At 43.1% G+C, this 56015-nt stretch carries 58 protein-coding genes and 2 tRNA genes (2 of these 60 running past the window's edge); 34 read left to right on the top strand and 26 right to left on the bottom strand.

Annotated features, from left to right (window positions below; translation table 11 throughout):
* A protein-coding gene (lysS, locus tag ACYQZ0_RS04780; protein WP_459775460.1) for a lysine--tRNA ligase crosses the window boundary here: on the top strand, positions 1 to 769 show its 3' portion. 950 nt of this gene lie to the left of the window's left edge; 769 of the gene's 1719 nt are visible here — the last part of the coding sequence; its start codon lies off the left edge, out of view; the stop codon is at positions 767 to 769.
* Between the two features lie 12 nt (positions 770 to 781).
* Here lysS and ACYQZ0_RS04775 read toward each other — a convergent pair whose 3' ends face one another.
* Together ACYQZ0_RS04775 and ACYQZ0_RS04770 are read right to left on the bottom strand one after the other, a co-directional pair.
* Positions 782 to 1042, bottom strand: coding sequence for a type II toxin-antitoxin system RelE family toxin (locus ACYQZ0_RS04775; RefSeq protein WP_459775459.1), 261 nt, complete (start codon positions 1040 to 1042; stop codon positions 782 to 784).
* Positions 1042 to 1266 (bottom strand): ribbon-helix-helix protein, CopG family, encoded by a 225-nt coding sequence (locus ACYQZ0_RS04770; RefSeq protein ID WP_459775458.1) that lies wholly within the window; start codon positions 1264 to 1266, stop codon positions 1042 to 1044. The genes ACYQZ0_RS04775 and ACYQZ0_RS04770 overlap by 1 nt, the downstream gene beginning before the upstream one ends.
* 86 nt (positions 1267 to 1352) lie before the next feature.
* Between ACYQZ0_RS04770 and ACYQZ0_RS04765 the strand changes: the two genes are divergently transcribed.
* From ACYQZ0_RS04765 to ACYQZ0_RS04730, 8 genes are read left to right on the top strand one after another with little or no spacing between them, the layout of a single operon-like run.
* Positions 1353 to 2228, top strand: a complete 876-nt coding sequence (locus tag ACYQZ0_RS04765) for a HepT-like ribonuclease domain-containing protein (RefSeq protein WP_459775457.1) — start codon at positions 1353 to 1355, stop codon at positions 2226 to 2228.
* The gene (locus ACYQZ0_RS04760) at positions 2228 to 2719 is read left to right on the top strand and encodes a thioredoxin family protein (protein WP_459775456.1); all 492 of its coding nucleotides are present in this window, start codon (positions 2228 to 2230) and stop codon (positions 2717 to 2719) included. The genes ACYQZ0_RS04765 and ACYQZ0_RS04760 overlap by 1 nt, the downstream gene beginning before the upstream one ends.
* On the top strand, positions 2716 to 3924 hold the full coding sequence (locus tag ACYQZ0_RS04755; protein WP_459775455.1) for a TolC family protein: 1209 nt from the start codon (positions 2716 to 2718) through the stop codon (positions 3922 to 3924). Before ACYQZ0_RS04760 ends, ACYQZ0_RS04755 begins: the two co-directional genes overlap by 4 nt.
* 12 nt (positions 3925 to 3936) lie before the next feature.
* Positions 3937 to 4209, top strand: a complete 273-nt coding sequence (locus tag ACYQZ0_RS04750; protein ID WP_459775454.1) for a hypothetical protein — start codon at positions 3937 to 3939, stop codon at positions 4207 to 4209.
* A 39-nt stretch (positions 4210 to 4248) separates the two neighbouring features.
* Positions 4249 to 5322 carry a TonB-dependent receptor gene (locus ACYQZ0_RS04745; RefSeq protein ID WP_459775453.1) on the top strand — a complete coding sequence of 358 codons (1074 nt, stop codon included), beginning with the start codon at positions 4249 to 4251 and terminating at the stop codon, positions 5320 to 5322.
* 12 nt (positions 5323 to 5334) lie between these two features.
* Positions 5335 to 6201: a metal ABC transporter substrate-binding protein gene (locus tag ACYQZ0_RS04740; RefSeq protein ID WP_459775452.1), complete on the top strand. Its 867-nt coding sequence runs from the start codon at positions 5335 to 5337 to the stop codon at positions 6199 to 6201.
* Complete coding sequence (locus tag ACYQZ0_RS04735; RefSeq protein ID WP_459775451.1) at positions 6192 to 6920, top strand: metal ABC transporter permease; 729 nt, start codon at positions 6192 to 6194, stop codon at positions 6918 to 6920. Before ACYQZ0_RS04740 ends, ACYQZ0_RS04735 begins: the two co-directional genes overlap by 10 nt.
* A 2-nt stretch (positions 6921 to 6922) precedes the next feature.
* On the top strand, positions 6923 to 8182 hold the full coding sequence (locus ACYQZ0_RS04730; protein WP_459775450.1) for an ArnT family glycosyltransferase: 1260 nt from the start codon (positions 6923 to 6925) through the stop codon (positions 8180 to 8182).
* 1 nt (position 8183) lies between these two features.
* On the opposite strand, the gene ACYQZ0_RS04725 is transcribed toward ACYQZ0_RS04730, so the two are convergent.
* From ACYQZ0_RS04725 to ACYQZ0_RS04715, 3 genes are all read right to left on the bottom strand, one after another.
* A tRNA-Arg gene (locus ACYQZ0_RS04725) sits at positions 8184 to 8260 on the bottom strand.
* 37 nt (positions 8261 to 8297) lie between these two features.
* Positions 8298 to 8522 (bottom strand): hypothetical protein, encoded by a 225-nt coding sequence (locus ACYQZ0_RS04720; protein ID WP_459775449.1) that lies wholly within the window; start codon positions 8520 to 8522, stop codon positions 8298 to 8300.
* A complete protein-coding gene (locus ACYQZ0_RS04715; RefSeq protein WP_459775448.1) occupies positions 8494 to 9084 on the bottom strand; it encodes a hypothetical protein in 591 nt (196 codons plus the stop codon). The genes ACYQZ0_RS04720 and ACYQZ0_RS04715 overlap by 29 nt, the downstream gene beginning before the upstream one ends.
* Positions 9085 to 9138: 54 nt before the next feature.
* Between ACYQZ0_RS04715 and ACYQZ0_RS04710 the strand changes: the two genes are divergently transcribed.
* The 9 genes from ACYQZ0_RS04710 (at position 9139) to galE (ending at position 19841) form a co-directional block, all read left to right on the top strand.
* Entirely contained in the window at positions 9139 to 9588 is a 450-nt protein-coding gene (locus ACYQZ0_RS04710) for a DUF2231 domain-containing protein (protein ID WP_459775447.1), read from the top strand.
* A complete protein-coding gene (locus tag ACYQZ0_RS04705; RefSeq protein WP_459775446.1) occupies positions 9585 to 10421 on the top strand; it encodes a hypothetical protein in 837 nt (278 codons plus the stop codon). Before ACYQZ0_RS04710 ends, ACYQZ0_RS04705 begins: the two co-directional genes overlap by 4 nt.
* A complete protein-coding gene (locus ACYQZ0_RS04700) occupies positions 10418 to 11347 on the top strand; it encodes a multiheme c-type cytochrome (protein ID WP_459775445.1) in 930 nt (309 codons plus the stop codon). The genes ACYQZ0_RS04705 and ACYQZ0_RS04700 overlap by 4 nt, the downstream gene beginning before the upstream one ends.
* A gap of 99 nt (positions 11348 to 11446) precedes the next feature.
* On the top strand, positions 11447 to 12787 hold the full coding sequence (locus tag ACYQZ0_RS04695) for a flippase (RefSeq protein WP_459775444.1): 1341 nt from the start codon (positions 11447 to 11449) through the stop codon (positions 12785 to 12787).
* 14 nt (positions 12788 to 12801) lie between these two features.
* Positions 12802 to 13995, top strand: coding sequence for a glycosyltransferase family 4 protein (locus tag ACYQZ0_RS04690; RefSeq protein WP_459775443.1), 1194 nt, complete (start codon positions 12802 to 12804; stop codon positions 13993 to 13995).
* A gap of 1649 nt (positions 13996 to 15644) precedes the next feature.
* Positions 15645 to 16748, top strand: a complete 1104-nt coding sequence (locus ACYQZ0_RS04685) for a glycosyltransferase family 4 protein (RefSeq protein WP_459775442.1) — start codon at positions 15645 to 15647, stop codon at positions 16746 to 16748.
* A complete protein-coding gene (locus ACYQZ0_RS04680) occupies positions 16745 to 17848 on the top strand; it encodes a glycosyltransferase (RefSeq protein ID WP_459775441.1) in 1104 nt (367 codons plus the stop codon). The genes ACYQZ0_RS04685 and ACYQZ0_RS04680 overlap by 4 nt, the downstream gene beginning before the upstream one ends.
* A 56-nt stretch (positions 17849 to 17904) precedes the next feature.
* Positions 17905 to 18996, top strand: a complete 1092-nt coding sequence (locus ACYQZ0_RS04675; RefSeq protein WP_459775440.1) for an MraY family glycosyltransferase — start codon at positions 17905 to 17907, stop codon at positions 18994 to 18996.
* On the top strand, positions 18993 to 19841 hold the full coding sequence (galE, locus tag ACYQZ0_RS04670; RefSeq protein ID WP_459775439.1) for a UDP-glucose 4-epimerase GalE: 849 nt from the start codon (positions 18993 to 18995) through the stop codon (positions 19839 to 19841). The genes ACYQZ0_RS04675 and galE overlap by 4 nt, the downstream gene beginning before the upstream one ends.
* A 162-nt stretch (positions 19842 to 20003) precedes the next feature.
* On the opposite strand, the gene nth is transcribed toward galE, so the two are convergent.
* Positions 20004 to 20693 carry an endonuclease III gene (nth, locus tag ACYQZ0_RS04665; protein ID WP_459775438.1) on the bottom strand — a complete coding sequence of 230 codons (690 nt, stop codon included), beginning with the start codon at positions 20691 to 20693 and terminating at the stop codon, positions 20004 to 20006.
* Entirely contained in the window at positions 20618 to 21103 is a 486-nt protein-coding gene (gene bcp / locus ACYQZ0_RS04660; RefSeq protein WP_459775437.1) for a thioredoxin-dependent thiol peroxidase, read from the bottom strand. The genes nth and bcp overlap by 76 nt, the downstream gene beginning before the upstream one ends.
* A 34-nt stretch (positions 21104 to 21137) precedes the next feature.
* On the opposite strand from bcp, the gene ACYQZ0_RS04655 reads away from it, so the two are divergent.
* The 8 genes from ACYQZ0_RS04655 to ACYQZ0_RS04620 are packed head-to-tail and all read left to right on the top strand — an operon-like array spanning position 21138 to position 30110.
* The gene (locus ACYQZ0_RS04655) at positions 21138 to 21887 is read left to right on the top strand and encodes a YebC/PmpR family DNA-binding transcriptional regulator (RefSeq protein WP_459775436.1); all 750 of its coding nucleotides are present in this window, start codon (positions 21138 to 21140) and stop codon (positions 21885 to 21887) included.
* A 58-nt stretch (positions 21888 to 21945) separates the two neighbouring features.
* A complete protein-coding gene (locus ACYQZ0_RS04650) occupies positions 21946 to 23166 on the top strand; it encodes a baeRF12 domain-containing protein (RefSeq protein ID WP_459775435.1) in 1221 nt (406 codons plus the stop codon).
* Between the two features lie 39 nt (positions 23167 to 23205).
* Positions 23206 to 23829, top strand: coding sequence for a LabA-like NYN domain-containing protein (locus ACYQZ0_RS04645; protein ID WP_459775434.1), 624 nt, complete (start codon positions 23206 to 23208; stop codon positions 23827 to 23829).
* A complete protein-coding gene (rdgB, locus tag ACYQZ0_RS04640) occupies positions 23826 to 24437 on the top strand; it encodes an RdgB/HAM1 family non-canonical purine NTP pyrophosphatase (RefSeq protein WP_459775433.1) in 612 nt (203 codons plus the stop codon). The genes ACYQZ0_RS04645 and rdgB overlap by 4 nt, the downstream gene beginning before the upstream one ends.
* Positions 24418 to 25602, top strand: a complete 1185-nt coding sequence (locus tag ACYQZ0_RS04635) for a F0F1 ATP synthase subunit gamma (RefSeq protein ID WP_459775432.1) — start codon at positions 24418 to 24420, stop codon at positions 25600 to 25602. Before rdgB ends, ACYQZ0_RS04635 begins: the two co-directional genes overlap by 20 nt.
* Positions 25599 to 27035: an Asp-tRNA(Asn)/Glu-tRNA(Gln) amidotransferase subunit GatB gene (gatB, locus tag ACYQZ0_RS04630; protein WP_459775431.1), complete on the top strand. Its 1437-nt coding sequence runs from the start codon at positions 25599 to 25601 to the stop codon at positions 27033 to 27035. Before ACYQZ0_RS04635 ends, gatB begins: the two co-directional genes overlap by 4 nt.
* A gap of 14 nt (positions 27036 to 27049) precedes the next feature.
* Positions 27050 to 27838, top strand: a complete 789-nt coding sequence (gene rph, locus ACYQZ0_RS04625) for a ribonuclease PH (RefSeq protein WP_459775430.1) — start codon at positions 27050 to 27052, stop codon at positions 27836 to 27838.
* Positions 27816 to 30110, top strand: coding sequence for a DEAD/DEAH box helicase (locus tag ACYQZ0_RS04620; RefSeq protein ID WP_459775429.1), 2295 nt, complete (start codon positions 27816 to 27818; stop codon positions 30108 to 30110). The genes rph and ACYQZ0_RS04620 overlap by 23 nt, the downstream gene beginning before the upstream one ends.
* On the opposite strand, the gene ACYQZ0_RS04615 is transcribed toward ACYQZ0_RS04620, so the two are convergent.
* Positions 30111 to 30593 carry a hypothetical protein gene (locus ACYQZ0_RS04615; RefSeq protein ID WP_459775428.1) on the bottom strand — a complete coding sequence of 161 codons (483 nt, stop codon included), beginning with the start codon at positions 30591 to 30593 and terminating at the stop codon, positions 30111 to 30113.
* An 8-nt stretch (positions 30594 to 30601) separates the two neighbouring features.
* Positions 30602 to 31834, bottom strand: coding sequence for a tRNA (N(6)-L-threonylcarbamoyladenosine(37)-C(2))-methylthiotransferase MtaB (gene mtaB, locus ACYQZ0_RS04610; RefSeq protein WP_459775427.1), 1233 nt, complete (start codon positions 31832 to 31834; stop codon positions 30602 to 30604).
* 20 nt (positions 31835 to 31854) lie between these two features.
* Here mtaB and ACYQZ0_RS04605 point away from each other — a divergent pair, with 20 nt between their 5' ends.
* Positions 31855 to 32127, top strand: coding sequence for a hypothetical protein (locus tag ACYQZ0_RS04605; RefSeq protein ID WP_459775426.1), 273 nt, complete (start codon positions 31855 to 31857; stop codon positions 32125 to 32127).
* Here the strand turns inward: ACYQZ0_RS04605 and nadC are convergent.
* Positions 32081 to 32905 carry a carboxylating nicotinate-nucleotide diphosphorylase gene (gene nadC, locus ACYQZ0_RS04600; RefSeq protein ID WP_459775425.1) on the bottom strand — a complete coding sequence of 275 codons (825 nt, stop codon included), beginning with the start codon at positions 32903 to 32905 and terminating at the stop codon, positions 32081 to 32083. The two genes, ACYQZ0_RS04605 and nadC, sit on opposite strands and share 47 nt — an antisense overlap.
* Before the next feature lie 7 nt (positions 32906 to 32912).
* Positions 32913 to 33000, bottom strand: a tRNA-Leu gene (locus tag ACYQZ0_RS04595).
* 52 nt (positions 33001 to 33052) lie between these two features.
* On the opposite strand from ACYQZ0_RS04595, the gene mnmE reads away from it, so the two are divergent.
* Genes mnmE through prfA form a run of 4 tightly spaced genes read left to right on the top strand, consistent with a single transcriptional unit; the run spans position 33053 to position 37062 of the window.
* A complete protein-coding gene (gene mnmE, locus ACYQZ0_RS04590; protein WP_459775424.1) occupies positions 33053 to 34399 on the top strand; it encodes a tRNA uridine-5-carboxymethylaminomethyl(34) synthesis GTPase MnmE in 1347 nt (448 codons plus the stop codon).
* 10 nt (positions 34400 to 34409) lie between these two features.
* Positions 34410 to 35714 carry a transcription termination factor Rho gene (gene rho / locus ACYQZ0_RS04585; protein ID WP_459775423.1) on the top strand — a complete coding sequence of 435 codons (1305 nt, stop codon included), beginning with the start codon at positions 34410 to 34412 and terminating at the stop codon, positions 35712 to 35714.
* Positions 35715 to 35763: 49 nt separating this feature from the next.
* Positions 35764 to 35970: a 50S ribosomal protein L31 gene (gene rpmE, locus ACYQZ0_RS04580; protein WP_459775422.1), complete on the top strand. Its 207-nt coding sequence runs from the start codon at positions 35764 to 35766 to the stop codon at positions 35968 to 35970.
* Positions 35971 to 35973: 3 nt separating this feature from the next.
* The gene (prfA, locus tag ACYQZ0_RS04575; protein WP_459775421.1) at positions 35974 to 37062 is read left to right on the top strand and encodes a peptide chain release factor 1; all 1089 of its coding nucleotides are present in this window, start codon (positions 35974 to 35976) and stop codon (positions 37060 to 37062) included.
* On the opposite strand, the gene minE is transcribed toward prfA, so the two are convergent.
* Genes minE through minC form a run of 3 tightly spaced genes read right to left on the bottom strand, consistent with a single transcriptional unit; the run spans position 37059 to position 38645 of the window.
* A complete protein-coding gene (gene minE, locus ACYQZ0_RS04570) occupies positions 37059 to 37298 on the bottom strand; it encodes a cell division topological specificity factor MinE (protein ID WP_459775420.1) in 240 nt (79 codons plus the stop codon). The genes prfA and minE overlap by 4 nt on opposite strands.
* On the bottom strand, positions 37291 to 38082 hold the full coding sequence (gene minD / locus ACYQZ0_RS04565) for a septum site-determining protein MinD (protein ID WP_459775419.1): 792 nt from the start codon (positions 38080 to 38082) through the stop codon (positions 37291 to 37293). The genes minE and minD overlap by 8 nt, the downstream gene beginning before the upstream one ends.
* Positions 38064 to 38645 carry a septum site-determining protein MinC gene (minC, locus tag ACYQZ0_RS04560; RefSeq protein ID WP_459775418.1) on the bottom strand — a complete coding sequence of 194 codons (582 nt, stop codon included), beginning with the start codon at positions 38643 to 38645 and terminating at the stop codon, positions 38064 to 38066. Before minC ends, minD begins: the two co-directional genes overlap by 19 nt.
* 26 nt (positions 38646 to 38671) lie before the next feature.
* Between minC and ACYQZ0_RS04555 the strand changes: the two genes are divergently transcribed.
* Positions 38672 to 39262, top strand: a complete 591-nt coding sequence (locus ACYQZ0_RS04555; protein ID WP_459775417.1) for an RNA ligase partner protein — start codon at positions 38672 to 38674, stop codon at positions 39260 to 39262.
* On the opposite strand, the gene dxs is transcribed toward ACYQZ0_RS04555, so the two are convergent.
* From dxs to ACYQZ0_RS04520, 7 genes are all read right to left on the bottom strand, one after another.
* Positions 39259 to 41142 carry a 1-deoxy-D-xylulose-5-phosphate synthase gene (dxs, locus tag ACYQZ0_RS04550; protein ID WP_459775416.1) on the bottom strand — a complete coding sequence of 628 codons (1884 nt, stop codon included), beginning with the start codon at positions 41140 to 41142 and terminating at the stop codon, positions 39259 to 39261. The genes ACYQZ0_RS04555 and dxs overlap by 4 nt on opposite strands.
* 21 nt (positions 41143 to 41163) lie before the next feature.
* Positions 41164 to 41571: a DUF2231 domain-containing protein gene (locus ACYQZ0_RS04545; protein ID WP_459775415.1), complete on the bottom strand. Its 408-nt coding sequence runs from the start codon at positions 41569 to 41571 to the stop codon at positions 41164 to 41166.
* 22 nt (positions 41572 to 41593) lie between these two features.
* Positions 41594 to 43318, bottom strand: coding sequence for a bifunctional 3'-5' exonuclease/DNA polymerase (locus ACYQZ0_RS04540; RefSeq protein ID WP_459775414.1), 1725 nt, complete (start codon positions 43316 to 43318; stop codon positions 41594 to 41596).
* Between the two features lie 21 nt (positions 43319 to 43339).
* Entirely contained in the window at positions 43340 to 45745 is a 2406-nt protein-coding gene (locus tag ACYQZ0_RS04535; RefSeq protein WP_459775413.1) for a ribonucleoside-diphosphate reductase subunit alpha, read from the bottom strand.
* A gap of 67 nt (positions 45746 to 45812) precedes the next feature.
* Entirely contained in the window at positions 45813 to 46610 is a 798-nt protein-coding gene (locus tag ACYQZ0_RS04530) for an inositol monophosphatase family protein (protein WP_459775412.1), read from the bottom strand.
* A gap of 20 nt (positions 46611 to 46630) precedes the next feature.
* Positions 46631 to 47251 carry an energy transducer TonB family protein gene (locus tag ACYQZ0_RS04525; protein WP_459775411.1) on the bottom strand — a complete coding sequence of 207 codons (621 nt, stop codon included), beginning with the start codon at positions 47249 to 47251 and terminating at the stop codon, positions 46631 to 46633.
* A 5-nt stretch (positions 47252 to 47256) separates the two neighbouring features.
* On the bottom strand, positions 47257 to 47664 hold the full coding sequence (locus ACYQZ0_RS04520) for a CoA-binding protein (protein WP_459775410.1): 408 nt from the start codon (positions 47662 to 47664) through the stop codon (positions 47257 to 47259).
* Between the two features lie 42 nt (positions 47665 to 47706).
* Here ACYQZ0_RS04520 and miaA point away from each other — a divergent pair, with 42 nt between their 5' ends.
* Together miaA and ACYQZ0_RS04510 are read left to right on the top strand one after the other, a co-directional pair.
* Positions 47707 to 48654 (top strand): tRNA (adenosine(37)-N6)-dimethylallyltransferase MiaA, encoded by a 948-nt coding sequence (gene miaA / locus ACYQZ0_RS04515; RefSeq protein WP_459775409.1) that lies wholly within the window; start codon positions 47707 to 47709, stop codon positions 48652 to 48654.
* Entirely contained in the window at positions 48614 to 49126 is a 513-nt protein-coding gene (locus ACYQZ0_RS04510) for an HIT family protein (protein ID WP_459775408.1), read from the top strand. Before miaA ends, ACYQZ0_RS04510 begins: the two co-directional genes overlap by 41 nt.
* Here ACYQZ0_RS04510 and ACYQZ0_RS04505 read toward each other — a convergent pair.
* The 5 genes in view from ACYQZ0_RS04505 to ACYQZ0_RS04485 are tightly spaced (at most 18 nt apart) and all read right to left on the bottom strand, a layout consistent with a single transcriptional unit that may run on beyond the window.
* The gene (locus ACYQZ0_RS04505) at positions 49104 to 51026 is read right to left on the bottom strand and encodes an ATP-dependent DNA helicase (RefSeq protein ID WP_459775407.1); all 1923 of its coding nucleotides are present in this window, start codon (positions 51024 to 51026) and stop codon (positions 49104 to 49106) included. The genes ACYQZ0_RS04510 and ACYQZ0_RS04505 overlap by 23 nt on opposite strands.
* Complete coding sequence (locus tag ACYQZ0_RS04500) at positions 51023 to 51898, bottom strand: CobW family GTP-binding protein (protein WP_459775406.1); 876 nt, start codon at positions 51896 to 51898, stop codon at positions 51023 to 51025. The genes ACYQZ0_RS04505 and ACYQZ0_RS04500 overlap by 4 nt, the downstream gene beginning before the upstream one ends.
* Before the next feature lie 9 nt (positions 51899 to 51907).
* Positions 51908 to 52888, bottom strand: coding sequence for an endolytic transglycosylase MltG (gene mltG / locus ACYQZ0_RS04495; RefSeq protein ID WP_459775405.1), 981 nt, complete (start codon positions 52886 to 52888; stop codon positions 51908 to 51910).
* Positions 52885 to 53661, bottom strand: a complete 777-nt coding sequence (locus ACYQZ0_RS04490; RefSeq protein WP_459775404.1) for a TlyA family RNA methyltransferase — start codon at positions 53659 to 53661, stop codon at positions 52885 to 52887. The genes mltG and ACYQZ0_RS04490 overlap by 4 nt, the downstream gene beginning before the upstream one ends.
* A gap of 18 nt (positions 53662 to 53679) precedes the next feature.
* Positions 53680 to 56015, bottom strand: the 3' portion of a protein-coding gene (locus ACYQZ0_RS04485; RefSeq protein WP_459775403.1) for an efflux RND transporter permease subunit. The gene runs 721 nt beyond the window's last position; only the last 2336 of its 3057 coding nucleotides appear in the window; its start codon lies off the right edge, out of view; its stop codon occupies positions 53680 to 53682.

The following is a 56015-nucleotide window of genomic DNA, read 5'->3' as shown; positions in this document are numbered from 1 at the left end:
ATTTCCAAGAGTTTACGAGATAGGAAAGAACTTCAGGAACGAAAGCGTTGACAGAACCCACAACCCCGAGTTCACTATGGTTGAGTTTTACGCCGCCTACTGGGATTACCACGACCTCATGAAGTTCACAGAAGACATGTTCGTTTACCTCCTTGAGAAAACCCTCGGAACGTTGAAGGTTAGATACGGAGACTGGGAGCTTGATTTCTCCCCGCCCTTTAAAAAGGTGAGATACTTTGAACTCCTTGAGGAAAAGACGGGAAAGGATAAGGATTTCTTCCTGAGGGACCTTGAAGGTGTTAGGAAGCTCGCAAAAGAGCTTGAGATTCCCGACGCGGACAGAATGACCCACGCAAAGCTCCTGGATAAGATATTTGAGAAAGTCGGAGAGGAGGACCTGATACAGCCCACATTCGTTATAGACTTTCCCAAAATCCTTTCTCCCCTTGCGAAAACCCACAGGGAGGACCCGGACCTCGTTGAGAGGTTTGAGCTAATCGTGGCAAGGTATGAGGTTGCTAACGCTTACACCGAGCTAAACGACCCGATAGACCAGAAGGAGAGGTTTTTACAGCAACTAAAGGAAAAGCAGATGGGAGACGAGGAAGCTATGGAGATGGACGAGGACTTCATAAGGGCCCTTGAGTACGGCATGCCCCCCACCGCTGGAGAGGGAATAGGAATAGACAGGCTCGTTATGATACTTACGAACACCGACTCCATAAGGGAGGTTATACTCTTCCCGCAACTAAAGGTGAAAAAGTCTTAGTTTTTCTTTTTTTCAATATATCTCTTTTCTGTGCCCCACCCTGACTATAAGTATTATCAGCTTTTCCCTTTCAAGCTTATAAATAATTCTGTAATTACCCACTCTTAGCCTGTAAAGTCCTGAATAATTACCCTTTAAAGGCTTTATATTGTTCTTAAGTGCTTCCGGATTTTTTGCCAAAATCTCAAGCTTCTCTTTAATTATTCTTTGAACAGGTTTATCAAGCCTTTTAAATTCTTCATAGGCCTCCTTTATGAACTCTATCTTATACATTAAATATCAAGTTCTTTAAAAACTTTATCCGCAGGTATAGTTTCTGTCTCCCCTTCTTCAAGTTTTTTAAGTCTTTTTTCCGCAACCTTTACATCAAGGTAATCAAAGTAAAAGGTGAGCGCTTTTTCTATTATCTTACTTTTCTTTTCCCCGAGCTCTTTGCTTATTAATTCAAGTTCATCCGCCACTTCCTTATCAAGAGTTATGTTAAGCCTCTTTACCATATGTATAAATATACACCAATTTTGTGTATACACATTGGTGACCTCAACACGCATTTTTCAATCCATCAAGGAACTAAAATTTTTATATGAAGAAATCGCCGAAGATTAGCCTTATAATAGAAGCCTTCCATAACCTTGAGAAGGCATACGTTGACCTCAAGAAAAACCTTGAGATTCCTAAGGAGGAGTTCGTAAAGAACAAGCTCGTTCAGGACAGAGTGAGGATAGATTTTAACCTCGCCTTTGAAAGCAGTATGAGAGTGTGCAGGCACCTCTCAACAGTTTACGGAGTAAAGACTTCCTCAAAGGACTGCCTTTATAAACTCGCCCAGTTCATGGGGCTTCCCTTTGCGGAGGAGCTGAAAAAGTTCTCGGAGTTTTACTTCAGATACAGGGACCTCAAAGAGAGCGTCTCACCCGAAGAGCTTTACGACTTTCTCAAGAACAACCTGGTTCTCTTTAAGGAGTATGCGAGGGGAGTGATAGAGTATGTGAAGAAAACCACGGGAAATTACCTCCTAATAGACTTTGACCTCCTCAACGAAAAGGCAAAGTTCATAAAGGACTCGGTAAAGAAGATAGACTTCGTTCTATCCCAAGGCATTGAAGAGTTCAAGAAAACCCCCATGTATTACGACAGAGTTAAGTATTTCTATCAGGTTGCTTACGATTCCCTCTTTGATATATGCAAGCACCTCGCTCCCAAGTTCGGTATAAAGAAGTTCGGAGACGATTGCCTCACGAAGATGGTTGAAAAAGGCATAATTCCCGAGAGCTATTACGATACAGTTTTTAAGATGATGCTCCTTAAGAATAAGCTGATAAGCACGTGGGAGGTGAGCCCCGAGGAGCTTTACAACTCCTTAAAGGAACTGAACGATAAGTTCATACCCGTTTTAAGGGAGATATCAAGCTCCCTCAAGGAGCTTCTTCAGGAGAAGGCAAAAGCGGGAGGGAAGTGATGGCTGTGTTTCTCATTCTTCTCTTTCCCATTATTCTTCTTTCGCAGGAGGTTCCCTTTAAAAAGCTTTCTTTCCTTAACCTGAAGGAGGACCTTGAGGAGGCAAGAAGGGAGGGGAAGTATCTCTTCATAATGTTTGAACAGGAAGGATGTCCTTTCTGCGACAAGATGAGAAGAGTAACATTCCAGCACCCGAAGGTTAAGGAGTTCTTCACAAAGCACTTTTACATGGTTGAGATAGACATAAAAGGTTCAAATCCAGTCGTATACTTTGACGGAAGGGAGATGACCGAGAAGGAACTCGCCCACAAGTTCAGAGTAAGGGCAACGCCCCACTTCGTATTTTTTGACCAGAACGGAAAGGTTATCCTCTCAATTCCGGGATACATACCACCGGAGGAGTTCCTTCTGATAGGAAAGTTCATCGCTGAGGGACACTACAAGAAGATGAGCTTTTACAGGTTCAAGAGAATGTATAAAGATAAAAAATGATACTCCTTTTAATCCTGATTTCCCTCTCTTTTTCCATTGAGATTTCCCTTGAGGAAGCCATAAAGCTTGCCCTCAAAAACAACAGAACGCTGAAGAAGTTTGAGAGGCAGGTAAAATCCGCGGTTTACGAGAGAAAGCTCTCGGTTATAGAGAGGTTCTCACCTAAGGTTGATACAAGATTATCAAAGGATAAAATGGAGCTCGTAGCGAGAATTCTTCTCCTTGAGTTCACGAAAAGACTCCACAACATACAGGCTCAGAAGGAAAGGGAAAGGATTGCAAGGATAACCCTTGAAGAGTTTAAAAACAGGCTGAAGATAGAAGTTACAAAGCTTTACACCTCCATTCTCATTTACGACGTATACGCACAGGAACTCAGGGAGTTTATGGCGGTCTCTTACGTCAGGTTTGACAGGGAAAGGGAAAAATTGAGGCTCGGACTTTCAGACAGAGTTAAGGTAGCGGAGTGGGAAAGAAAATACAGGTATTACCGCTCAAAGCTACTTGAGATTCAGAGGAAGTATAACGAGACCCTATACAGACTAAATAGATACCTCCGCATAAATATGGAGGAGGACCTGAATCTCAAACCCCTAAACTTTAACGTTCCCAAGGATAAAAGCTTTGACGAAAAAGAACTTCTCAAATACGTTGATAACAACTACAGACTTAGAATAAAAAAGCACGAGATAGCCTACTACAGGGAGCTGGAGAAGGGAAGCAGAAGGCTCTTCTTTCCCGAGCTCGTCCTTGAGGGGAAACTCGGAAAGGACCTTGAGAACGGAGAAAACTATACAGAAATGAACGCGTATCTTAACATTCCCCTGTTTGACCCCTCTCAGAGGTTCAGAGTAAAGAGCTTAAAAGAAAAGATAAACTCCCTCACGAGGGAGTATGAGGAGATGAAAGAAGAAGTAAAGGAAAAGGTTTACACCTTCCCATACCTCTGGGACGAGTATATTGGGAAATACGTTTACGCAAAAACAAATATGAGATGGGCGGAGGAAAATCTTGAGCTAAAACGCTCCCAGTATGAGCTCCAGCTTGCCTTTGACCTCGGTTATGCAATGGCTTACTACACTCAGGCGGAGCGAATACTCCTTGAGAGCAAGGTAAACATACTCCTGTTTTTAATGAACGTTTACCACACCCTCGGCATGAACCCCGAAAAAGCTCTGAGAGGAAACCACTTTTTCTTAAAATAGAAATAACCAGAAATGTTAATAAAACTCCTGCTCGCTTTCTTACTGCTGTTTCTTGACTTTGCGGTTGTAGAGCACCACCACAAGGATTACAAGGTTCATAAAGATTGTTCCGTATGCTTAATACAGCAGGAACACAACCAAGAAAGCAGAACGGATAATGATATACATCTCGTAGTTTCCTTTATCCTTTTTAAAGAAAAGCTTTCCCTTCCTTATTTTAATCCCCCGCTGAGCAAAAGAACCTTTACCCGCACGAGGGCACCTCCCCATTTTCCTCTCCTCTAAAGGAATTTCTTTTTCAAAAAAACTTAAGGAGGTGCCCGAATGAAGAGGCTTGTTTCGGTTTTTATAATGAGTTTTGTGTTTGTTTACGCTCAGGAAAGATTGAAGGTCTATAATGTTTACAACCCCTTCAGTCAGCGTGCATTCCTTCCCGATATATCTCTAATCATTCAGGGAAGCTATGTAAACAGAAACGTATCCGATAAGAGGTATATGGACCTGTTGTTCGGTCATCACCACGGAGAAGAACACGAACACGGGCATACCCACACAATCGGTAAAAACGGCTTTAATCTTGATTACGCGGAGCTGTATATATACGCTCCCGTAGACCCTTATTTTGACCTTTACGCAACCATACCCTTCACAGAAGAGGACGCGGAAGTTGAGGAGGCTTACTTTACGACTAGGAGACTCCCTTACGGACTCAAGGTAAAGGGAGGTAAGTTCAGGAGCGGATTCGGAAGGTTGAACGAGTTCCATCCCCATATGTGGGACTTTACGGACCTTCCCCTCGTTTACCTCAGATTCCTCGGAGAAGAAGGGCTTACCGACAAAGGCATTCAGATAACGTGGCTTCCCCCAACACCCTTTTACCTATTACTCGGTGCGGAAGCACTCCAGGGAGAAAAAGAACCTACCTTTGATAAGAAGTTCGTTTATACGGGATTCTTGGAAACTTCCTTTGATGTGAAGGATATCTCAATACTTGCGGGAACATCCGTAGCCGTAGGAAGGTCCGAAGAGACTGACAACACAAGACTTTACGGAGTAGACCTCACCGCCCGCTACACCATAGACTCCTACAGATACTTTTCTCTGCAGGGAGAATACATTTACAGGGACAAGAAGGAAGAGGAACAGGGAGCTTATATACAGGGAGTTTATCGTTTTGATAGAAGATGGAGGACGGGAGTAAGGTATGACTTTATTGAGCAGGAAAAAACCGATTACGGATACGCCTTTATGCTTGAATACAATCCCACCGAGTTTTCCCGCTTTCGCCTCCAGCTCGGACAGAAGAAGCTCCGCCTTGAGGAAGAATCAAAAAGAGTTAACGAGTTTTCAATAATCTTCCAGATGGCTATAGGTGCTCATAAGGCTCACCCCTTTTAAGGAGGTGTGAAAATGATGGCTCTTTTCTTCCTTTTGACCTTTATCGTTTTTAGCTTTGCTCAAATAAAAGTTGTAGCCACCTATCCCTGGATAGGAAGCCTTGTAAGGGAAATCGGAAAGGATAACGTAAGTGTTTACGTAATAGCAAAACCCAACGAAGACCCCCACTTTGTAGTTCCCAAACCCTCTCACATAGTTCATCTCAGAAGGGCTGACCTTCTCGTTATAAACGGGGCTTCCCTTGAGATAGGTTTTCTTCCTCCCCTCCTTGACCAGTCCGCAAACCCCCGTATCCAGCCCGGAAGCCCCGGATTTTTAGACCTATCCCAATTTGTAGAACTCATTCAGAAACCAAGGCAGGTATCAAGGGCACTCGGAGACATACACCCCGAAGGTAATCCCCACTACCACCTTGACCCTATGAATATACCCAAACTCGCAAAAGCAATAACGATGAAACTCTGCGAGCTTGACACGGATAACTGCAACGCCTACCGCAAGAACCTTGAGGAGTTCCTATCCCGTTGGGAGATAAAGTTAAAGGAGTGGAACGAAAAGATGAAGCCCCTCAGGGGAAAGAAAGTGATTGCATACCACCACCTTTACGACTACTTCCTCCTTAGATACGGATTAATTCTTGTGGGAACAATAGAACCCCTTCCCGGGATACCTCCCAACCCCAGACATATAAATAAGCTCCTTGAGAAGATGAAGAAGGAGAACGTAAAGTGCATTCTCCAGGATACCTACCACGAGAAGAAAACCGCAAGGTTCTTAGCTTCAAGAACGGGAGCGGTAGTTCTCGTTCTTCCCCACGACGGATACGATATATTCAAGCTATTTGAAACCATAACGGGAGAGTTCCAGAAATGCAGATAATAGACGTTCTTTTAAAGGCTCTTCTTCTCTCCCTTATACTTCTCGGTATTCACTCCTACCTCGGTTTCAGAGTTATAAGGAAAGGAATTATATTTGCGGACATAGCGATAGCCCAGTGGGCAGCCCTCGGCATAGCCCTATCCCTGCTCCTCAACTTTCACGAAATATCGTGGCTCTTTTCCCTTTTATTCTCCCTTATCGCCTCCTTTCTTATATACCTTTCAGAAAGAAAAAGGAAACTTCAGGAAGCATTCATAGGGATTCTCTACGCAGCGGGAGCTTCCTGGATAGTTATACTCCTCTCAAAAAATCCCTCGGGAAGGGAAGAGTTTATGAACCTTATAGCTTCCGATATACTCTTCATAAGCGAGAAGGAACTCCTGTTTTCCGCCATTCTTTACACAATTATAGGGATTACTTTTTACATATTCAGGAATTCTCAATTAGAAAACCTTATCTTTTACCTGCTTTTCGGTATAACCGTAAGCAGTTCCGTAAAGCTCGTCGGCGTTCTCGTCGTTTTCTCCTTACTGCTCGCACCCCCTCTTGTGAGCACAATTCTAAATAAAGGACTTATCTTCGCCTGGATATACGGCTCCATAATAAACAGCTCCGCGGTAATCCTGTCCTACCTTATGGACCTCCCCACCGGCTTCACCACAGTAGGACTCCATACCCTCACCGCACTCCTGATTTTTCTCCTTAAAGTAAAATTTTGAAAATGCATTCCTCAGAAAAGAAAGCTTACCTTTATATACTCCTTTCCTCTTTCCTTTTTTTTATCTTCGGAAACTGGATTTTATCCCTCACATCCCTTGATGAAGGTAGGAACTTTTACGCTACCCTTCATATGCTCAAAACGGGAAACTTCGTAATTCCCGAATACAACTGTAGCCCGAGGTTTGAAAAGCCTCCCCTTCTTTACTGGCTCGGAGCTTTATCCTTTCTCGTATTTGGAGCTTCCGAGTTTTCCGCAAGGCTCGTTTCGGGATTGTCCGCCACCCTCACCGCCTTTCTCGTTTACCTTTTTTCAAAGGAGTTCTTAACAAAGGAAAAAGCCCTTTTCTCAGCCCTATCCTTTACACTCCTTATACACACCTGGATAGAATCAAGGGCATACGTCCCCGAGTTTACCCTTGTGTTCTTTTCAACACTTGGTTTATACCTGCTAATGAAAGAGCGGTTTACCCTTGCCTGGCTTTCTTTAGCTTTTGCCTTTCTCACAAAGGGACCCGTGGGACTTCTTCCCCTATTTATATACCTCCTCTGGAAAAGAAACCTCAGTTTTATAGAACTGAAAGGTATTATTCTCTTCCTGGTTGTGGGATTTTCCTGGTATTTCCTTATGATTTATCTGTACGGATGGAGCTACTTTTTTAAGTTCTTCATTTACGAGAATCTATACAGGTTCACTGGAAAGTATGAACTCCACCCCATGCCCTTTTACTTTTATCCCCTCATAATCCTATTTAGCTCCCTTTTATTCATTCCATTAATTCCGAAAATAATTAAAAATTATGATAGAAGGCTAAATTTTTTTCTGTTGTGGTTTTTCGCAGTCGTTATATTTTACTCGCTTTCAAAGAACAAGCTCCACCACTACATACTCTTTTCCTATCCTCCCCTTTCGGTAATCTTCGGAAATTACATAACAAAGAACTACCTGAAAAAGGTTTATGCGGTAGCCTTAATACTCTTCTCGCTCCTGCTTTTTGGAGCAAATTACTACGAGTCAAAACGCTTCACGCCCAAAGCTGTGGAATACCTGAAAGAAACAAATCCAAAGAACCTTTACTTTTACAAACACGAGAACTCCGCAATCGTCGCATACCTTTACAAATGCATCCCAAAAAAGGAAAAGTTCTCAAAAGGAGATTACTTAATTACAAAGGAGAAACACCTGAAGAACCTTAAAAATTACGAAATTATACTTAAAGGTATTGAGTTTGAAGGAAGGGAAGTTCTTGTCCGAATCAGATAAGTGGTGGGCCCGGAGGGACTCGAACCCCCGACCTGGGGATTAGAAATCCCCTGCTCTATCCAGCTGAGCTACGGGCCCTACAGAAAATTTATTATATTGCATTCCTCTCCATTTTTCAATCTGATTTTTTAAAGAGTTCAGAAAAAGCTTTTCCGGATAGTATATCCTTAGCAGGTGGTGTAATTTTTAGAAGAAATTCTATTAAAGCATCACTTTTAAACTTTTCTCTTGGTCTTGTTCTTTTAAATCTTAGGGGATATCCCTTTTTAAATCTCTCAATTTTCACTTTATTGTATTCCTTCTCTATCTTTTCAAGGTTCAAGGTAATCTCCTTTTTCATTTTCTAACTCCTTTAAAAAATCTATTTTCCTCAAAGGCAAATTTTCTTTTCTTGCTCTTTTAAGCAGATATTCCAAATCTAATTCCTCTTTGTATTTCTCAAATAAATATTTTGCAATTTCACAATCACCCTGGCTTCTCCAGAATATACATGCATTTAATCTATCTATTATCAAATCTTCAATTCCTATAACTTTTATTTCAGCTTCAAGTTCAGGGATTTTAATTGTTCTGACTTTTTCGTAACTTCCTGCTAACACATTGTCAGGTATATCAACAAATAGTCCCAAATCCTCGGAAATAAATATTCTTCCTATTTCCTTGAATAATCCTGTTGATAATAGGATACTTCTTATTTCGTCTCTATTTTGTGCCACTAAATCTATATCTCCAGATACATAATGTCCAAAGGTATACAGCTCAACAGCACTACCACCTACTAGAATGGGAAAAGTTTCTGTTCCTTTTTCCTTAAGTTTCTTATTCAACCACGCAATAAATAGGAGCAATTTTTTTAATTCATTAGTTTCTTCTTTTATCCTTTTCAGTTCTCCTTCTAACATTACTTTAATAAATAATACTACTTGCATATATTTAATAAAAGGGAGGAATATGAAATGTTTAACCTTCACCCGCCTATGGTTCACTTTGTTATAGCGCTCTCAATTTCGGGAGCCTTTTTTGAGCTTCTCCACTTCATAACAAGAAAGGATATCTTCTCAAACGCCTCATTGCTTAACTTCCTTCTTGCTGTTCCCTTCGGATGGGCTGCGTGGTTTACGGGACACAAGCAGGAAGAAATTGTAGAGGATTTTATAAAAAACACCCACGCTTACTCACTTCTTGAAACTCATGAAACAATTGGTTTTATAGTTGCCGTTCTCGTAACTATTCTCGCAATCCTTAAGCTTATGTCCTCCTACAGAAACGTAAAGGCTCTTAACCTGATAGTTCTGCTCGTTTCTCTCATAACTTCAGCAATAATCGTTTATCAGGGAAATATAGGGGGGAAGATGGTATACATTTACGGAGTTGGTGTAAAACCAGTTATGGAGGGGCAAAGATGAGAAAAATTTCGCTCATGATTTTTGGACTTTCACTTTTTGCCTTCTCTCACGGCGAGGGAAAGGGAGAAGTTGTTCTCAAGAAACCTCCCGAAAGTCTGAAGAAGTATTATCCTCCACACTCCGAAAAGTTTGAGTTCTTGAGCAATATGCATACAATGAGCACGGCCTTTTACGCGGTCCAGCTGAACATTAACGACGAAAACTGGGAAAAAGCGGTTGAGTGGGCTAAAAAGCTTGTTGAAACCTATAAGAAGACCTCCGAGATGGTTCCCGAGTGGAAAGATTACTTTGACTTTAAGAAGGCGGACAACTATCTCAAAGCGGTTGAATCAAGGAATGTTGATAGAGTAATAAAGGCCTCGCGGGAGCTTGGGAAAACCTGTGCAAAATGCCACCAGGATAATGAGATAGCGGTAAAGATTTACTACCACTTCCCGAACTTTGAAGAGGTTAAGGTGGAGGACCCCATTGAGTTTACCGAGATGAAGCTCGGGGACTTTATGAAAAAGCTCACAAACTCTCTGAAGGTTACGAATATATACCTTTCTCAGGGGAACATTACCTCAGCACAGGAACACGGAATAAACTTCGTGGAAAGGGCAAGGGCACTTAAGGAGACCTGTTCAAAGTGCCACACAAAAGAAGCGGAAATAGAAGTCATAACGGGAAAGGATTACGACAAAGCTCTGTCAGCCCTTGAGAACCTCTTTAACGCGGAGAAACCTAATCCAAATGAAATAAAGAAAAACCTCTCAAAGGTAACCGTAACCTGCTACACCTGTCATAACGTTCACCTCATACCTGCTAAGATAAAATCCGCACTCGGTAAATGAAGCTTTTTCTTTTCTTAATTCTTCTTTTTACGCTCGGATGTGAAAGGCTGAACGAGATATTCCTTGAGGAGGATTTACTCCAGAGACCACCCTCAAAGAGGTGTTCCGACTGCCACGCAAGGATATACGAAGCCTGGAAAGAGAGCAGGCATTACCACGCCTGGATAAGCGAACAATTCAAGGAAGAGACAGAGAACTATACAAAGCTCAAGTGTCTTTCCTGCCACGCACCCCACCAGGTTGACCCCATGAAAAAACCCCTTTTAAGGGTTGAGAGAAGACACGAAGGCGTAAACTGTATAGCTTGCCATTTCAAAGAGGAAACGAAATCAATGCACGGACCTTATAAAGTATGGTCCCCACCACACCCCTCAACGGAAGACAAGAACTACACAAAATCCGAGATATGTGCCGGATGCCACCAGAAGACTTATAAGGAGTGGAAGGCCGCACGGGTGAAGATAACGTGCCAGCAGTGTCATATGAAGGTTGTTGATTACACCTGGATAATGGATAAATTCCCCTTCTTCCTCTTCCACACGAGGAAAGCCCTTCACGACCACACATTCCCGGCAGGAAAAGCTAAACCGAAGGACATAAAGATATTCCTCCAGGATGAAAAGCTTAATATAGTCAACGTAGGAATCCCCCACAACCTCCCTACCGCAGACCAAGGAAACCCTAGGTATTACATGATTGTAAAAATCTTCTACAAAAACGGAAAGAGTAAAACGATAAGGAGGGTATTCTTTGCCCAGGCGAAAACTGCACTTAGATACCTCCAACCTTTTATGCTTAAAATCCCCAACTACGAAGAGGTTCAAAAAATAAGGGTAGAACTTTACAGAAAGCTTGCATGGCAAAAGAAAAAGGAACTTGTTCTGATAGATGAGCTAAAGCCATTGAAAATCAGCATTAAAGATTAATTTGAGCGAAGTATTATAAAGCCAAAAAATTAGGGCTTGAAAAGTCAGAAGCGATGTGTAAAATAAAAGATTTGGAAATAAGGGAATAGTATATGTGAAATGATAAATATTCATGTCATTGAAAAACTGAGAGATAAGTTCGAAGGTGATATTCACTTCAAAGAACTTCTAAAAGGAAGTATAATTTTCTTTATATTAAGGATTTTGGGATTCCTCTTAACTTATACCTTTATGCTTCTTATAACAAGAACTATGGGCACAAGCACATGGGGAATATTTACGTTAAACCTTACAATACTTCATATAGTATCTTCTTTTGGAAGACTAGGGTTTGATATAGCTCTTTTGAAATTTATTTCAGAGTATAATACAAAAAATTTAGGGGGTACATTAAAATGGCTTTATTTATTAACTATAAAAATAGTATTATTTATATCTATTTTACTTTTTTTAGTATTGTATTTTCTTTCATCTTATCTTTCTGAAAATATATTTAATAAGGATTACCTTCAATCCTATATAAGACTTGTTGCATTTGCCATACCTATTCTTAACTTGCTTTATATAAATACGGAAAGCATAAGAGCTTTTAAGAAAATAAAGGAATATATTTTCCTTCAAAACTTATTTCCCAATCTCACTGCTCTAGTGATATCTGGAACGGCAATATGCTTGTTTAGTTTTTACAATACGAAATACATAGTATTGGCATATATTTTAGGTTTAACCTTTGCTTTGTTTTTTAGTTTTATAGTTTTAATAAGGAATTTTAAATGTTTAAACAACGATAAAGAAGATATATCAACAAAGTATGTGCTTTCTGTGGCCTTTCCTATGTTTATATCAAATTCTTTCTTTATAATGCTTTTCTGGGCAGATACAATAATGTTAGGAATTTGGAGGACGGAAGAGGAAGTGGGGGTTTATAATGTAGCAGTTAGGTTATCAATGCTAACAAGTTTCACACTTGCGTCTATAAACTCAATTGCTGCTCCAAAGTTTGCAGAGCTTTGGGCGAGAAGAGATATCGAAGGTCTTAAAAGGGTAGCGCAGCAGTCTACAAAACTTATTTTTTTGTCTTCCACACCTATACTTATTCTTTATCTTTTAATTCCAGAATGGTTTATGGGATTATTTGGAGAAGAGTTTAAAAAAGGTGCACCAGCTTTAGTGTTTTTAGCAATAGGGCAGTTTGTAAAAGCTATTAGTGGGAGTGTTGGATACATTTTACAAATGACAGGGAAACAAAAAATAGTACAAAATATAATATTAATAGCTACTTTGATAAATATAGTGTTAAATATGATGCTAATACCAAGATTTGGTTTAGTGGGAGCATCTATTGCAAGTACATTTTCTATATGTTTTATTAGTGTAACATCTTTTTTCTTAGTAAAATTTTATTATAATTTTTATATTTTACCAGTTAAAGTTAAATAATATAGGTACTTATTATGAGGATTTTATATATAAATGTTCTTTATACACCACTTATAGGGGGAGGAACTGAAATTACTTTAAAAAATTTAGTGGAAGGTGTTCGTGATTTAGGTCATAAAGTAAGGGTTTTGAGTTTTTGGGATAAAGATGATGGAGAAGAGATTATAGATGGAATCCCTGTTTATAGAGCAAAGATTCCTAATGTTTATTTACCATACGGGGAAATTAGACAACCATTTTTAAAGAGAAGGCTATGGCATATTTTAGATATTTATAATCATATATCTAAGAAAATTGTACTTAAACAGATTAGAGATTTTAAACCTGATATTATATCAATTCATAATACTCAAGGTTGGTCTTGTTCTATATGGGATGCTGTAAGTGAATCCAATGTGCCAGCTATACAAGTTCTTCATGATTTGTACCTCCTATGTCCGACTAATATGTTCAAAAATAATGTTGTATGTAAGAAACAATGTTTAACTTGTAAGCTAATGAGACTTCCTTATAAATCAAAATCTAACAAACTCAAAGCTGTTGTTGGAGTGAGTAATTTTATTCTCAACAAATTGTTAAGCTATGGATATTTTAAAGATGTACCAATTAAAAAGGTAATATATAACTCTAGGAGGAAACTGAGTAGTGTCATTGTTGAAAGAAAGACAGATCCAAGGTATATAAATTTTGGTTTTATAGGTACACTGGCACCAAATAAAGGAGTAGAGGTTTTATTGAGAGCCTATCATAAGATTAAAAAACCAAACTATAAGTTATTTGTAGCTGGCACTGGCAAACAGGATTATGAAGAATATCTAAAATCAAAATACAAAGATGATTCAATTATTTTTATGGGAAAAGTAAAACCTAAAGACTTTTTTGAGAAAGTAGATGTTACTATTGTTCCAAGTATTTGGTATGAAAACTTACCTGGAGTAATTATAGAATCTTTTGCTTTTGGAATTCCTGTAATTGGAAGCAACATAGGCGGTATACCTGAAATGATTATTGAGGGAGTAAATGGTATGCTTTTTGACCCTTATAAGGAAGGGGATTTAGAGGAAAAATTGTTAAAGTTTGAAAGCGAGATTTCGGATTGGAAGAATAAAGCCGAAATTATAAAACAAAGTGCTCAGAAGTTTTTAGATTATGAAGGATGGTTAAAACAGTGGGAAGAATTATATAATAGCGTTAAAGATATGAAATGAGAGAGATAAGTGAAGTAAGTTGGAATACTCGCATTGAAGATGTAAATGTAAAGTTAAGAGTGTTATTGGTTTCATTTACGTTTGTTTTAGTTTCATCTATTCTGTTTATTTTTCCTGTTTTCTTGCTGCTTGGATTTAGTCCAGATAGCTTTAACTATTAATAATACTAATTGATCTTACAATAAGTGTTACATAAAAGCGAATCGCAAACAAGTTTTTAGATTATGACGGTTAGTTCACTAAGATGGAAATAACTTATGTTGGAGTATTTGTTATTTTTCTTGTGTTTTTTTTCTTCAAACACTCAAAATTCCTAGTATATTTCCTTATTGTTTCTCTTAGTTTCCAAGTCACAGGAGTACTAAATATACCAAGCATAAAGTATTCAATGCAAGTATACAAGTTTCTAACAATTGTAATCTCCATAAAATTCTTATTATTTTTGCTATACAAATCTTTTAAGTTTACCATATCAAAAAGCGGTAAGAAAATTTTGACACCAGGTTTTGTATTCGTAGTATTTTCATTCATTTATTCGTTAGAAGCTCCGTTTATATTCCAAGATTATCCTGTTTTTCCGCCATGGTTAGGAATAGATTACTCAGCAATATTTGGACCGTCTCCTCTGCGCTTTTCATTGTATAATATTGCTCTTCCAACATATATCATCTTTTATTATCTTTCACTGGTATATATTTTTACTTTACGATGGAAAAAAGGAGATATTCTAACTATAGAAAAAATAATGGATATACTTTTTGTTTTCTCGGTAGTAATCTCTATATCACAGCTTTTATCTACATACATTGGTACATTCGATCTAACACAAATTTTTTACAATATATTACAAAGGGAACAAAAATACAGCTACTCAATTCCAAATATTGTAAGAATACAGGGAACATACCTAGAACCCAGCATGTTTGCTCCATTCTTGGTTGGAATGTATTCGCTATATACTTATAAAACTTTACGAAAATTCACTTTTAAAAACTTCATATTTTCAGTACTAAGTATTTTCCTTATTATCCTTTCTGCAAGTACAACAGCTTATATCGGGACTATTATCATTTCTATCTTCATCATGAATACTAAAGTAATAAGATTAAGAAGTATGTTCTTAGTATTTAACTATAGAATTTTTTTCTCGATGATATTGCTAATAGTATTAGTAATATGTTTTGTGCTTATAATAATACAGGTCTACATAGGTATAGATACCCTTTTTCATTTAATACGTATATTTCTAATAGAAAAGTATGAAAGCGTATCATTTAAAAATAGATTATCTTCAGATCTTTTTGCTATAGAACTGTTTTTAAAAACCTATGGGATGGGTGTCGGATTGGGAAGTAATAGACCATCATCTTTGATTACATATCTAATATCCCAAGTTGGTATCTTAGGTACATTATTCTTTACCATTTTCATTATACAACTTCTTAAGAACACATATACATCACTAAAAAAAGAAAAATTTGAATATTTTTTTCTTATTCCTTCAGTAATATTATGTCAAATTCTTTCATATCCAGACATTACTAACCCTACATTGTGGCAGTTTATATATGTTGTTTCTATAATTTATCTTATTAGCAAAGCAAAAAAATTGAATATGAATACTACTAATAAGTAAGTTGTAGTAACAAATGTACATATATATAGATGGACTATTTTACAAAGGCTCTGGAATAGGCAGGTACTACGAATCCTTGGTAAAAGAGTTTGCAAAAAGGGGGATAAAGATTTATACGTGTGTGCCTAAAAGGCTAGAAGATGACTTTGAAAAAGATTTTAAAGATGTAACCACCAATATAGAGCCTATTTTTGTAGATTATGAAAAATTTTCTATAAAAGGATTTTTTAACCAATCAAAAATATTAAAGGCGTTAGAAAAAAAGGTAGATTTGTTCTTTTACCCTCATATAAATCTACCTTTATACATACCATCAAACACAATTACAACTATTCATGATTTGAGACCTTTTACGCAGTTTTGGGATAGAAGCACTCTTAAAAAAGAAATATTTAGAGTCTATATAAAAAGAGCTCTAAAGTATTCAAAAGGAGTAATTACCATATCAAACCATGTTAAATTTGAACTTCAGAATGTCTTCAAAGCTCATCAAAACAAAATCAAAGTAATCTACGAGTTCGTAGATGATAAATTTCATCAAAAAAGTAAAATACAAAAACCTATTATAGAAGGTGATTATATACTGTTTGTGGGAAATCGCAAAAAACACAAAAACTTAACAAACCTTATATTAGCGTTTAACAAAATAAAACATTTAGTAAACGCAAAACTTGTTATAGCAGGCTCCAAGGAGAGAATTTTGGAAGATGAGGTTGATAAACTTATAATGACGCTTAACCTAAAGGAGTTTATAGTAGAAATTTTATCCCCTTCAGATGACGAGCTCATAAATCTTTATCAGTATGCGAAACTTTTTGTTTTTCCTTCTTTATTTGAAGGCTTTGGATTACCACCTTTAGAAGCAGCTGCTTTGAACTGTCCTGTAATAACTTCAAATATTCCTGTGTTAAGAGAAATTTTAACAGATGAAATAGCATGCTTTAATCCGTATGACCCTAAAGATATATCAGATAAGATATATAAAGCCATGACAGATAATGAGTTTAGACTAAAACTTCTTAATATTGCAAAAAAAAGGCTCCAACTTTTTCAAAAGGAGAAAATAATTGAAGAATTTATAGAATATTTTCATAACATATTAAGAGGCAAAGCATGAAGGTACTACACCTTGGTAAACTATGCCCTCCAAGGGAAGGAGGAATAGAGCTTTTTTCTTATGATCTACTAGAATATCTAAATAAAAAAGGAGTAAAAGCGGATCTGTTATGTTTTGGTAATGAAACTGCTAAAAAGGAATATAGATCTTTTGAATATTTTGAATCAAAGATGAATATAAAACTGAACTCTGCACCTTTGTCTTTGGATTTTATTAAAACTTTCAAGCAAATAGAAAAAAAATATGATATTATTCATGTGCATAGTCCAAATCCTTTAGCTGAAATGGTCGCTTTATTTACATCAAAAAATATTATAATTCATTGGCATTCTGATATTGTAAGACAAAAGATATCTTATATATTTTATAAACCTATTCAGCAACTTATGTTAAGAAAAGCAAAAAAAATAATATGTACATCCCCCCAATACTTTGAAACTTCAACTCAAATAGAGAATTTTAAAGAAAAAGTTATTATTATACCATTAGGATTAAGTACAAATAGGTTAAATTCAGAAGAATTAGATAAAAAATGGCTCGGGCTACAAAGTAAATTAAGAGGTAAGAAAATAGTACTTTCAATAGGAAGATTAGTTTATTATAAAGGTTTTGAATATTTAATAAAAGCATCTAAATATTTAGATAATGATATTGTAATACTAATAGTAGGAGATGGACCTCTTTATAAGAATCTTAAGAATCTAATAAAAAAACTTCACTTAGAAAACAAAGTATTTCTTTTAGGCAGAGTAAGGAATACAGCTGTTTTTATCAAAAACTGTGATGTATTTTGCCTTCCTTCTATTGAACGTTCTGAAGCTTTTGGCCTTGTTCTAGTAGAGGCCCTCTTCTACGGAAAACCTCTTGTTACTACAGATGTTTATGGTTCTGGTATGAGTTATATAAATATAAATGGCATTACTGGTTTTGTTGTACCACATAAAAATCCTAAAGCTTTGGCAAATGCGATTAATAAAATATTATCAAATAAAGACTTATATCATACTTTTTCAAAAAATGCTATTAGAAGATTTAAAGAATTTGAAATAACTTCAATAGGAAATAGAATTTTAACTTTATATAGGGAAGTATTGAAATAGCTAATTTTTAAGGTTTTGTGGCAAAATCTTCCGGATTTCATTTTTAAGCTAAAGCTATGATACTTTTTGCGAGTTCATTTCTTATATCCTTTGTTATTAATTTTCTTGTAATTAAATCCAATTTAATAAATGCAAGAGATTACAAAAATGGAATCCAGAAGTTTCACACATGGGATGCAGTAAGAATAGGAGGAGTTGGAATATTTTTAGGTTTTTCCTTTTCAGCATTTCTCCTATTTGAAGACAAAGTATATACTTGTAAACTAATTATAGCTTGTTTACCTGTTTTTATAGGTGGATTACTAGAAGATATAATGAAAAAAATAAATGCTAAGTTAAGGCTGTTATTTGCTTTTGCTTCGGGCATATTATCTGTATTTCTACTTGATGCTTACTTAACGAGGGTTGACTTCACTATATTTGATTACTTTCTCAAAAATTACTTTATTGTCTCAGTATTGTTTACTTCCTTCGCTTTGGCTGGCGTTGCGAATGCTATAAATATAATTGACGGTTTTAACGGTCTTGCTTCTGGTGTAGGACTAATTATTTTTACTTCATACGCTTATGTTTCTTTTATTTTAAACGATGAACTCCTATTTGCTGTAAGTATTTCTTATCTCGGTGCTCTACTAGGCTTCTTCTTATGGAACTTTCCAAAAGGAAGAATATTTTTAGGTGACGGTGGAGCTTATCTTACGGGATTCTTAGGCGGTTTGATTGGGGTTCTTATGGTAAATAGACATCCTGAAGCATCTGCTTGGTTTCCCCTTACACTTATGTTTTATCCTGTGTGGGAAACATTATTTTCTATCTACAGAAGAATATTTATCCAAGGATATTCTTCTACAGAACCGGATGTGAAGCATTTACATTCTTTAATATATAAAAGAATTATTAAAAAAGAACTCAGCGAAAACAGACCATCATGGTTATTGAATTCTCTCACTTCACCGTATTTATGGTTCCTTGAATTAATTTGTGCCATACCTGCTGTTATGTTCTGGGATAACACCTTAGCTCTTATTTCTACATGTATTATCTTTGCAATATTCTACACCTGGTTTTACGGTAGACTTGTTAAATTTAAAGTTCCTAAAATCGCAAAAATACTGATTCCTAAATATATTTTAAGGAGTTTGCAATGAAAATTCTTGTTACAGGCGGAGCAGGATATATAGGGTCGCATACCGTAAAACTCCTGGGAGAAAAAGGTTATGAGGTTTTAGTTTATGACAATCTTTCTACAGGACATGATTGGGCTGTTCTTTACGGGAAATTGATAGTGGCTGACCTTTGTGATAAAGAGACGTTGAGAAAAGTTTTCAAGGAATTCAGACCAGATGCAGTAATTCATTTCGCTGCCAGTATTGTTGTTCCCGAAAGTGTTAAAAATCCACTAAAATACTACAGAAATAATGTAATAAATACAATAAATTTATTAGAAATTATGGAAAAGTTTAATGTAAACAAGTTTATATTTTCCTCATCTGCAGCGGTTTACGGAATACCTGCTAAAGTTCCTGTTTCTGAAGAAGAAAGCTTAAATCCGATAAATCCGTACGGAGAAACAAAAGCTACTGTTGAAAGGATATTAAGAGATATTAAGAATTCTGGGAAAGATTTTCACTTTGTCTCTCTCAGATATTTTAATGTGGCGGGAGCTTCTCCGGATGGAAGTTTAGGAGAAGCTCATAATCCCGAAACGCATTTAATACCCTCCATATTGAAAGCTATTTTAAATCCTGATTTTAGGTTTTATTTACACGGAACAAATTATCCAACACCTGATGGAACCTGCATTAGAGACTACATTCATGTTATGGACTTGGTAGAAGCACATATTTTAGCCCTTGAATATCTTATGGACGGCGGAACAAGCGAAGTATTTAACTGTGGATACGGATACGGTTTTTCGGTTCTTGAAGTTATAGATACAGTCAAAAAAGTAACGGAAAGAGACTTTAGAGTTGAGGAAGCACCCAGAAGGTAAGTAGACCTGCCTATTTTAGTGGAGTTAAGTAAAAAGATTAGGAGTAAGCTTAACTGGAAACCGAAATACGACGACCTTGAATTTATAATTAAAACCGCATGGGATTAGGAAGGATTTAACAGGAGAAGTTTAAAGTAAAGAGAACGTAATGTATTTTTATATTTAGCCGCAGGATTTCTTATAATACCCGCATAAATCTTTTATAACACATTTCTCGCATTCGGGCTTTTTGGCTTTGCATATACTCTTTCCGTGGTTGAGAAGGAGAAGGGAGAACTTGGTCCATAACTCCTTCGGAACTATTTCCATGAGCTCCTTTTCCATCTTATCGGGATTTTTCTGCTTGCTCAGGCTTATTCTCTCGACAACCCTGTGGACGTGTCTATCGACGATTATGGCGGGAAGGCCAAAGGCTCCACCTATCACCATGTTTGCAGTTTTCCTCCCCACTCCAGGAAGTTTAGTTAAACTCTCAATGTCCTTCGGTATCTCGCCCTTGTAAAGTTCAATGAGTTTCTGACAGCACTCCTTTATCAGTTTTGCCTTTCTCCTGTAGAAGTTTATGCTTTTTATGTCCTTCTCAAGCTCCTCAAGGGAGGCATTTGCTATATCCTCGGGCTTTTTGTACTTCTTAAAAAACTCCTTGCTTACTTTATTGACAACCTTGTCGCTTTCCTGTGCCGCAAGTATAGCCATAACAAGGAGCTGGAAGGGATTTTCAAACTCAAGCTCTAATTTGGGATTCGGGTAAACCTTCTCAAGCCTTTTTACTATCTCTACCGCTTTTCTTCTAAGCTCTTCAAGGTTTCTATCACCTTCGCTACGTGCCCCTTTGCCTTTACGTTTCGCCATGCCTTTATTATTTTACCCTCTTCGTCTATAACGAAGGTTGAGCGTATAATTCCTTTCGTAACCTTTCCGTAGGCCTTTTTCTCCCCATAAGCTCCGAATATTTCCGCAACCCTTTTATCTTTATCAGAAAGGAGTATAAAGTTAAGTCCGTACTTTTCCTTAAACTTTTTATGGGAGTTTACGCTGTCTGGACTTATTCCCATAACTACGTATCCCATCTCCTTCAGGAGGTTTAAGTTATCCCTGAAATCGCAGGCTTCCTGTGTGCATCCAGGAGTGTTGTCCTTGGGATAAAAGTAGATAATTAATCTCTTTCCCTTGAATTCTTCAAGGCATATCTCCCTTTCCTTTCCTTCTTCGTCTACTCCGGGAAGGCAGAAGTTCGGAACCTTATCACCTTCTTTGAGCATACTTATATTCTAACATTTTTTATATTTATATAGTATGGCAGGGCACAGTCACTGGGCACAGATTAAGCACAAGAAGGCTAAGGTAGATGCACAGAGGGGTAAGCTCTTCAGCAAACTCATAAGGGAAATTATAGTAGCCACAAGACTGGGAGGTCCGAATCCCGAGTTTAACCCCCGGTTGAGAACCGCTATAGAACAGGCTAAAAAGGCGAACATGCCCTGGGAAAACATAGAGAGGGCTATAAAGAAGGGTGCTGGAGAGATTGAGGGTGAGCAGTTTGAAGAGGTTATATACGAGGGATACGCACCAGGCGGTGTTGCGGTTATGGTTATGGCTACAACGGACAACAGAAACAGAACGACCTCCGAGATAAGGCACGTTTTCACGAAGCACGGGGGAAACCTGGGTTCATCGGGATGCGTGTCTTACCTCTTTGAGAGGAAAGGATATATAGAAGTTCCCGCAAAGGATATATCTGAAGATGAACTCTTAGAAAAGGCTATAGAAGCGGGAGCCGAAGACGTCCAGCCTGGCGAGGAGGTTCACATAGTTTACACATCCCCAGAGGAGCTATACGAGGTTAAGGAGAAGCTTGAGAAGATGGGTGTTCCCGTTGAGAAGGCACAGATAACCTGGAAACCCATTTCCACCGTTCAGATAACCGACGAGGAGACCGCTCAGAAGGTTTTAAAGCTCCTTAACGCGCTTGAGGAGCTTGACGATGTTCAGCAGGTAATAGCAAACTTTGAGATGCCCGAGGAGCTCCTTCAGAAAGTAAGCTAATCTTCTCCTTTCTTTCCCTCTAAAATATAAATAGTTAACCTTTATAAGGAGGAGGTGGATGGCTAATCTACGCGAAACGCTGGAGAGACTTGCGTCCTTCAGACCCGACAAGTATTACGTTACGACCCTTTACCTCAGGTTAATGCCCGAAGACAGGCAGGATAACAAGTATCTCTTAACTTATAAGGACCTTGTAAAGAAGAAGGAAGAAGAGCTCAAAAGAGCGGGAGATAAGGACGTTGTGGCATCCCTCAGGGAAGATGTTAAAAGAATTCAGGATTTCTTATCGGAGCCTAAGAACCTTGAGAACTGCAGGGGTATAGCGGTTTTCTCCTGTGCTGCGAAGGGACTTTTTGAATATGTAAAGCTTCCCTACGTTTACAGAAACAGGCTGATGTTTTCACCCGACCCCCTTGTTAGGGAGATTGCCGCGATAGATGAGGAGTTCGGAAGGGTTGCGGTTCTTCTTGTTGACAGGAAGCACATAAGATACTTCCTCATGGATATAACGGGAATAGAGGAGAAGCTTGACTTTCTTGAGCCCATGACTACGAGGGCTCACAGATTTCACAGCGGTGGAGCGCTCCTAAAGGGTGCGGAGGGAACGTTCCAGTACAGAATGCCCGCAAGGGGAGCAGCTCCTAACGTCGTTCAGCACGGAATGGGAGAGTGGAGGTTTCACTCAAGGTTGAGGGAAGAGTGGCACAGAATACTTAAGCTTGCCTCTGGCGCACTCTTTGAGGAGTGGAAGAGGGTTTACTTTGACAAGCTCGTAATAGGCGGGTTCATAGAAGAGGGCCTGAGGGAGATAGAGAACTTCCTTCACCCTTATCTGAAGGAGAGGCTCGTCGGATACATAGAGGCAACCCCCGAAGAGATAAAGCCCCACCAGGTTTGGGAAAAGGTTCTTGACCTCCTCTGGAAAAAGGACAGGGAACAGGAAAAGGAAGTAATCGCGGAGCTTAACGAACTTATAGGAAGAGGTCTTGCGGTAAACGGTACTTCTAAGGTTCTTGAGATGCTTGCAATAGGGAACGTGAGAACGCTCATACTTCCCGAGGACTTTGAAAAGCCCGGATACCTGTGTCCAAAGAGCCACCTCGCATTTCTAAAGCCCGAGTGTCCCCTCCCCGACGAGGAAGCGGTTCCCATAAGCGACGTTGTGGATGAAGCCCTTGAGGAGGCACTGGACCAGAAGGCAACCGTTGAGGTGATAATAGACAAAGAACTTCAGAAAAAGGTTGATGGTCTTGCCGCATTTTTAAGGTTCAGGCTGTAACCTTTCTTTCCCCTTAAATAACCTTTAGAATTTTTATGTATGAACGAGAGATTAATGATATTCATAGACGGCTCAAACCTATTCCACGGGATAAGATACCTGAATATAAAGATTGATTACTCAAAGCTCGTTGAGTTTTTAAGGGAGGGGAGATACCTCGTAAGGGCTTACTTCTATACCGCTGTACCCCAGGAAAAGGACGTGAAGAAGGGAACACCCGAGTGGGACAGCCTGATGAGACAGAGACGATTCCTTGACGAGCTTTCCTTTATGGGAATAAAGGTGAAGACCGCAAATCTGAGGAAACTCCCGAGCGGTGAATACCTTGAGAAGGAAGTTGATATAATGCTTGCAACGGATATGCTATCCCTTGCATTCTTAAACGCTTACGATACAGCGGTTCTCGTAAGCGGGGACAGCGACTTTATACATACGGTTGAGGCGGTTCAGAGCCTCGGAAAGAGGGTTGAGAATGCAACCTTTAAGAAAACGAGCTCCTACAACCTGAGAAAAGCCTGCGACAGATTCATACTCCTTGACGACTACATAGACGTCTTCATAATGGAGGAGAAAAAGCCCCTTCCCGTGAAGGCTGAAGAGGTTAAAGGGGAAGAAAAGGAAATAAGCTTTTTTGAAAAGATTAAGAGACTGTTTACATCATGAGGATTTTAATAGCCTCAACGAATAAGGGAAAGATTGAGGAGTTCAGGAGGATTCTTGAACCCCTCGGTTTTGAAGTTGTTGAACCAAAAGAGAAGATTGAAGTTGAGGAGAGAGGGGAGACATTCCTTGAGAACGCATGCCTGAAGGCGAAGGCCTACTTTGAGCGATACGGAATACCTACCCTTGCTGACGATTCGGGACTCATAGCGGACGCTATAAGCCCTTACCCCGGTATTTACTCAAGCAGGTTCTACTCAATTGATTTCGGAGGTAAAGAAGAAGTAAAAACCACAAAGGATGAGGCGAACATAAGGAAGCTCCTTAGACTCCTTAAAGGAAAAAAGGAGAGAAGTGCGAAGTTCGTTGTGGTTCTCTTCTTTTACGGAGGCGATAGGGGCTTCTTCGTTGAGGGAGAGGTGAGGGGAAGGATTTCGGAAGAGCCAAGGGGGGAAAAGGGGTTCGGATACGACCCCGTGTTCATACCGGAAGGTTACGATAAAACCTTTGGGGAACTAACTCCTGAGGAGAAGGACAGGATATCCCACAGGGGGAGGGCGATAAGGAAGTTCCTTGAGATAATTAAAGGTTGTGAGGGAGTATTTACGTAAAAAGAGAAATTACGAGCTTTTAAGGGAAGCCTTCCACGTAATAAGCATACTCTCATCAAACAGGTTCAGGAGACTGAGGGGGGAGGTTCTACCAAAGGTTCCCTTTTACACCAGATTAAAGGAAGTTCTTGAGCACCTCTTTACCCTCTATCCCCATCACCCCCTTTTCAGGCCCAGAAAGGAAAAGAAGGTTGCCCTCATACTCTTTCTTTCGGATATCTCCTTTACCCGTTCCCTGTGTTCAAGGTTAATAGATAAGGCCCTGAGGGAAGTTCCGAGGGACTGGGAAGTTTACGCCGTTGGTTCTAAATGCAGAAGCTTTAAGCTCAATAACTTTAAAAGAATTCACTTCGTTGAGGGAGTTTTCAAGAGAAAGGTTAATACCGAGAAGCTTATAAGCTTGAGCTCCGAGCTATTCAAGAGATACGTGAGAAGGGAACTTGACGGAGTTTACGTCCTTCAGGCAGAGCTCCAAACTCAGGAAATGGAAAAAGCATATCCTTATGAGGAAGTGAAAGAGGAGGAGAAAAAGGTTGAGGTAACGCCCGTTAAGTTCTACGAGAGGGGAAAGCCCTTCACTTACAGGGCCTATGAGCTCGGGGTTTCGGGGAATTACGATATCAGCTTGTTCAGATTCATTCCCCCCGTTATAAAGAAGAAATATAAAAAAGAACTAATACTTAACTTTGAAGGGAAAGAAGAAGAGATAATAGAGCACATACTCGGGCTCTATCTCGTTTTTTACGTTCAGTTCCTCGCATACGAGCACGCCGCTGTTCTTAACCTCGTTCGCTTCAGGACGGGAAAGAGGATAGAGGATAACCTATCAAAGAGGATAAAAGAAGTTCAGCTAAAGATTAATAAAGGAAGACAGGAGAAGATAAACAAGGAGCTCCAGGATATAGTTTTTTCGCTCCTCGCTTTTGAGGAAAAGAGATTTAAGGATATCAACCTGAGGTGTGCGACCCTTGAGGTGGGTGAGGAGATATACGAGGGCCTAAGGAATGAAATCGTGAGAAGGGTGAGGAGGTTAATCCCCCTCTGCGAGGTGAGATACGTTAAGGGACTTCTCGGTTTCAGGATTCTTGCTGGTAAGGTTGTTTACGACTTCTCGGTAGATTTTTATCTGAACGAGCTTGAGAGAATTATAAAATATGAGTTATGAACGAAAAGTATGAGGCTGTTATAGGTCTTGAGATACACGTCCAGATGGATACAAAAACGAAGATGTTCTGCGGTTGTAAGGTTGAGTTCGGGGCGGAGCCCAATACGAATGTCTGTCCCGTATGCCTCGGAATGCCCGGAGCGCTTCCCGTTTTGAATAAAAAGGCTGTTGAGTATGCGATAAGGGCATCCCTCGCCCTTAACTGCGAAGTTCACGAGGAATCGGTATTTGAAAGGAAGAACTACTTTTACCCCGACCTCCCAAAAGGTTATCAGATATCCCAGTATGAAAAGCCCCTCGCAACTAACGGATGGGTTGAGATAGACCTTCCCGACGGGAGTAAGAAAAGGATAAGGATAAGACGGCTTCACATAGAGGAAGACGCGGGGAAGACCATTCATAAAGGTGATAAGAGCTACGTTGACCTCAACAGGGCGGGAACACCCCTCATGGAGATAGTGACGGAGCCCGACATAAGAACGCCTGAGGAGGCGAGGATATTCCTTGAAAAATTGAGAAACATAATGAGGTATGCGGGTGTATCAAAGGCTGATATGGAAAAAGGACAGCTTAGGTGCGATATAAACGTCTCAATAAGACCGAAAGGCTCCGATAAGTTCGGGACCAGGGTTGAGATAAAGAACGTGAACTCCTTCAGGTTCATCCAGAAAGCCCTTGAGTATGAAATAGAAAGACAGATAAAGGTGGTTGAGGAGGGCGGAGAGGTAGTTCAGGAGACGAGAACCTTTGACCCCCAGACGGGCAAAACCTACACAATGAGAACGAAGGAGGAGGCGGAAGACTACAGATACTTCCCCGACCCCGACCTCCTTCCCCTTAAGGTGAGCAGGGAGTGGATTGAGGAGATAAGAAAGAACATGCCCGAGCTTCCTGACCAGAGGTTCAAAAGACTCATAGAACAATACGGGCTTTCCGAGTACGAGGCGGGTATTCTCGTAAACCATAAGGAGGTTGGGGACTTCTTTGAGGAGGCGGTGAAGCATTACAACGAACCGAAGGGCATAGTAAACTGGCTCATAAACGACCTTCTCGGACTCCTGAGGGAGAAGGGAATAACCATAGAGGAAAGTCCCGTAAAGCCTCAGCAACTTGCGGAGCTCGTAAAACTCATAAAGGAAAAGGTGATATCAACAAAGATAGGTAAGGAAGTGATAAAGGAGATGGTTGATACGGGCAAATCCCCATCGCAGATAGTTGAGGAAAAAGGCTTAAAGCAGATAACCGATGAGAACGCCATAAAAGAGATTGTGAAAAAAATCTTTGAAAAGCACCCCAAAGAGGTTGAAAGGCTTAAAAATGGAGAAGAAAAGCTCATCGGATTCTTCGTCGGACAGGTAATGAGGGAAACGAGAGGGAAGGCAAACCCTCAGGTTGTGAACAAGGTAATAAGGGAGCTTGTGAAAGAAGTGTGAGATAATTTCATTCTATGCGTAGCGACGGAAGAAGAGAGGACCAGCTCAGACCCGTTAAGATTGTAAGGGACTTTCTTGAGTATCCCGAGGGCTCCTGTCTTATAAGCTTCGGAAGGACCAAGGTGATATGCACAGCCTCGGTAATAGAGAACGTTCCTAACTGGCTGAAAGGTCAGGGGCAGGGATGGATTACCGCGGAATATTCCATGCTTCCGAGGGCAACACAGCAGAGGAGTATAAGGGAGTCCGTTCAGGGAAGGATAGGAGGGAGGACCCACGAGATACAGAGGATGATAGGAAGGGCTATGAGAACCGCGGTTGACCTTAAGAAACTTGGTGAGAGAACTATATGGGTTGATTGCGACGTTATTCAGGCGGACGGGGGAACGAGAACCGCAGCTATAACGGGAGCATTTGTTGCAGTTGCGGATGCAATAATAAAGCTCCACAAAGAAGGTATTCTTGAAGAGACGCCTATAAAGGACTTCGTTGCGGCGGTAAGCGTCGGCATAGTTGAGGACCGCATACTCCTTGACCTTAACTTTGAAGAGGACTCAAAGGCTCAGGTTGATATGAACGTCGTCGGAACGGGAACGGGGAACTTCTCGGAAGTTCACTCAATGGGAGAAGAGCACACCTTCACGAGGGAACAGCTAATCCAGCTTCTTGACCTTGCGAGAAAGGGAATTGACAAGCTTATAGACCTTCAGTCAAAGCTTTACGTAATAAATAAGGAAACAGGAGTATGGGAGAGGAGCGAGCTCAAAGAAGTAAGCTCTGATGAAGCATTACATAGTTCTTGAAAACTCGGAGTTTAAGCTAAATCCCCCTTCTGGGAAACTCGTTTACAAAAGCGTAAGCGGGAAACCGAAGACCCTTGAGCTCATAAAGGCAAAGGAGGTAAGCAAAAGCATACCTTACGAGCTTCTGAACCCCATCCAGACCCTTTTTTACCTTACATACGAGAAGGGAAATGCCCTCGTTACCGCTCCCACATCCGCGGGAAAAAGCCTCACCGCTTATCTCTTCTTGAAGGATAAAGAAGGAAGGAAAGTATTTACCGCACCGACGCGTTCTCTTGTTTACGAGAAGGCGGTTGAGCTGAGAAAGCTATTCAGGAAAAAGATTGAGATAAAGACGGGGGAGGTTATAGAGTTACTAAAAGAAACGAAGGCGGAGATAATCGTTTCAACCTACGAGAGCCTTGCTCTGGCACTCAGGAACAAGATTCCGTGGGCTGTGGAGGCAAGGGGAATAGTCATAGACGAAATACACCAGCTTATGGGAAACAGGGGCTGGATACTTGAGGAGATAATAACCTACATACTTGACGGGGATTACGAGCTTCTGGGGCTTTCCGCAACCTTGCCAGGGGCGGAGGAGCTTGCGAAATGGATTAAGGCGGAGCTCTTCATAGAATCCCTCTGGAGACCCGTTCCCCTTGAGAGGAAAATTATCCCCCTTAAAGACTTTGAGGGATTTACAAAGCTTCCAAAGGATGCCTCAAGCGATGAAAAGCTTGCGAACAAGCTTCTCGGAGCTCTCTACGAGCTTAAAAAACCCGACGAGCAGGTTATACTCTTCGTTCATAAAAAGAGCGTGGGATGGAACATTCTTGAGATTGCAAACAAAGAAAAAGTGGGCATAATGAACGAGACCACACCCTTTGAAAAGGAGGAAAGGGAAGAAGCGGAGCTTGCCTTTCATAACGCAGATGTTCCCAAAGAGGAAAGGGACAGGATAGAAAAGGCATTCAGGGAGGGGAAGCTCCCCGTTCTTGTGGCAACGTCAACCCTCGCTTACGGAGTAAACCTTCCCGCGGATACGGTAATAATCGGCGTAAAGGGAGTGAGAGACAGGAAAACGAAAAAGGTAAAGGTATTCCCCGAAACCCTTGATATCCTCCAGATGGAAGGAAGGGCGGGAAGACTCGGAATAAAGGAGAAGGGATACTCCTACATCCTCCCCTATGGGCTGAGGGAAGATGAGCTCGTAAGGGAGATAAACAAGAAGCTGAGCGAGGAGTTCAAGCCCTACCTGAGGGAGGCTCTCCTTTCGGAAGAAAGGAAGAAAGTTCTCTCACTTTTCATTCTTGTTGGATACCTTCACGAGGGAGAGAACTTCAGAAACTTCCTTGAGAGAACCTACTCCTTGAGGGAGCTTGCTTACTCGGTTCACATAGAGGAGGTTTACAACTGGCTCAAGGCAAGGGGATACATAGAAAACAGGAAACTCTCGGACAAAGCCCTCTTTTGCATACGTTCGGGCATGCCCCCCGTGAATTACGAGGAGTTTCTCAGGAGGAAAAAGCTCCGGCTTGATACCTTCGTTTATATAAGGCCTCTACTCTTCACGAAACGTTTTGACGGACTTTACGACTTCGTGAAAAAGGGGGAAACCTTTCCCGAGGACGACGCCTATATCAGGGAAAAGCTCCTTCCCTGCGGAGTGGAGTGCTTCGGGGATAACACCCACCAGTTTCTCTTTTACATAGAAGGTTTAACATTCAAGTACAGGAACATTCAGAATCCCCCCGGTGAGTTTTCCTACCTCGGAACGGATGTCCTTCACCTCCTCAGAAGCATGCTTGAGATTAGGGAGATAGGGGACCTTGAACTCACGCCTAAGGACATGCTAAAAGTCACACAGGCAATTAAGTACGGGCTCACCCTTGATTACGCTTCCCTGGGGGGCATAAAGGGAGTGGGACACATCAGGGCAAATCTACTGAAAAGAGTTCTCTACTACGAGGATATAACTCCGCCCGAAATAGGCTCACCCGTTGAGGAGCTAATTGAGAAGCTTCTGGAACACTTCGGGAGCGAGGTGGTTCTGAGGAGGTATATGCTTGATATCCTCCTGAGGGATAGACTGCGTTCCGAAAGACCAACCTCAAACGTAAGGAGGGAGGTAAACGCGGTTATAAATATCCTCCAGAGGAACAGGGAAGGCTTCTTAATTGACGATAAGCTCCTCCTTACCCTCGGAGTTTTGCTATTTGGAGCTAATGCAATAAAGATGAAGAAAAAAGAGCTTATAAAGGAGGTTTTGAACTATCAGGAGATAGAGTTTTAATCATAAAAGTCCGTATTTCTTCAGAATAGCCTCAAGCTCTTTGTCGGTTTTTGCCTTCTCCCTCAGGGTATTAATGAGTTGTTTAAGCTTTTCAGGCCTTAACTCCCTCTCCATTTCCTCAAAGGTCTCTTCTTTAGCTTTCCTTATTATCGTTTTTCTATCCCACCATGCAAAGGCTATAACGCTTGCGGTTAATGTTGTAAATATTCCCGTTATTATCCATAGGAATGTATAGAGCTGGTCAAAGCGTTTATTCATTAGTTCAAACCTATTATTCATATCTTCCCTGAGTGCGGAAATTCGCCTGTCCACCTGTTCAAATCTTTTATCCACCTGTTCAAAGCGTTTGTCCGTTTCCCTCATAAAGGCCCTGAGAGTAGCCTTAATTTCCGCTATATCCCTGAGAAGCTGTTTTTCCTCCTCGGGACTTAAAGGAAAACTAAAGCTTACCAGAAGGAAGAATAAAATGATTAATCTCCGCATACTTAATATTAAAGGACAATCTCAACTAGCTCTCCCACTTCTTTAAATCCCTCTCTCTTTACATCTATATAGTTCTCGGTAAGGAGTCTGTTTTCCTCTACGATAACAGCCCTCAGCTTTCTTCCTTTATTCTTTTCGTAAAACTCCCTTCTTTTCTTTTCGTCAAGCTCCTTAAGGATTTTTACCCTCTCCTTCTTTATCCTTTCGGGAACCTTAGGTTTTATCTTGCTTGCCTTCGTATTTGGTCTGTCCGAGTAGGGGAATACGTGCATATAGGCTATGGGAATTCTCTTTAGAAACTCGTAAGTCTCCTCAAACTCCCTCTCGCCTTCGGAAGGAAAGCCCACTATCACGTCCGTTCCTATTGAGCTTTCGGGCCTTCTTTCGGTTATATAATTAACTACCTCTTCGTATTCCTCCCTCGTGTAGCCCCTATCCATGAGCTCAAGTATCCTGTTTGAACCGCTCTGGAGGGATAGGTGAAAGTGGGGAGCAATCTTTTCCTCAGAGGTTATGAGCTCAAGAAGGTTCTTATCCATCTCCTTTATATGCATAGAGGAAAGCCTTATGAGTTCTATTCCTTCCACCTTTACAAGTTCCCTTAGAAGCCCGTAAAGGGTGTAGCCCCTATCCCATCCATATTGGGAGAGCTGTGTTCCTGTAAGGACGACCTCCTTAAATCCCCTTTGGGCTAACGCCTTTACCTGTTCAATTACCTTCTCCTTCGGAACGCTTCTCACCTTTCCCCTTGCAAAGGGAATAACGCAGAAGGTGCAAAACTTGTTACAACCCTCCTGAACCTTTAAAAAGGGTCTCACTCCCTCAAAGTAAAGAACTGTATCGTAATTCCTTACCTCCTTCTCCCTAAATATCTCCCCCACGAAAACCTTTTTCTCTCTCTTTTCAAGGTATTCCTCAACAATCTTCACTATCTCCGATTTATGGGTATTTCCAACAACAAGGTCAACCTCTTTAAGGCTTGCGAGGGCCTTTGGGTTTACCTGAGCGTAACATCCCGTAGCGACAACAACCGCTTTAGGATTTCTCCTCTTTGCCCTGTATATCGCCTGTCTTGAGGAACGGTCCCCGCCTACGGTCACTGTGCAGGTATTTATAACGTATACGTCCGCTATATCCTCAAAATCAACGATTTTATATCCCTTCTCAATAAACTTCGTTCTCATAAGGTCCGTATCAAACTGGTTCATTCTACACCCAAGAGTCTCAAAAGCGACTTTCATAAGAATTTAAAATATAGATAATGTTGAGGCTTTTTCTCTTAATTCTTTTGCTTATAATCTTTAATATCCTATTTTCCGTTTATTCCCTCAGGGAGTGGAAGGAATACACCGAGATGTATTTCCTCTATACGAAGCTGACGCGGGAGAACCTCGTTCTTTTGAAAAAGGTTGAGGAAAAGTTGAGCTACGATGAGCTTATAAGGTATGCGAGAAAAAGGGGCTTTAAGGACGTTTCGCCCGAAGACGTTAAAGGATTTTTAGAGATATATCAACCCAGCGGGAAGAGTGAATGATTGAACCAGAAGATATGAAGTCAACACCTTCAACCGCGTAAAGGTCTACATTCTCAAGGGTTATGTTCCCCGAAACCTCAACGAGTGCCTTTCCGTTTACAAGCTTTACCGCTTTCCTCACCTCTTCGGGAGAGAAGTTATCAAGCATAACTATATCAACCTCAAGCTCAAGGGCTTCTTTCAGTTCCTCAATGCTTTCAACCTCAACCTCTATCCTGTAAAGGGGTGAAATCCTTTCCCTTACCCTCCTTACCGCTTCTCTCAGTCCTCCCGCAACCTTTTTATGGTTATCCTTTATGAGAACCATGTCGTATAAGGCGAACCTGTGGTTCGTTCCCCCTCCTATCCTTACCGCATACTTCTCAAACATTCTAAAACCCGGCGTTGTTTTCCTCGTATCAAGGATTCTTATCCCCTTTCCCTCAAGCTTTTCCACAAACTTTCTCGTTGTTGTGGCTATTCCCGATAATCTCTGAAGTATATTAAGAGCTGTTCTCTCCCCGATTAATATACTCCTTGCGCTTCCCTCAAGAGTTGCGAGGATTTCCCCCTTTTCAAACTCCTCTCCTTCTCTCTTCTTGAACTCTACCTTTACATCTCCCAGAATCTTAAAGAGCTCAACGACGAAGGGAGAGCCTGCAAGAACTCCCTTCTCCTTTGCCTTTATAACTCCTTTTGCCCTCTCCCCTCTGTATATGCCTTCCGTTGTTATATCTCCCGTTCCCAGGTCCTCTTTCAGGAACTCTATTAGTTTTTCCCTTACGAGAATCTCGTTCATCCTTTGATGGTGGGGGTGGAGGGAGTCGAACCCTCACGGGCTTAAAGCCCAGGGGATTTTAAGTCCCCCGCGTCTGCCAATTCCGCCACACCCCCTTCTAAAAACTTATATTATACTAATAGAGAACTTCTCCCGACAACACAAACCATGCGAGAACCAATCGTAGCGGTAGCAACTCCTTACGGCGAGAGTGCTATAGGTATCGTCCGTTTATCGGGCAAAGGTGTTCTTGATATAGTAAAGCGTTTCTTTAAAACAAGAGGCGAGATAAGACCGAGGTATGCCCACTTCGGAAGGCTATACGATGAAAAGGGTGAGGAACTTGACGAGGGCATACTCATATACTACAAGGCTCCCCACTCCTATACGGGGGAGGATATGGTTGAGTTGAACCTTCACGGAAACCCCCGAATCCTCAAGAAGGCTGTTGAGCTTTTCATAAGTGCGGGAGCGAGGCTTGCGGAATCCGGTGAGTTCACAAAGAGGGCTTTCCTGAACGGAAAGATGGATTTAACCCAGGCTGAAGCGGTAGCGGAGCTCATATCCGCAAAAACGGAGCTCGCGAGAAAGGTCGCCCTGAAACAGCTTAGGGGGGAACTCTCAAGGTATATAAGACCCCTCAGGGACTCCCTTCTTGAGCTTATGGCTTACATAGAGGCGGATATAGAGTTTGCGGAGGAAGACATACCAACTCTCACAAAGGAACAGGTTCTTGAGATGGTAGATAAAGTTATAAAGGGGATTGAGGAGCTTCTCAAAACCGCAAAGACGGGAAGGGCTATAAGGGAGGGCATAAAGCTCGCACTCGTCGGAAAGCCTAACGTGGGGAAATCCTCGCTCTTTAACGCACTCCTCAAGGAAGAGAGGGCTATCGTTACGGATATAGCGGGAACAACGAGGGATTACCTGGAGGAGATATTAAACCTGAAAGGTGTTCCCGTAAGGCTCGTGGATACTGCGGGAATAAGGAACACGGAGGACCCCGTTGAGAAGATAGGTGTTGAAAGAAGCAGGAAGAAGATTGAGGAATCGGACCTCATACTCTTCGTGATTGATGCAAGCGAAGAACTAACGGAAGAGGATTTAAGGATTTACGAGGAGGTTAAGGATAAACCTCACATAATCGTTGCCAACAAGGTTGATAAAGGTGTTAAGGCAAATCTTGAAATGTTCGGAGAAGAAAATATAATAAAAGTAAGTGCCCTCAGGGGCACGGGTATAGAGGACCTTTCGGAAGAAATCCTTAATCGGGTCGGAGTGCAGTTAGGAGAAAGTTATAACGTATACATATCTTTAAGGCACGAAACGCTCCTTAAAAAGGCGAAGGAAACCTTGGAGCGTTTCAGGAAGGAATATAAGGAGAGGGATATAAGTCCCGAGATAGCCATGCTTGATATAAGGGAGGCTTCCGATTACTTGGGAGAGATTCTCGGATACATATCAACGGAGGACGTTCTCGGAAAGATTTTCTCAAACTTTTGTATAGGCAAGTGAGGAGGTAAGTATGGCTGAAACTACACAAACTAAACAACAACAAGAACTTAAGCTCTTTACGAAGGAGGAACTAAAGCAGAAAACCCTTGCGGAGCTTCAGAAGATAGGAAAAGAGGTCGGGCTGAGCAGAACGACGGGACTGAAAAAGGAGGAGCTTATAGAAAAGATACTCCAGGCTCAGCTTGAGAAGAGCGGGCTTGTTAAGGTTGAGGGAGTCCTTGAGATACTCCCCGAGGGATACGGATTTCTTAGACTTCAAGAAAACAACTACATGCCGAGCTATAACGACGTTTACGTTGCCCCATCCCAGATAAAGAAGTTCGGTCTCAGGACGGGAGATACCATAAAGGGCTTTGCGAGACTCCCGAGAGAAAACGAGAAATACAAGGCCCTTATAAGGATGGAATCCGTGAACGGACTTCCTCCCGACCCCGAAATACTGAAAAGAAGACCCCAGTTTGAGAAGCTGACACCCCTCCACCCCATGGAGAGGTTCAAGCTCGAATACGACCCCAACGAGCTTTCAACAAGGGTTGTAAGCCTCATAGCACCCATAGGTAAAGGCCAGAGGGGATTAATTGTAGCTCCGCCTAAAGCGGGAAAAACCGTTCTACTTCAGAAGATTGCCCTTGCACTCATACACAACCACCCCGAGGTTTACCTCATAATCCTCCTGATAGACGAGAGACCGGAAGAAGTTACCGAGATGAGGAGAATTGTGAAGGACAAAGCAGAGGTTGTCGCCTCAACCTTTGACGAGCCACCCGAAAGACACATGCAGGTTGCGGAAATAGTCGTTGAGAAGGCAAAGAGGATGGTGGAGCTGAAGAAGGACGTCGTAATACTCATGGACTCCCTCACGCGTTTCACGAGGGCTTCAAACGCGGTAACTCCTCCCACGGGAAGGGTTCTCACCGGTGGTATTGAGATAACCGCATTCCAGAGACCAAAGAAGTTCTTCGGTGCTGCGAGAAACATAGAGGAAGGTGGAAGCCTTACGATAATAGCGACAGCCCTTGTGGAAACGGGCTCCAAGATGGATGACGTAATATATGAGGAGTTCAAGGGAACGGGTAATATGGAGATACACCTTGACAGGAGACTTATGGAAAGGAGAATATTCCCCGCCATAAACATAGAGAAATCTGGAACGAGAAAGGAAGAGCTTCTTCTTGAGCCCTGGGAGCTCCAGAGGGTATGGGTTCTTAGGAAGTTCCTCTCAACGATGGACCCCGTTGAGGCCATGGAGTTTCTCCTTGATAAGCTGAAGAGGTTCAAGACGAACGAGGAGTTCCTCAAGGCCATGAACGCTTGAACTTGAAAGGGATTTATAATAACTTTTTTATCTTGCGAGGAGGTAAGGGATGAAGAAGGGAATACACCCCGAACTCAAACCTACAACTTTTGTATGCGGTTGCGGAAACACATTCACGCTCCTTTCAACGAAGGGTGGAACCGTATACCTTGAGGTGTGCAACCAGTGCCACCCCTTTTATGCGGGTAAGCTCAGGATAAAGCCCGCTTACTACGAGATGCAAAAAGAGCTTGAGGGAGGTAAGGCACAAGAGTAAACCATGCTGAAGGACGCCTTACTCTCAAAGCTTGACAGGATACAGGAAAAGTATAAGAAGCTCCAGGAGGAGTTAACAAAGCCCGAAGTCGTAAAGGACGTAGAGAAGTATAAGAAGCTGAGCAAGGAACTCAAGGAACTTCAGGAAATTAACGAGCTCTACGAGAAGTATAAGAAACTCCAGAAAGAGATAAAGGAGCTGAAGGAGATACTAAAGAGCGGGGACAAGGACCTAAGAGAGCTCGCACAGGAGGAAGTGGAAAGGCTTTCCGAAGAAGTGAAAAAACTTGAGGAGAAGTTAAAACTCCATCTCGTTCCTAAGGACCCGAACGACTCAAAGAACGTAATCCTTGAGATAAGAGCGGGCGCGGGAGGTGAGGAGGCAGCTCTCTTTGCGGCGGACCTCTTCAGGATGTACCAGAAGTATGCGGAAGAAAAGGGATGGAAGGTGTCCGTTCTTTCTTCAAACAAGACGGGACTTGGGGGATACAAGGAGGTAATAGCCCTTATAGAAGGTGAGGGTGCTTACTCCAGGCTAAAGTACGAGAGCGGGGTTCACAGGGTTCAAAGGGTTCCCATCACAGAAAGCGGAGGGCGGATACACACATCAACCGCAACGGTTGCCGTTCTCCCGGAAGTAGGGGAAGAGGACATCAAGATAAAGCCCGAAGAGCTCAAGATAGAAACTTTCAGGGCTTCGGGAGCTGGCGGTCAGTACGTAAACACCACGGAAACCGCGGTAAGGATAACCCATATACCTACGGGTATAGTCGTTCAATGCCAGGACGAACGCTCTCAGTTCCAGAACAAGCAGAAAGCTTTAAAGATTTTATACGCGAAGCTAAAGGATTACTACGAAAGGAAGAAACAGGAGGAGATAGCAAAGGAAAGAAGGGAGCAAGTCGGAACGGGAGAGAGAAGCGAGAAGATAAGAACTTACAACTTCCCCCAGAACAGGGTAACGGACCACAGGATAAACCTAACTCTTTACAAGCTCCAGGACGTTCTCGAGGGTAAGCTTGACGAGATTATAGATGCATTAAGAGCGAAAGAGCTTGAGGAGAAGCTCCAGAAGGTTGAATCTGAAGGCTAATCCTTCAGGGGTATGCATATCCTGAGCTCTTCCGTTTCGCTTTCTCTTCTTATATCAACGTCTATCCTCTCCGCGTCAAAATAGGGATACTTTGAAAATACGTTCACGAGGTCCCTTTTAATCTCGTCAACAATTTTCGGCGGCAGTCCGCTTCTTTCATAAGTTAGTATTACCTGAAGCCTTTTCTTTGCGACATCTTTACTCTTAGTTTTAAAAAGCCCGAACAACTCAATCACCTCCGAATAACTTGCTCAGAATTCCCCTTTTCTCTCCGTAGCGTTTGAGAGGAACTTCTTCTCCCATCACCCTGCGGGCTATATCTACGATGGCTTTCGAAGCGGGAAAATTCTTGTGAAGAACTATCGGCTCTCCCTTATTCGTGAAGTCTATGAGCTTAGGTTCTTCGGGGATAATTCCAATTAACGGAGCTTTAAGTATATCTACTATATCCTCAACGGACAACATCTCCCCCTTCTTTACCATGTCCCACTTAACTCGGTTCACGATAACCGCGTAATCGTTCTTTTCCTTGCTCTCAAGGAGTCCTATCACCCGGTCCGCATCCCTTATGGAGGATACCTCGGGATTAACAACTATAAAGGCCTTATCCGCAGGTTCTACCGCTATCTGGAAACCCTTTTCTATACCCGCGGGGGAGTCTATGAGTATGTAGTCGTAATTTCCCGATTCCTTCATTTCCTTTACCATTTCAATCCACTTCTTAATGTCAACGATGTCCTTGTTTGCCCTCTGGTTTGCGGGAAGTAACCATAAATTCAGTCCCCTTTTGTCCTTAACGAGTGCCTTCTCGTAGGGAACCCTTCCCTCAAGGACGTCAAGAACGTCGTAAACTATCCTGTTTTCAAGTCCGAGAATCATATCAAGATTTCTCAGACCTATGTCCGCATCGATAAGTAAAACCCTTTTTCCGAGCTCCGATAAGGCAACCCCTAAGTTTGCGGTAATTGTGGTCTTCCCTACTCCACCTTTTCCCGATGTAATCACGATAACTTCTGCCATCTTTCCACTCCCTCTATAGGTTCAAGTATAATCTGCCCTCCTTCAAGTTTTGCAATCTCGGGATATCCCGGGGAGTTCCTCTCCTCGTCCTGAAGCGTTGCAATCTTCTTCCCTATCTGTATCATCTGAGGTTCCATAATGAGGGCAACTATTACCGCTTCCTCATCCCCTATGAGTCCCGCCCTCGCTATACCCCTCAGCTTTCCCATAACTATTACGTTTCCCCCCGCCACTATTTCCGCATCTCTGTTTACATCTCCCAGAACGAGTATATCCCCCGAGTGTTCAACCCTCTGACCCGCTCTCAGCGTCTTATTAACTATAAGAAGTCTCTTACTCTCACCTTTTCTCTCAAAGTTAAAAGAACGTTTTCTTATTGTATCTTCAAGCCTTTTTCTTTCCTCTTCCGTTAAAACTTCGGGATTTTCTATTACGACTATGCTTCCCTCAAATATCTTATTGTTGAGCTTTTCCCTCACCTCCTTTATAAGCTCCTCCACGCTCCCCTTTTCTTTTATCCTTATAAAAACCACGGGTGCCGTTCTTCCCTTTACCTCAATCACCTTAAGTATATTTTAAAATAAAGCCTATGGAAAAATTTGTGCTTGATACGAGCGTATTCACAAACCCGGATATATACAAAACCTTTGAAGAGGATCAGCCCGGAGCTATTGAAAACTTCATACACCTTGCCCTGAACTCCGGGGCGGAGTTTTATATGCCCACTTCTATATACGACGAGCTCAGAAAGATACTTGATATCGGTGAGTTATGGGCCGAGTTTGAGATGGTTGTAAAGATAAGGTCTCCGAGGAGGTTTAAACTAACGATACCTGCGGACTTCTTATACGAGCTTATTGACGAGATAAGATACAGAATTAATAAGGGGCTCAGGATAGCGGAGGAGCACACGAGGGAGGCGAGCGCCTGCGACGACGTGGGGAAGCTCATAAACAAGCTGAGGGAGAAATACAGGGAGGCCCTCAGACAGGGCATCATTGACAGCAAGGAGGACGTTGACGTTCTCCTCCTCGCTTACGAGCTTGACGGAATTCTCGTCTCCGCGGACGAGGGTCTGAGGAAGTGGGCGGATAAGATAGGGATAAAGCAGATAGAGCCGAGGTTCTTCAGAAAGATTCTTGAAAGTTTAATAAGGCACAGGACGACGAAGGCAGATTAGTATATCTTCCCGAGGAGTGCCTCCTTTACCGCCTTCTCTATGCTTTCCGCATCTATGCCGACGAGCCTTCTCAGTATATCCTGCTTTCCGTGTTCTATGAACCTATCGGGAACACCGAGGTTTACGACTCTCTTCATTATGCCCTTCCTTGCGAAGAACTCAAGAACTCCGCTCCCGAAACCTCCGACGACCGTGTTGTCCTCAACGGTTATAAAGAGCTCATATCTTGATGCGAGCTCCTCAAGCATCTTCTCGTCCATCGGTTTTACGAATCTCGCGTTCACGACTCCTACTTTTATGCCTTCCTTGAGGAGTCTTTCCGCGGCGGTAACGGCCTGATATACGGGATAGCCTACCGCAAGTATTACCGCATCCTCGCCCTGTATAAGTTCCTCCCACGTTCCAATCTCAATCTTATTGAATCCTTCCGTAGGAACGCCGTAAGCTGCACCTCTCGGATACCTCAGGGCGAAGGGCTTTCCGCTGTATATGCCCGTGTAGAGGAGATCCCTTAGCTCCTGTTCGTCTTTTGGAGCACAAACGACCATATTGGGAACGCATCTCATGTATGAAAGGTCAAAAACGCCGTGGTGGGTAGGCCCGTCGTCTCCGACGAGTCCCGCCCTGTCTATAGCAAAGGTGACGGGAAGGTTCTGTAGGGCTACGTCGTGAATTACCTGGTCGTAAGCCCTCTGGAGGAAGGTTGAGTAGTATGCCGCTACGGGTCTCATTCCCTCCGCGGCGAGTCCCGCGGCAAAGGTGCAGGCGTGCTGTTCTGCTATGCCAACGTCAAAGAACCTGTCGGGGAAACGCTTTGCAAACTCAACGAGCCCCGAACCTTCCCTCATTGCCGGCGTAATTGCAACTATCTTCTCGTCCCTTTCCGCGAGCTCAACGAGAGCCTTGCCGAATACAGAGGTCCAGGTGGGAGGGGAACTCTTCTTTATAATCTCTCCCGATTCAACCTTGTAGGGTGCAACGCCGTGCCACTTTACTGGGTTCTCTTCCGCGGGTTTGTATCCCTTCCCCTTCTTCGTGTAAACGTGGAGAAGAACGGGCCCCTTTATATCCTTAACGTTCCTTAGCGTTTCCTCAAGAGATGGGAGATTATGCCCGTCTATGGGACCTATGTAGTTAAATCCGAGCTCTTCAAAGAGAACTCCCGGGGAGATAATGCCTTTCAGGAACTCCTCCGTAAGCTTCATGAGCCTTAAGGGTGTCTCTCCGAAGTGCTGAAGGAAGGACTTTATCTTCTGTCTCGTCTCCTGGACGAAGTGTCCGCTTATTATCCTGTTTAGGTAAGTTGATATTGCACCGACGTTCGGGGATATGGACATCTCGTTATCGTTGAGAATGACAATGAACCTTTCGGGTCTTATGTGTCCAGCGTTGTTCAGGGCTTCGTAGGCCATTCCCGCGGTGAGAGCTCCATCCCCTATTACCGCAACAACGTAGCTGTCTTTATCCCCTTTTAGGTCCTTTGCCATTCTGAAGCCGAGAGCCGCGGAGATTGAAGTTGAGCTGTGCCCCGCTCCGAAAGCGTCGTAAATGCTCTCCTCCCTTCTCAGGAAGCCGGAGATGCCCTTATACTGCCTGAGGGTGGGGAACTCTTCTTTTCTGTCCGTGAGAATCTTCCAGGGATATCCCTGGTGGCCTATATCCCAGACTATTACGTCCTCGGGGGGGTTAAAGATTCTGAGGAGTGCTATCGTGAGCTCAACAACACCGAGTCCCGGTCCTACGTGTCCCCCGTTTTTTGATGTAACCTGTATTATGTAATCCCTTACCTCTTTTGCGAGCTCCTCAAGGGTTTTATAATCAAACTCCTTAAGGTCCTGAGGCCCTCTATAATCTTTTAAAATCTTATACCTCTCAAGCATAGTGAATAAGTTATTCCCCCGTCAGAAGAACATCAATCTCAAGAGCCATCCGAAGGTTACGACCGCTATAACGAGTCCGAGACCGACAACACCTATGAGAACTCCCCACTTCCAGTTCAGGTCCTTCTGCTTAATCCACAATACGGGGAAAACCGCAAGGGTGTAAACCATGAGGAGTATTCCGAGCCACTTGTGGGGAAAGAGGAATATAAAGGTCGTTTTCTGCTGTATGTAGGGGTTTGATGCCTGAGCGAGCCCGGTTATAACCGCGAGGATTACGAGAATTGCGGATATTGCGTGGTTAAAGAGCCCGTGGTGGAGGAAGAAGGTTATGTGTCTTTTAAAGCCGTAATAAATTATATAGCTCAGGTAAGAGACGAATATAAGCCCTACGAGGAAGTAGTTTATAAGAGGGTGTAGCTTTCCCATAACTAAAAGTTTATCCCAGAACTCAGTCCTTAATCCACCTCTCGTTTATCACGCTTTCAACTTCTACGGGAACCTTCTTCAGGATTATCTTTCCCGCCTGTTTCATGGCTTTTTCAAGGACTTCCTTAACCTGATTGGCTACTTCCTTTCTGCACTCAACCACTATCTCGTCGTGAACGAGATTAACGAGCTTTGCGTCAAGCTTCTTCTTTTTCGCTTCCGCATCAAAGAGTAAAACCGCAAGCTTCAAGAGGTCCGCTCCCGTTCCCTGAATGGGGTAATTGACCGCGTCGTTAAAGGTCGTCGCTGTGAACCTCCTCCCGAGGAGTGTCCTTCCCCTGAACACTCCCTTCTCCTTCAGCTCCTTTTTTACCTTTTCGTGCCAAAGCTTAAAGGCCTTGAAGTTTTTGAAAAACCTGTTTCTGAAGGTTTCCGCCTCTTCCTCGCTTATCTCAACGCCGTATCCCGTTCTTGCGTATTCCGCAAGTCCCTTCGCTGATATGCCGTAAATGAGACCAAAGTTTATGGCCTTTGCGAGCTGTCTTTCTTCCTTCGTTATCTCCTCCTCCCTTTTCCCGAGAACGAGGGAGGCGGTATACCTGTGGAGGTCCTTCCCCTCCCTGAAAGCCCTTATCATAAGTTCCTCGTTCACGTATTCCGCGGCAATTCTAAGCTCAATCTGGGAAAAGTCCGCTATAACGAAGGTATTTCCTTCGGGAGCTTTGAATATGGCCCTCTCTTCCCTCGGAACATTCTGAACGTTTGGCTTCAAGGAGGACATTCTCCCCGTAACAGCTCCTATCTGTTTGAACTCGGGGTATAACCTATCTCCCTTAAGGTTTTCCTTTATCTCCTTAAACTTATCCGATAGCTTTTTTAACTTCCTTATCTCAAGGAGGAGTCTTACGGGTTCAACGTGGGCGTAAGAGGACAAGACCTTATCGTCCGTTGATACGTTCCCCTTCTGGGTTCTCGGGAGGTTAAGCTTATACTTTGATGTTAGAAGCTGTCCCACCTGCTTGGGGGAAAAGGGGTCCACTCTGAACTTTATAAGAAACTCCTGAACCTTCTTCTGGGTTTTTCTCTCAATATCCTTCAGCGTGGACTCAAGGGTTTCTATATCAACGGGAAGGCCGTTTCTCTCAAGCTTTGCAACTTCCTTAACGAAGGCCATCTCAACTATTGCAACGGGACTCTTTAGACCGAATATCCTTGCGGTTCTCGTCTTCAGGAGTTCCTCTCCCCTTTCCCCCTCAAGCTCATTCAGCATATCCCTGAGCTTTGGAAAGAGCTCCCTCAGAACGTCAACGTCCTTTGCGGCATACTTTAGCTGGGCATCCGAGAGAACGGGAGCTCCCCAGTCGGAGAGCTGATAACTCTTGTCAAGGGTGTAGCCGAGGAGATTTCCGACGAGATGGTTAAGGGAGTGCCTCTCGTATCCGAGAAGGAAGCTCGCAATCATCGTATCAAAGGTGGCGAGGGGCTCTATCTGGTAGTTCATAAGGTAATGGAGGTCAAACTTGAGGTTGTGTCCTATTACTCCCTTTTCCGATATTAACTCCCTCAGGGGAGTTATGTCGTGTATCTCGTAAAGGTCTATGACATAGGTTTTTTCATCATCCCCGAGCTGGACAAGTCTTATCCTGTTTCCCGTGGTTTCCGTATCAAGATAAAGGTAAGGGGATTTCTCAAGCCTTTTACAGATTTCCTTCAGTCCAGTCTTTCCCGTAATATACTCAAAGGTCATACTAAAAAATAGTTTAAAGAATCAGGCACTGCAGGCCTCGCATTCTTCTATGTCAACAAGGGACTTGCTTCTGAGGTAGTAAACGGTTTTCAGTCCGAGTTCCCAGGCGAGCTCGTAGAGTCTTGAAAGTGTCGGACCGTCTATGTTTTGAGGGTCTATGAAGAGATTGAGGCTCTGGGCCTGGTCTATCCATTTCTGCCTTACCGCCGCTGCTTTTATGGTCCAGGTGTGGTCTATGGTGTAAGCTGTCTTGTAGTGCCAGTAATACTTGTCAACCTCGGGCGGGACCTGAGGGAGTATGCCGCTCATGTTCTCCTCTTTGTAATACCTTGCGAAAACGGGGTCAATGGAGGGTGTCGCTCCGAGTATGAGCGAAGTTGAGCCCGTCGGCATCAACGCAAGGAGGTATGCGTTCCTTATTCCGTGCTTTTTTATCTCCTCCGCCAGTTCCCTCCAGGGGAGGTTGTTTCCGTTCTCTTTTGAGTTCTCCTCTATCTCCTCAAGGCTTCTTCCGAAGAGAATTCCCTTACTCCAGTCGGAGCCCTCAAAGAGGGGATACCTTCCCCTCTCCTTTGCGAGCTCAAGGGAGCCCTTAAGGGCGTAAAAGGCTATGAGTTCAAAGAGCTTGTCCGCAAACCTTAGGTGTTCCTCGGACTCCCATTTTATTCCGTTCTTCACGAGGCAGTAGTGGTAGTTTGAGACTCCTATCCCGATAGCCCTGTAGCGTTTGTTCGTGTATTCAGCCTCGGGTATGGCGTAGAAGTTCATCTCTATTACGTTGTCAAGCATCCTCACGAGAACGGGAAGAACCTCCTTTATCTCCTCCTCCGTGTGAACCTTCCCGAGGTTTACCGAACCGAGGTTGCACACAGGAAGGTCCCCCGATTCCTTCCTGTAAACTATTTCTCCCGTCTTCTCGTCAAGAAGGGGCTTTTCGTGTTTTGAGACGGACATTGTCTGAACAATTTCGTGGCAGAGGTTGCTTGAGTAAACCATTCCGGTGTGTTTGTTTGGGTTCTTCCTGTTTGCTTCGTCCCTGAAGAAGATGTAAGGCTCTCCCGTTTCAAAGGCTACCGTGAGGAGTCTCTTCCAGAGCTCAAAGGCGTTTACCTTTTTCTTTGCAAAGTCGGGGAGTTTTTCCTCAAGGTATGTGTACCACTTCTCAAACTCCTCCCCGTAGAAGTCTTCCAAGCCTTTCGGTTCAAGGATTTCCTGCTTTCCGTCCTCTTTTATGCCTACGTAGTAATGGCTTCCGGGAAGGGGTTTAATCTCCTTAAACTTCCCGTTGTAGAGCTCCTTTGTTATGAACTGCCTTGCCCAGTAGGGGTCTATGAGGGTCCAGTCTTCCCTGTTTTTGAGCCTTTTCATGAATAGGTCGGGAATGGATACCGCGGGGTGTATGTCGTGGGCTTTCTTCCTTTCGTCTCCCACGTTTGTTTTTACTTCAAGGAAGTCAAGTATGTCTTTGTGCCATATGTCAAGGGTTATTGAGGCGGAGCCTTTCCTCATTCCGAGCTGGTCAACGTAGGTCATCGTGTCGTTTATAAGCTTAACTACGGGTATCACTCCGCTTGACGCTCCCTTGAACTTCCTTATTGGTGCTCCCATTGCCCTTATCTTTCCGAGGTATATCCCGAGTCCCCCAGCGAACTTTGATATCATTCCCGCTTTCTTTACGTTGTCAAAGATGTCGTAAAGGTCGTCGTCAACGGTGAGAACAAAGCAAGAGGAGAGCTGTGTGAAGGGTCTCCTTGCGTTCATGAGCGTGGGCGTCGCAACGGTGACTTTGTGAAGGGAGAGAACGTCGTAAAAGGTTTTTGCCCATTTCAGCCTTTCCTCTCTCTTTTCGGGAACCGCAAGGGTCATGGCTATGAGCATGTACATCTCCTGGGGAAGCTCTATTACTCTTCCCTCTTCGTCCCTGACGAGATACCTGTCGTAGAGGATTTTTATGCCCGTGTAGGTGAACAGCATGTCCCTTTCGGGTTTTATGTATCTTGCGAGCTCGTGAAACTCCTCTTCTGTGTAGTTCTCAAGTAAGTACTCCCCGTATATGCCTCTCTTTACGTACTCTTTTACGAATCTGTAGAAGTTCTTCCTGTTGTAGGGTTTGTACTTCCCGAGGTCGTCCCTGAGGGAGTATCCCCTTATGTGGGCAACGTCCTTGTACAGGTCGTAAAGGAGTAGTCTTGCCGCGGTGTAGGTCCAGTCCGGCCTTTCGGGAGATACTTTCTCCGCTGCGGTCTTTATGAGAAGCTGTTGAATTTCCTTTGTGGTTATTCCGTCCCTGAACTGTATCTGGGCATCCGCTTCAAGCTCAAGGGGGTCAACGTTCAGCCCCTCACAGGCGAACTTTATGGCTATCCTAATCTTGTTTATATCAAGCTTCTCCTTTCTTCCGCTTCTCTTTATAACGTGCATAGTCATGGAATAGGATTTTATTCCGAACCGGCTCCCTTGTTTTTATGAATTCTCAAGGGAGACCAGAAATCACTTACGTGCTTTCATTATTCATGTATTTATTCACAACCTTGAGAATGAAGTCGTGGAGCATCCTGTTTCCCGCTATTATGTCCGAGATGCCGAAGGGGTCTCCCTTCAGTGTGTAAAATCCTCCAGCTTCCTTCAGTATTACGAGTCCCGCCGTTATGTCCCATGGCTTCATCTCAAACTCCATCATCCCGTCAAATATGCCCTCCGCAAGCATGCATATATCAACCGCTGCGGCCCCGGGCCTCCTAACGGAACCTACTTCGTAAAAGACCTCTTTAAACACATTCAGGTAAAGAGATATATCCCTCCTGCTTCTTGATGGAAATCCGTAAACAACCGCCGCGTGCTTGAGCTCCCCCCTTTCCTTTACGCTTATCCTCTCCCCGTTTTTATAGGCTCCCCTTCCCTTTGAAGCCCAGTATAGGGTATCAAAGTAAGGAAGGTAAACCGCTCCCACTATAGGTTCGTTTTCCTTAACGAGTCCGACGGAGACTGCAAATATGGGAAAGCCCTTTATGTAGTTCTTGGTCCCATCAAGGGGGTCTATGAACCATTTGTAAGGGCTTTCTTTTCCCTCCTTTCCCCTTTCCTCCCCCACGACCTCGTGGTCGGGAAAGAACTTAAGTATTAGCTCTTTTATTCTCTCTTCGGAGGTTTTATCAACGTAGCTCACGAAGTCCTTCTCTCCCTTTTCTTCAATGTTTTCAAGCTTAATCTTTCCGAAGTTTTCCTTTAATACCTGTCCTCCGGCAAGGGCTGCCATCTTTGCCACTTCAAGGAGTTTTTCAAGATTTTCCATAGGATTTATGAATACCACACTTAGGTTGAGAAGGTGAAGGTTATGATGCCTTCCTGTATCTCGCTTTCTTCTATCTTCTCAAAGCGCAGCTTTTTAACGAACTTTAAGATACCGTTGTCTATTTCCGCTATTCCGCTCCTTTGGATTATCAAAGCCTTTATAACTTTCCCGTCGGGGTCAACAAAAACCTTAACAACGACACGGGAGGGGAACTCCTCAACCTTGAAGGTGGGAGGAGGAGGAACGTATGTGAGCTTTCTGCTTCCCGTCTTTATCTTTACCGATTTTTTGCTGAGAACCGCGGATATCTCCCCTATCTCTTTCTTCAACTCTTCTCTCTTTCTGAGTCTCTCCCTTATCCTCTTTTCAAGTTCGGGAAGTATGGAGACCTCTTTTCTCTCTTTTTTCTCAACTTTTATGCCTTTCCCTTTAACGACTTTTACGGATTTTTTCTTCAGGGTTTCCTTTTTCCTTCCTCCGCTCTTTTTAGGCTTTACCTCAACAATCTTCACCTCAAGGGGTTTGTATTGGGAAAGGTTTTCGGGACTGCGGGCGAAAAGGTAAAAGGAGAAAACCTTAAGGAAGATGAGGTTTATGATAACCGAAGCGGTAAGGTAAAGGAAGTTTTCAATGTATTTCACACTTTTTAAAGATATCCCGCCTCAACGCCTATGCATGCGTTGTAAATTATCTTTATCTTATCTTTATACCTTTCTATAACTTCGGGGTTTTCCGCTCCTGGCTGGAACCAGACGCATTTTGCTCCGACTTCTATAGCTTCCTTTATAACCTCTTCCGCGTGAGCGGGATTTCTGTAAACGTTCACTATATCTATGGGTTCGGGAACGTCTTTAAGTGAGGGGAGAACCTTTATCCCGAATATCTCCTGTCCCGCATACCTCGGATTTACGAGGTATATCTTATGCATGCCCTTCTTTACTACCTTCTCGGTTGTGTAGTAAGAGGGCCTTTCGGGCTTGGGGGATATTCCGACAACCGCAACAACCTTAGCGTTTTTAAGGGTTTCAAGGGCTTCATCTACGTGCTGAACCATTCTTTACCTCCTTCCGATTTTTTAAATATTTTAAAAGATTATATGAAGACGCTTATAATCGGAGGGCCAACCGCTGTAGGGAAGTCCGAGATAGCCTGCGAGGTCGCAAAAAGGATAGGGGGAGAGATTATAAGTGCGGACAGCATGGCGGTTTACAAGTTCATGGACATAGGAACCGCAAAACCTCTTGAGTGTATGGGGGAAGTGCCACACCACCTAATAGACGTAGTTGAGCCGGGCGGATACTTTGACGCAAAGATATTTGAGGAGGAGGCAAGAAGACTCATAGAGGAGATAAAGGAGAAAGGAAAGGTTCCAATGGTCGTCGGGGGAACGTATCTCTACATACAGGCACTGATTTACGGGATTGACGATACACCAAAGCCCGACTGGAACCTGAGGAAAAAGCTATACAGGATTGCTGAAGAGAGGGGGAAGGAGTTCTTATACGAGAAGTTAAAGGTTGTGGACAGGGTATATGCTGAAAAGATACATCCCAACGACCTCAGGAGAACGGTAAGGGCTCTTGAGGTTTTCATCAACTCGGGAAGACCTTTCTCTTCTTTCCACAGCTGGGACAAACCGAAAATTGATTTCGTAGGGACTTACCTAAAAAGGGACATAAAGAACCTATACAGAAGGATAGAGGATAGGGTGAGGGATATGGTGAAGAGGGGACTCCTTGATGAGGTAAAGAGACTTCTTGATATGGGTTATGAGAAATTCTTGACCTCAGGTCAGGCTATAGACTACAAGGAGTTCGTTCCCTGTGCCAAGGGGAAAAAGCATATAGAGGAGTGTATAAGGGAGGCGGTAAGGAATACAAAAGAGCAGGCAAAACGGCAGATAAGGTGGTTCAGGAAACAGAACTGGCACGAGATAGACCTTGACAGCTTGGGAAAAGAAGGGGCTGTAAAGAGGATACTTGAGATTTACAATAAACAGAAGTATGAAGATACTCTGGGCGCCCTGGAGAAGGGTTTACGTTGAGAACGTTGATAAGATAGAGGGATGTTTTCTGTGTCACGCCCTCAGACAGCCTCCCGAGAGGTGGAGAGAGGTCCTGCTGGTTCACAGGGGTAAGAATGCATTCGTTATCCTGAATAAGTATCCCTACAACACGGGACACCTCATGATTGTTCCCGTAAAGCACACGGGAAATTATACGGAGATAGACGAGGAAACCGCCCTTGAGATGCACGAGCTCCTGAAGGCGGTTCTTGAGGCCCTGAAAAAGGAGTATAAACCTCACGGCTTTAACGTGGGCTATAACTTCGGTAGGTCCGCGGGTGCCGGTCTTGAGGAGCACATACACCTTCACGTAGTTCCCAGATGGAACGGGGATACGAACTTTATGCCCGTTATAGCACAAACTAAGGTTATCTCCGAGGACCTTTACAGCACCTACGACAGGGTGAAGAAAGCCCTTGACGAGGTTCTCAGTAAAAGAAAGAGCGTTTAAACTTACCTTTATAGATGAGATTTATTCCGAGGGACCTCAGGAAATCTATAAACTCCCTGTATCTCCATATACGATTATCACAGAGGATTATTGTTCCCTTATCCGAGTGCTGTCTTACGAGTCTTCCTACTCCTTGGCGAAATTTAATGTAAGCTTTTCTCCTCTGGTATAGGAAGGGGTCCTCCCCTATACTCTTCAGGTAATTGAGCCTGAAGTGGGTGAGGGGGTCGCTCGGGTTTTCAAAGGGAAGCTTTGCCATGAGTATGCCCTTCTCTCCTTTCACATCAACACCGGTCCATAAACTATCAAGCCCCACGAGAGCCTTTATACTTCCCCTTCTCAGCTCTTCAAGAAGAATGGTGAGGCTTTCCCTTCCCTGAATGCCCACCTTTTTCCCTTCCCCTTCAAAGAGTTTCAAATGCTCCTTGTTTGTGAGAAGAACGAGAACCTTGTCGTATTTATCCGTGAGTATGTAAAAGCTCTGCTTTAATTTGTTCTTCCAGTCTTCCCTCTTGGGGTTTGTGTTCTCTATAACTATCGTTGAGTTTGTATAGTCGTAGTTGTGCTCAAGGACGTAGTAATTCCCGGTAATTCCCGTTGTCAGGTATATATCCTCCGGGTCAACGGTTGCAGAAGTGAGAATTACAGCCTTGTAATCTTCGGGGTCAAGTATGTTCCGGGGGAATATCTTAAAGGCTTCTATTCGGTAGTTGTAGTTTTTTAGCTTTCTGCTCCACTTCCTTGCCACCTTAAAGCCGAAGTCTTTTCTGTTTTCCATCATAAGTTCTATAAAATCCCTCAGTTTCGTTAGCTTTCTCTCGTAGTAATTGAGCTTCTTTACGAGATCTATAAGTCTTCTCTCTTCCTCGTTTGGTTCCTCGTATCCCGCATTTACTCTGTCCAGAACCTCCTTTGGGAGTATGTATGTCCTTTCAAGGAACTCCTTGAAATCTATGCTTACCATAAGCCTCTCTCTTATAGCCTTTTCAAGTTCTTTCTTTACCTTTTCCCTCAGCTTGTTGAGGTAGGATTTGAGGGGTATGTATAAAGAATCTTTCAGGAGCGGGGCGTAAAACTCGGGATTTTTCAGGGGTTTTTCCGTTTCCTCTTCCGAGAACTCATTTCCGAAATTATTTATAAAGAACTCCTCCGCTCCGAGCTTCACTTCCTCCTCAAGGAGTTTACCGAGTCCCTGTTCAAGTTCTTTGAACCAGTAAAGGGTTATACCGCTTCTCGTTGCGTGGGTCAGGTATCTGTCAAGCTCGTGGGCCTCGTCTATAACGAGAACTCTATCCCTCGTGTCAAAGTCCCTTAAGGCGAGAAGGGAGTGGTTCACGACGAGAATGTCCGCATCCGCTTCCCTTCTTTTTAGCCTGCTCCAGTAATAGCAATCCCAGAAATAGGGACAGGTCATCCTGTAGGCAAAGGTGCAGTAATCGTCATCAACGGAAACCTTCTCCGCTGTTTCGGGGGATACGTTTGTGAGGGTGAGGTCCCCGTCCCACTCCGTTTCCATCAGGCTCTCTATCTCAAGCCTGTCCGCTGTTTCTATATCCTCCTTCTTAAACCTGTCTATACATAGATAGTTTTCCTTTCCCTTCAGGATTGCGTAATTTACCTCCTTTCCCGTTAGGAGCTTCCAGTGAGCGGATAGGAACTCAATATCCCTCTTTAGCTGGTCCTGGAGTATCTTCGTTCCCGTTGAGATTATGGCTTTTTGTCCCTTCACTATGAGAGGGATGAGGTAGGCAAAGGTCTTTCCCGTTCCCGTGGGTGCTTCTATTAATGAGACTTCTTCATTTTCTATCGTTTCTTCAACAAGGTCAATCATCTTCCTCTGGGACTTTCTCTCCTCAAAGCCTTTCTTCAAGAGGTATTCGTAAAAATCCTGAGGCTTCATTTTATTAAAACCAGGAAGGACTCTCCCTCGTAGTTCTCCGCAGGCATGCCTATGTCGTAATCCCCGAAAACGTAGTGAACAAATACGGGATAGGGATACTCTTTCAGCTTAACGATTCCCTTTGCCCTTATTACGCCGTTTAGGGATTTGAGGAGCTTTATAAGTTCCTCTTCCGTCGGCTTTTCCTTGAAGGTTATCACCTCCTCGCTTCTGTGCTCGTGGGAGTGAAAGTGAAGGTTTTGTTTCAGCTCTATGGGGTGTTCCGAGCCTTTGAACACTTCCGCGGGAACCTTTCCGTAGGTAGCCCTGTAAACCTTGTAGAAGGTCTCCTTCTCCTCGGGAGCGAACATATTAACAACCTTGTATTTATCCTTTATCTCCCTTACCGCTTTCTCAACCTTCTTTATCTGTTCTTCGTCCACGAGGTCTATCTTGTTGAGAACGACGACGTTTGCGGTTGCGAGCTGATACTTTGCGGTGTCATCATCTTTGTATTTGAAGAAGTTCTTCGTATCAACGACGCATATAACTCCGTCAACGAATAAACCGAGGGTTTTCAGGCTGAAAACTATGGGAAAGGGTTCAGCAGTTCCCGAGGTCTCAACAATTAGAACTTCGGGGTTGTAATCCTGTATGAGCTTCCTAACGGAGCTTTCAAACTCCGCGCTCAGCTTACAGCAGATACATCCCTCCGAAAGCTCAAGAACCTCAGAATAAACGTTCTGTAAAATCTTCCCGTCAACGCCAATCTCACCAAACTCGTTAACGACTATGGCAACCTTTTTATCCTTCAGGTGCTCCCTTACGGAGTTTATTATGAGACTCGTCTTTCCGCTTCCCAAGAATCCCGTTACGACGTAAGAGGATATCATATGAATAATTTATCTCCTCGCTCTCCTCATGTTCCTGAGATGTTCCACGTAAGTTCTCGCAAAGTAATGTTTTCTTCCGTAGCGGTCCGCAACGAAGTAGAGGTAATCAACCTTAGCGGGAAAGAGGGAAGCCTTGAGGGAGTCAAGCCCCGGGTTTGATATGGGTCCCGGTGGAAGCCCAAAGTAAAGGTAGGTGTTATAAGGGTCATCTATGTAAAAGAATCTTTTTAGAAGCCTTCCCCTCCAGAGCCCCCTTCTTTTTGCCACGTATATCACCGTCGGGTCTATTTGGAGTTTCATTCCCCTTCTTAGCCGGTTGTATATAACCGCGGCTATGAGGGGTTTTTCTTCCTTTAAAAATGTTTCCTTCTCAACCATTGAGGCAATCGTAACCCAGACCTCCAGGGAGAGATTTTTCTCCTCAAGATGCTTTCTCAGATTTTCCGTCTTCTCAAGGAAGTTCTTATACATTACATCTATAACCTTGAGGGGATGGGTGTTCTTTGAGAAGTAATAAGTATCGGGGAAGAGAAATCCTTCCATAGAGGGGACGTCAAGGTTATACCTCTTTACAACTTCTTCCGAGAAGGCGTATCTCAGGAAGTCCTTGGCTTTGCATATCTTATTTTTCTCAAGGTTTTTAGCTATATCAAAGAGGTCGTCTCCTTCCTTTACAACAATCTTGTAAAGCCTTGCCCTCCCCTCCTCAAGTATTTTGTAAACCTCGTAAAGGCTGAGGTTTCCCTTGAATTCATACTCTCCCGCTTCCAGCTTTCCCCTCAAAAAGGCGTGGAGTATCAGGAATAGATACCTTGAGTTTATTACTCCTTCCCTCTCAAGGATTTCCGCTATCTCAGGAACGGGTGTTCCATATTTTATCTCAACAACCTTCTCACCGACGGGTTTCGGGGTTATAATGCCGTAAAGGATGAAGGCGGTAATCAGGGAAATTGCGGTCAGGTATGAAAGGAGAAAGAGAAATCTTTTCAATCTATCTCCTCCCTCAGGGCTTCCTCTATAGCATCATTTATATTAATCTCTTCTCCGACTCTTGAGGCGAGAACGAAAAACTCCTCGTTTCCCTTCGTTCCCCTCGGTCTTGCCTTTGTTATACCGAGTATCCTGAATCCTTCTTCTTTCAGGAAGTTTACCACCTTCTCAATCGCCTCCCTTTTGTGGGAAGTCTCTTTTACAACACCTTTTTTCACCTTTCTGGGACACAGCTCAAATTGGGGTTTTACGAGAACGAGAAGGTATCCGTTCCCTTTCAGGAAGGGAATTGCGGAAGGGAGAACCTTCGTGGATGAGATAAAGGAGACGTCACAAGTTATGAGGTCCACCTTCTCGGGAATGTGCTTATTTGTAAGCTCTCTCGCATCGGTTTCCTCGTATAGGATAACGCGGGGGTCGTTCCTCAGTTTGTAGTCCATCTGTCCCCTTCCTACGTCCACAGCGTAAACCTTTTTAACTCCGTGCTGGAGCATGCAGTCGGTAAATCCTCCCGTAGATGAACCGACATCAAGGGCTACCTTCCCCTCAAGGTTTAGACCGAAACGCTTTATCGCCCACTCAAGCTTCTCCCCTCCCCTTGATACGTACCTGGGGAGCTCCCTCACCTCAATTTTTTCGTCTCCCTTAAGTCTGTATCCCGGTTTATCAACCACCTTTCCGTTTACGAGAACCTGTCCCGCCATTATTACCGCCTGGGCTTTCTCCCTTGAGGGAACTATTCCCCTTTCCGTTAGGTATTTATCAAGCCTCATAGAGAAAAAAGATAGGTATCAGCGGCCAAAACGCCGCTGGACGAGCTCGTAAACCGTAGGTATGACGAGGAGCGTCAAGAAGGTTGACGTTATTATCCCTCCGACAACGACCGTGGCAAGGGGCTTTTGAACTTCCGAGCCTATATCCGTTATCACGAGAAGGGGAATAAGACCTATGAATGTGGTTATGGCTGTTATAAGGATTGGCCTCAGCCTTAGCATTGATGCTTTCTTAATCGCTTCCCTTAGCTCAAGCTCCTCCTGGAGCATAAGCTTTATGTAGGAAACGAGAACGACTCCGTTGAGGGTTGCGATACCGAATATGGCTATGAAGCCTATTGCTGATGGAACAGAAAGGTTGAATCCCGAAAGGTACAGGGCTATCACGCCTCCTATTATTGCGAAGGGAACGTTCAGCATAACTATAAGGGCATCTTTCACGGAGTTAAAGTTAAGATACAGGAGAATGAATATAAAGAATATTGCGAGGGGAACCGCTATGTAGAGTTTTTTCATAGCCCTTTCCTGGCTCTCAAACTGCCCGCCGAAGGTTATGAAGTATCCCTCGGGTAGTTTAATCTCCTTCTTTATCTTTTCCCTCAGCTCCTCAATGAGACTACCTATATCCCTTCCCTCAACGTTGGCCATGACGAGAGCATACCTTACGTTGTTCTCCCTCCTTATGATAAATAGACCGGGTTCTACCTTCAGTTCAAGGAGTTCTCCGAGTCTGAAAATCCTTCCTTCCCTTTCAAATAGGGGAATCTCTTTTAATTTCTCAACGTCTCCGTTGAACTCTTCGGGTAGTTTTAAGGTTATGGGAAAGAGTAAGGTATCCTGCTGGAAGTATCCGACGGAACGGCCTCCGAGCATATACCTAACCACGTTCAGAACTTCCTCCTTAGTTATTCCGTATCTGCTCAGAACCTCTTCCTTCGGGTATGCCTTCAGCTGAAGCCTTCCCGCCTGGATTTCCTTTTCAACGTCAACCGCTCCCCTCGTGTTTTTAACTATCTCCTTAACCTTATCCGCAATCTCGTTAAGCTTCTCGGGGTCCGTTCCGAAAACCTTAATGGCTATGTCCGCCCTTACTCCCGAAAGGAGTTCATCAATCCTCATCTTTATGGGCTGGGTAAAGGAAAGGGATGCGGGAAGCCAGGAGAGTCTCTCCCTCAGAATATCGTTAAACTCCTCCCTTGTTCTGAAGCTTTTCCACTCCTGAGGGGGTTTCATGATTATCCAAGTTTCTATGTAGTTGACGTCAGCGGGTTCTCCCTTTTCCGCCCTTCCTACCGTTGAGTAAGCCCTTATAACTTCCGGAAACTTCATAGCTTCCCGTTCTATGGCGGTAGCTATCCTCTTTCCCTCTTCAAGGGATACGTTGGGGTCAAGGAAAGCTTTTACGAGAACCGCTCCTTCTTCAAGCTCGGGCATGAACTCCGTTCCTGTCCTCGTGAGCAGGAAGAGGCTGAACACAAAGGAGATAAAGGTGAAGGCTATTATCGGAATCCTGAGCTTAAAAGAAAGGTCAAGAACCTTATCGTAAACCTTAAGGGCTACGTTCATAAGTGGGCTGTATGCGGTCCTTCCGGGCTTGAGGAAGTAGTAAGAGAGAACGGGTATGAACACGTAAGCGACGAATAGAGAAGAGAGTAAAGCTATTATGAGCGTGAGCGCGAGGGGTTTGAAGAACTTACCTTCAATGGACTCAAAGACAAATATGGGCGTGAAAACAATTGATATAACGAGAACGGAGAAAAGAATGGGTCTCCAGACCTCCTTGATTGAATCAAGGATTATTGAGAACTTAAAGCCCTCCTTTCTTTCCGAGAGGTGTCTGTATATGTTCTCCACTATAACTACCGAGGAGTCAACGAACATACCTATACCTATAGCAAGTCCCCCGAGGCTCATAAGATTGCCCGTTATTCCCATCTCCCTCATCACTATGAAGGCAATAAGAAGGGTAAGGGGAAGGGAAGAAATAACTATGAGTGAAGCCCTGATGTTTCCCATAAGGAAGGCGGTTATCAGGGCTACAAGAATCATCCCGCTAAATAAAGCCTTCTGTATAGTGGAGACCGCTTTCTCGGTAAGGTATGCCTGGTCGTATAAAAGCTCAAGCTTTATCCCTTCGGGAAGTATCTCCCTTATCTCCTCAAGCTTTTTCTTTACCTTGTCAACAACTATCTTCGTGTTCTCGGATATCCTTTTAACAACTATGTTTCCCTGAACCTCCTCCCCGTTCATTGTGAAGGCTCCCCGTCTGTTCGGAACTTCCCCCTTCTTTACGGTCGCTATGTCCTTGAGGAGAATGGGTGAGCCCGTTTCTTCGTCAAACTTCACCGGAATAT

The sequence above is a fragment of the Aquifex pyrophilus genome (genome assembly GCF_054656935.1).
This window is presented reverse-complemented; position numbering and strand designations above follow the sequence as displayed.

Excerpts from the sequence above, each read along its gene's own strand:
- ACYQZ0_RS04740 (WP_459775452.1), top strand. The coding sequence starts at position 5,335 with ATGATGGCTCTTTTCTTCCTTTTGACCTTTATCGTTTTTAGCTTTGCT.
- bcp (WP_459775437.1), bottom strand. The coding sequence starts at position 21,103 with ATGCTCAAAGAAGGTGATAAGGTTCCGAACTTCTGCCTTCCCGGAGTA.
- ACYQZ0_RS04545 (WP_459775415.1), bottom strand. The coding sequence starts at position 41,571 with ATGGGAAAGCTACACCCTCTTATAAACTACTTCCTCGTAGGGCTTATA.
- prfA (WP_459775421.1), top strand. The coding sequence starts at position 35,974 with ATGCTGAAGGACGCCTTACTCTCAAAGCTTGACAGGATACAGGAAAAG.
- ACYQZ0_RS04680 (WP_459775441.1), top strand. The coding sequence starts at position 16,745 with ATGAAGGTACTACACCTTGGTAAACTATGCCCTCCAAGGGAAGGAGGA.
- ACYQZ0_RS04715 (WP_459775448.1), bottom strand. The coding sequence starts at position 9,084 with ATGTTAGAAGGAGAACTGAAAAGGATAAAAGAAGAAACTAATGAATTA.
- ACYQZ0_RS04615 (WP_459775428.1), bottom strand. The coding sequence starts at position 30,593 with ATGCGGAGATTAATCATTTTATTCTTCCTTCTGGTAAGCTTTAGTTTT.
- nth (WP_459775438.1), bottom strand. The coding sequence starts at position 20,693 with ATGGCGAAACGTAAAGGCAAAGGGGCACGTAGCGAAGGTGATAGAAAC.
- ACYQZ0_RS04675 (WP_459775440.1), top strand. The coding sequence starts at position 17,905 with ATGATACTTTTTGCGAGTTCATTTCTTATATCCTTTGTTATTAATTTT.
- ACYQZ0_RS04770 (WP_459775458.1), bottom strand. The coding sequence starts at position 1,266 with ATGGTAAAGAGGCTTAACATAACTCTTGATAAGGAAGTGGCGGATGAA.
- ACYQZ0_RS04710 (WP_459775447.1), top strand. The coding sequence starts at position 9,139 with ATGTTTAACCTTCACCCGCCTATGGTTCACTTTGTTATAGCGCTCTCA.
- miaA (WP_459775409.1), top strand. The coding sequence starts at position 47,707 with ATGAAGACGCTTATAATCGGAGGGCCAACCGCTGTAGGGAAGTCCGAG.
- dxs (WP_459775416.1), bottom strand. The coding sequence starts at position 41,142 with ATGCTTGAGAGGTATAAGATTTTAAAAGATTATAGAGGGCCTCAGGAC.
- ACYQZ0_RS04685 (WP_459775442.1), top strand. The coding sequence starts at position 15,645 with ATGTACATATATATAGATGGACTATTTTACAAAGGCTCTGGAATAGGC.
- ACYQZ0_RS04650 (WP_459775435.1), top strand. The coding sequence starts at position 21,946 with ATGGCTAATCTACGCGAAACGCTGGAGAGACTTGCGTCCTTCAGACCC.
- ACYQZ0_RS04745 (WP_459775453.1), top strand. The coding sequence starts at position 4,249 with ATGAAGAGGCTTGTTTCGGTTTTTATAATGAGTTTTGTGTTTGTTTAC.
- gatB (WP_459775431.1), top strand. The coding sequence starts at position 25,599 with ATGAACGAAAAGTATGAGGCTGTTATAGGTCTTGAGATACACGTCCAG.
- ACYQZ0_RS04535 (WP_459775413.1), bottom strand. The coding sequence starts at position 45,745 with ATGACTATGCACGTTATAAAGAGAAGCGGAAGAAAGGAGAAGCTTGAT.
- mtaB (WP_459775427.1), bottom strand. The coding sequence starts at position 31,834 with ATGAAAGTCGCTTTTGAGACTCTTGGGTGTAGAATGAACCAGTTTGAT.
- mnmE (WP_459775424.1), top strand. The coding sequence starts at position 33,053 with ATGCGAGAACCAATCGTAGCGGTAGCAACTCCTTACGGCGAGAGTGCT.
- ACYQZ0_RS04510 (WP_459775408.1), top strand. The coding sequence starts at position 48,614 with ATGAAGATACTCTGGGCGCCCTGGAGAAGGGTTTACGTTGAGAACGTT.
- rpmE (WP_459775422.1), top strand. The coding sequence starts at position 35,764 with ATGAAGAAGGGAATACACCCCGAACTCAAACCTACAACTTTTGTATGC.
- ACYQZ0_RS04530 (WP_459775412.1), bottom strand. The coding sequence starts at position 46,610 with ATGGAAAATCTTGAAAAACTCCTTGAAGTGGCAAAGATGGCAGCCCTT.
- ACYQZ0_RS04730 (WP_459775450.1), top strand. The coding sequence starts at position 6,923 with ATGCATTCCTCAGAAAAGAAAGCTTACCTTTATATACTCCTTTCCTCT.
- ACYQZ0_RS04645 (WP_459775434.1), top strand. The coding sequence starts at position 23,206 with ATGAACGAGAGATTAATGATATTCATAGACGGCTCAAACCTATTCCAC.
- ACYQZ0_RS04505 (WP_459775407.1), bottom strand. The coding sequence starts at position 51,026 with ATGAAGCCTCAGGATTTTTACGAATACCTCTTGAAGAAAGGCTTTGAG.
- ACYQZ0_RS04520 (WP_459775410.1), bottom strand. The coding sequence starts at position 47,664 with ATGGTTCAGCACGTAGATGAAGCCCTTGAAACCCTTAAAAACGCTAAG.
- ACYQZ0_RS04490 (WP_459775404.1), bottom strand. The coding sequence starts at position 53,661 with ATGAGGCTTGATAAATACCTAACGGAAAGGGGAATAGTTCCCTCAAGG.
- ACYQZ0_RS04750 (WP_459775454.1), top strand. The coding sequence starts at position 3,937 with ATGTTAATAAAACTCCTGCTCGCTTTCTTACTGCTGTTTCTTGACTTT.
- minD (WP_459775419.1), bottom strand. The coding sequence starts at position 38,082 with ATGGCAGAAGTTATCGTGATTACATCGGGAAAAGGTGGAGTAGGGAAG.
- rph (WP_459775430.1), top strand. The coding sequence starts at position 27,050 with ATGCGTAGCGACGGAAGAAGAGAGGACCAGCTCAGACCCGTTAAGATT.
- ACYQZ0_RS04720 (WP_459775449.1), bottom strand. The coding sequence starts at position 8,522 with ATGAAAAAGGAGATTACCTTGAACCTTGAAAAGATAGAGAAGGAATAC.
- ACYQZ0_RS04500 (WP_459775406.1), bottom strand. The coding sequence starts at position 51,898 with ATGATATCCTCTTACGTCGTAACGGGATTCTTGGGAAGCGGAAAGACG.
- ACYQZ0_RS04705 (WP_459775446.1), top strand. The coding sequence starts at position 9,585 with ATGAGAAAAATTTCGCTCATGATTTTTGGACTTTCACTTTTTGCCTTC.
- ACYQZ0_RS04620 (WP_459775429.1), top strand. The coding sequence starts at position 27,816 with ATGAAGCATTACATAGTTCTTGAAAACTCGGAGTTTAAGCTAAATCCC.
- ACYQZ0_RS04655 (WP_459775436.1), top strand. The coding sequence starts at position 21,138 with ATGGCAGGGCACAGTCACTGGGCACAGATTAAGCACAAGAAGGCTAAG.
- ACYQZ0_RS04695 (WP_459775444.1), top strand. The coding sequence starts at position 11,447 with ATGATAAATATTCATGTCATTGAAAAACTGAGAGATAAGTTCGAAGGT.
- ACYQZ0_RS04775 (WP_459775459.1), bottom strand. The coding sequence starts at position 1,042 with ATGTATAAGATAGAGTTCATAAAGGAGGCCTATGAAGAATTTAAAAGG.
- ACYQZ0_RS04555 (WP_459775417.1), top strand. The coding sequence starts at position 38,672 with ATGGAAAAATTTGTGCTTGATACGAGCGTATTCACAAACCCGGATATA.
- rdgB (WP_459775433.1), top strand. The coding sequence starts at position 23,826 with ATGAGGATTTTAATAGCCTCAACGAATAAGGGAAAGATTGAGGAGTTC.
- ACYQZ0_RS04760 (WP_459775456.1), top strand. The coding sequence starts at position 2,228 with ATGGCTGTGTTTCTCATTCTTCTCTTTCCCATTATTCTTCTTTCGCAG.
- ACYQZ0_RS04690 (WP_459775443.1), top strand. The coding sequence starts at position 12,802 with ATGAGGATTTTATATATAAATGTTCTTTATACACCACTTATAGGGGGA.
- rho (WP_459775423.1), top strand. The coding sequence starts at position 34,410 with ATGGCTGAAACTACACAAACTAAACAACAACAAGAACTTAAGCTCTTT.
- nadC (WP_459775425.1), bottom strand. The coding sequence starts at position 32,905 with ATGAACGAGATTCTCGTAAGGGAAAAACTAATAGAGTTCCTGAAAGAG.
- ACYQZ0_RS04765 (WP_459775457.1), top strand. The coding sequence starts at position 1,353 with ATGAAGAAATCGCCGAAGATTAGCCTTATAATAGAAGCCTTCCATAAC.
- ACYQZ0_RS04755 (WP_459775455.1), top strand. The coding sequence starts at position 2,716 with ATGATACTCCTTTTAATCCTGATTTCCCTCTCTTTTTCCATTGAGATT.
- ACYQZ0_RS04735 (WP_459775451.1), top strand. The coding sequence starts at position 6,192 with ATGCAGATAATAGACGTTCTTTTAAAGGCTCTTCTTCTCTCCCTTATA.
- galE (WP_459775439.1), top strand. The coding sequence starts at position 18,993 with ATGAAAATTCTTGTTACAGGCGGAGCAGGATATATAGGGTCGCATACC.
- ACYQZ0_RS04700 (WP_459775445.1), top strand. The coding sequence starts at position 10,418 with ATGAAGCTTTTTCTTTTCTTAATTCTTCTTTTTACGCTCGGATGTGAA.
- ACYQZ0_RS04605 (WP_459775426.1), top strand. The coding sequence starts at position 31,855 with ATGTTGAGGCTTTTTCTCTTAATTCTTTTGCTTATAATCTTTAATATC.
- ACYQZ0_RS04540 (WP_459775414.1), bottom strand. The coding sequence starts at position 43,318 with ATGACCTTTGAGTATATTACGGGAAAGACTGGACTGAAGGAAATCTGT.